Source organism: Variovorax sp. AB1(2024) (assembly GCF_037482385.2).
In the GTDB taxonomy this organism is placed as follows: domain Bacteria; phylum Pseudomonadota; class Gammaproteobacteria; order Burkholderiales; family Burkholderiaceae_C; genus Variovorax.
In genome coordinates this window covers 5,010,140-5,065,844 of the sequence record NZ_JBBHKP020000001.1, presented here as the reverse complement: position 1 = coordinate 5,065,844, position 55,705 = coordinate 5,010,140, and the positions used below count along the sequence as shown (strand labels likewise).

Sequence of the window (55,705 nt, the reverse complement as noted above, 5' to 3'; positions counted from 1 at the left end):
CTCAGCCGGCGCGACGCCGAACTGGTGCTGCGCGGCCTGCGCCAGTTCTTCATGGCGCACCTTCGCAGCGACCGCAAGTTCGTGGCCATGCCCTCGAAGGTCGTCGATACGGCCTGGCACGAGTTCATCCTGCACACGCAGGGCTACCAGAACTGGTGCAAGGCGGCCTTCGGCGGCATGCTGCATCACAGCCCGGCCGAGGTGCTGGGCCGCGACCCCAAGCGCAACGACGGACTGCGCCGCACCTGGTACTGGGCCTGCAAGGAAGAGAGCATCGATCCGCGCAAGCCGGCGCGGCTGCCGCTGCTGTTTGCGCTGGACGTCAAGTTCGCGATCGACGGCGGTTTCCACTATGTGCCCGACTGCCGGGCGGTCGAGCGGCACATCGGCTCGGACGCCCATTGCGGCACGAGCTTCGGGGAGTCGTCCTCCTCGGATGGCGGCAGCTCGGGCGATGCCGGCGGCTTCGGCGGCTGCGAGTCGAGCAGCGGCGGCGGCGATGGTGGCTCCAGCGACGGCGGAGGCTCGTCCGACGGCGGCGGGGGCTGTGGCGGCGGCTGCGGTGGAGGCGGCGGCGGGGATTGAACCCCGTGCCCCAACAAAAACGGGCCCCGAGGGGCCCGTCGTCGTTTCTGCCCCGCACCGAGGCAGGGACCGGCGATCAGCTGGCGTCGCCGTCGTTGGCCAGCTTCGGCAGCGATGCGCCTTCGTTCGGCGACAGCAGGCCGACCTGCGTGTAGATGCCGAGCTTCTCGCGCGTGTCGGCGATGTCGAGGTTGCGCATCGTCAGCTGGCCGATGCGGTCCAGCGGCGTGAACGCGCCCTCGACCTTTTCCATGCTCAGGCGCTCGGGCTTGTACGTCAGGTTGGCCGACTCGGTGTTCATGATCGAGTAGTCGTTGCCGCGGCGCAGCTCGACGGTCACCTCGCCGGTGATGGCGCGAGCCACCCAGCGCTGCGCGGTCTCGCGCAGCATGATGGCCTGCGGGTCGAACCAGCGGCCCTGGTAGAGCAGCCGGCCGAGCTTGCGGCCGTTGTCGCGGTACTGCTCGATGGTGTCTTCGTTGTGGATGCCGGTGACGAGGCGCTCGTAGGCGATGAACAGCAGCGCGAGGCCGGGAGCCTCGTAGATGCCGCGGCTCTTGGCCTCGATGATGCGGTTCTCGATCTGGTCGCTCATGCCCAGGCCGTGGCGGCCGCCGATGCGGTTGGCTTCGAGGATCAGCTCGACCAGGCTCGAATAGCGCACGCCGTTCAGCGCAACGGGCACGCCTTCTTCGAAGCGCACCGAAACGGTCTCGCGCTTGACTTCGACTTCGTCCTTCCAGAAGGCCACGCCCATGATGGGCTGCACGATCTGGATGCCGCTGTTCAGGTGCTCGAGGTCCTTGGCCTCGTGCGTGGCGCCGAGCATGTTGGAGTCGGTCGAGTAGGCCTTCTCGGCCGACATCTTGTAGGCGAAGCCGGCCTTCTGCATGAACGCCGACATTTCGGCGCGGCCGCCCAGCTCGTCGATGAAGACCTGGTCGAGCCAGGGCTTGTAGATCTTGAGGTTGGGGTTGGTCAGCAGGCCGTAGCGGTAGAAGCGCTCGATGTCGTTGCCCTTGTAGGTGCTGCCGTCGCCCCAGATGTTGACGTCGTCTTCCTTCATGGCCGACACCAGCATCGTGCCCGTGACGGCGCGGCCCAGCGGCGTGGTGTTGAAGTAGGTCACGCCGGCCGTGGTCACGTGGAAGGCGCCGGCCTGCAGGGCGGCAATGCCTTCGTTGGCCAGCTGCACGCGGCAGTCGATCAGGCGGGCGTTCTCGGCGCCGTAGAGCATCGCCTTGCGCGGGATCTCGTCGTAGTCGGGCTCGTCGGGCTGGCCGAGGTTGGCGGTGTAGGCGTAGGGAATGGCGCCCTTGTTGCGCATCCAGTGCAGCGCCGCGCTGGTGTCCAGGCCGCCCGAGAAGGCGATGCCGACCTTCTTGCCGGCGGGAACGTTTTGGAGGATGGTCGACATGTCGGGTCCCGGTTCAGCCGAAATGGCAGATGTAGCTATACGGCTCGCCGCTGACGCGGATCTGGAAGCTGGAGTTGCCGGGCACGCTGAACTTCTGGCCGGGGCCCGAGGCAATCCATTCGCTGGTGCCCGCGAGCTGGTATTCGCAGCTGCCGCCGGTGCCTTCCATGATTTCAGGCGCGCCGGTATTGAAGGTGAGGGTGGACGGCAGGATCACGCCGACCGACTTCTTGGTGCCGTCCGCCAGCGTGAGGTTGTGGCTCACGCATTTGCCGTCGAAGTACACATTGGCCTTGGTGGCCACTGCGGCGCTGTTGATTGTGTCGGTAGTCGTCGTCATTGGGTGGCGCCGGCGCGCAAGCGGTCGGCGAATCGAGGACGCACCGCACCAGCGGCGCACCCGTCAAGGGTTGGAAAAGTCCTCGATTTTAGGGGCTCGACGGGCCCCCGCCCGCTCAGCGGTGCCAGCCGCCGCGGAAACCGCCCCAGCCGCCGCGGTGGTAGCCGCCGCCCCAGCCGCGCGAATAGCCGAGGTTCAGCGAGATGCCGACCGGCGGATAGGCGTAGGGATAGCCGTAGCCATAGAAGGGGTCTACATACACCGGTGCCGCGTAGACGGGCGCCGGCTGCACGTACACGGGCGCGGGAGCGCTCGCGCCGACCACCACGCCGGGCTCGGGCACGACGTTGTCCCAAGGGGAACCGCCGCTGCCGCTGGCTTCGACCGGATATGTCTGTACCTGTCCCTGCTGGGCCACCGGCGAGGTCACGACGCCATACGAAGACGCCTGGACCGCGATGGTCGCGCCGGGCCGTGTATTCATGCGGGTGGTGTACTGCTGGCCGTTGTACTCGTAGGTAACGTTGTAGCTGACATCGCTACCAGTCGTTTCGCGGATCGGCGTGGCGGATATCACCCGTGCCTGGACGACCTGGCCTTGCTGTTGCTGCGCGTGCACGAGGCCCGTGCCAGCCGCCAGCGCGCCTGCCATCGAGATGCCGGCAAGGGTGCGAAAAACGTGTCTGTTCATGTTGGTCTCTCCTGCGGATGCCAGTTGGACGCCCCGCCGCAAGGCGGGTTCCGGCATTTACACGGCCTTCACAGCGGCCCAGGCCTCGGCATCGAAGCCCGTGGTGACCGGCTTTTTCGGGCCCCAGTCGACCACCGGCCGCTTGATCAGGCTGGGGTTGGCCAGCAGCACCGGGCGGGCGGAGGCGGCGTCGGTCACGCCTTCGCGCGTGGCTTCGTCCAGCTTGCGCCAAGTGGTGCCCTTGCGGTTGACCACGGCCTCCCAGCCCGGTTTCTTCAGCCACTGGTCGAGTTCGGCTTCGGGCACGCCCTGTTTCTTGAAATCGTGGAAGGTGTAGGCCACGCCATGTTCGTCGAGCCAGGCGCGGGCGCGCTTGACGGTGTCGCAGTTCGGAATGCCGTATAGGGTTGTCATGGCCGCGATGATGCCCCGGCGCGCGGGTCGGCGACAATCCCGGCCTCCATGGAAACCCTTAACGACTGGCTCGCCCGCGCCGAGCAACTGCATCCCAAGAACATCGAGCTCGGGCTTGATCGCGCCAAAGAAATGGCGCAGCGCCTCGGCCTGCGCTTCGGCTGCCCCGTCATCACCGTGGCCGGCACCAACGGCAAGGGGTCGACCTGCGCGATGCTCGAGTCGATCCTCACGCACGCGGGCTACCGCACGGCGGTCTTCACGTCGCCGCACCTGGTGCGCTTCGAAGAGCGGCTGCGGCTCAAGGGCGAGGCGGTCGATGCTTCCAAACTGATAGCAAGCTTCGACGTGGTCGAAAAGGTGCGCGGCGACATGCCGCTGACCTACTTCGAGTTCACCACCCTCGGCATCCTGCATTGCATGATCGAGGAAAAGCCCGACGTGGCAATTCTCGAAGTCGGCCTGGGCGGCCGGCTCGATGCAGTGAACATCATCGACACAGATTGCGCGGTCATCACCAGCATCGACCTCGACCATATGGAATACCTCGGCCCCGACCGCGAAAGCATCGGCTTCGAGAAGGCCGGCATCATGCGTGCGGGCAAGCCCGTCGTCGTGAGCGACCCGATGCCGCCGCAGAGCGTGATCGATCATGCCAATGCCATCGGTGCGGACCTCTGGCGCTTCGGCACCGACTTCAACGTGTCCGGCGACAAGCAGCAGTGGGGCTGGTCGGGCCGCGGCCGGCGCTACAGCGGGCTGGCCTACCCGGCGCTGCGCGGCGCCAACCAGCTCATCAACGCCGCCGGCGTGCTCGCGGCGCTGGAGGCCCTGCGGCCCCAGCTGCCGATCACCGCGCAGGCGGTGCGCAACGGGCTGGCCATGGTCGAGCTGCCGGGCCGTTTCCAGATCGTGCCGGGCGAGCCCGCGCTGGTGCTCGACGTGGCGCACAACGCCCACGCCGTGGCCGCGCTGGCCGAGAACCTCGACGCGATGGGCTTCTATCCCACCACGCACGGCGTGTTCGGCGTCATGGCCGACAAGGACCTGGCACCGATCCTCGCGCGCATCGGCCCGCTGATCGACCGCTGGTACTTCACCGACCTGCCCACGCCGCGCGCCGCCAAGGCGGCCGATCTTCTCGCTGCCTGGCAGGCCCAGAACAGCCGTGCCGACGCCTCGGGCAGCGTGCACGCGGGCCCGATGGACGCGTTGCGCGCAGCCATCGAGCAGGCAGGGCCCGCTGATAGAATCGTCGTCTTCGGATCGTTCTTCACCGTGGGTGGCGTGCTCGAAAACGGCACCCCCCGGCTGCAAGCCAAACACCTGCTGCCAGGCGGCTGATCGCCGGGCTGTACACACACCCATCGGCACCACCGGGCATCACCTCGCTGCACTCCTCCAGGGATCGAACTTCATGGCGTTTTTCAAGTTCCGCACGCGCGGCCCGCAAGGCAACGAAGGGCGCAGCGCCCCCGCCGCAGCGCCGGCGGAAAGTGTCGAAACCATGCGTCGGCGTGCGCGCCACCGGCTGCTCGGCGCGGCCGTTCTGGTGCTGCTGGGCGTCATCGGTTTCCCGCTGCTGTTCGACACGCAGCCACGGCCGGTGTCGGTAGACATCCCCATCGAGATTCCCGACCGCAACAAGGTCAAGCCGCTGCCCGTGCCCGCCACGCCGGCACCGGCCGTCAGCACGGCCCCGGCCGCGCCCGACAGCGGCTCGTCGCGTGTCGCTTCGGCTTCTTCGGCCGGCGGCATGATCACCGAGACCGCCGACGGCACTGAAATCGATCCCGGCAAGCCGGCCGCCAGCACGCCGCCGGCCGCAGCGGTTCCGGAGCGCAAGCCTGAACCCAAACCCGAACCCAAGCCGGAGCCCAAACCCGAACCCAAGCCGGCAGAGCACAAGCCGGAACCCAAGCCCAAGCCCGAGCCCGAGCCGAAGCCGAAGCCGAAGCCGGAACCCAAGCCCGAAGCCAAGCCCAAGCCGGCAGCCACCGTCGACGACGGCGCCCGTGCCCGCGCGCTGCTTGAGGGCAAGCCGATCACGGCCGCCGCTGCCGCCACGTCCAAGCCCGCCGCCGCCGACGAGGCCGGTGGCCGCTTCGTGGTGCAGGTGGGCGCGTTCGCCGATGCCGACAAGGCGCGCGAAGTGCGCCAGAAGCTCGAGCGGGCCGGTCTCAAGACCTATGTGCACGTGGCGAAGACGGCCGACGGCGAACGCACGCGTGTGCGTGTCGGCCCCTTCGCCTCGCGTGCCGAGGCCGACCGCGCCGCCGAGAAGGTCAAGGGCTTGTCTTTGTCGGCCGCCATCCTCACGTTGTAAGAATCTTTTTCGCTTGCCGTGGCCCTGTTCGACTGGATCGCCGTTGCGCTCATCGGTGTGTCGATGCTGCTTGGCCTGATGCGCGGGCTGGTGTTCGAGGTGATATCGCTGATCGGCTGGGTGGCCGCCTTCATTGCCGCCCAGTGGCTGGCTTCAGGCGTGGCGGCATGGTTTCCGTTCGGAGACCCGCAGGGCGCCTGGCGCTATCCGCTGGCCTTCGTGCTGGTGTTCGTGGCGGTGGCGTTCGGCGTGGGCCTGGTGGCCTCGCTCACGCGCAAGCTGATCACGGTCGTGGGACTGCGGCCGGTGGATCGTATTTTGGGAGCGGCGTTCGGTGCGGCACGGGGGGCGGTGGCCCTGCTCGTGCTGGCGGTCGTTGTTCATTTGCTGGTGTTGAGCGACAGTGCCTGGTGGCACGAATCGCGCAGCGCCATTGTTCTCGATGCGGCATTGCAGGGCCTCAAGCCCTCGCTGCCTGAAAAGTTGGCAAGCTACCTGCCCTGAGAGGAATCGTTCATGTGTGGAATCGTCGGCGTTGTCAGCAACGCACCCGTCAACCAGCTGCTCTATGACGCGCTGCTGCTCCTGCAGCATCGCGGCCAGGACGCGGCAGGCATCGTGACCTTGCTCGAACGCAAGTTCTTCATGCACAAGGCCAAGGGCATGGTGCGCGACGTGTTCCGCACGCGCAACATGCGCGCGCTCCCGGGCAACGTCGGCCTGGGCCAGGTGCGCTACCCGACCGCCGGCAACGCCTACAGCGAGGAAGAGGCCCAGCCCTTCTACGTGAACGCGCCGTTCGGCATCGTGCTGGTGCACAACGGCAACCTGACCAACGCGCATGCGCTGCGCGCGGAGCTGTTCTCCACCGACCACCGCCACACCAACACCGAGAGCGACTCCGAAGTGCTGCTCAACGTGCTCGCCCACGAGATCGAGCGTTCGTCGCGCGGCGTGCCGCTGCATCCGGCCGAAGTGTTCGCCGCGGTCAAGAACATGCACAAGCGCCTGCGCGGCTCGTACGCCGTGGTGTCGCTGATTGCCGGCCACGGCCTGCTCGCCTTCCGCGACCCGTACGGCATTCGCCCGCTGTGCATGGGCCGCAGTGCCGACGGCGCGGTGATGGTGGCCAGCGAATCGGTTGCGCTGGAAGGCTCGGGCCATGTGTTCGAGCGCGACATCGCCCCCGGCGAGGCCGTGTTCATCGACCTCGAAGGCAACGTGCATTCGATGCAGTGCGCCGAAGCGCCCACGCTCAACCCCTGCATCTTCGAATTCGTGTACCTCGCACGACCCGACTCCGTGCTCGACGGCATCTCGGTGTACCAGGCTCGCCTGAACCTCGGCGAGACGCTGGCCAAGCGCGTGGTCTCGACCGTGCCGCCGAACCAGATCGACGTGATCATCCCGATCCCCGAATCGAGCCGCCCGAGCGCCACGCAATTGGCGCACCTGCTGGGCGTGCCGTACCGCGAAGGCTTCGTGAAGAACCGCTACGTGGGCCGCACCTTCATCATGCCGGGGCAGGGCGTTCGCAAGAAGTCGGTGCGCCAGAAGCTCAACGTGATCGCCAGCGAGTTCAAGGGCCGCAACGTGCTGCTGGTCGACGACTCCATCGTGCGCGGCACCACCAGCCGAGAAATCGTGCAGATGGCCCGCGATGCCGGCGCCCGCAAGGTGTACCTTGCCAGCGCCGCGCCGCCGGTGCGCTACCCCAACGTGTACGGCATCGACATGCCGACCAAGGGCGAGCTGGTGGCGCACGACCGCACCGTCGAGGAGATCCGCGAGCTCATCGGCTGCGACGCGCTGATCTACCAGGACGTCGACGCCATGAAGCGTGCCATCGGTTCGCTCAACGGCAAGCTCGACGGCTTCGATGCCTCCTGCTTCGACGGCGTGTACGTGACCGGCGACATCGACACCGAAGCCATCTCGCGCATGAACGGCAACCGGCCGCGCATCGAGGAGACCGAAGAAGACTCTTCGCGCCTCGCGCTCCCCAATCACAGCGAATAAGAGCCGACGAAGTGACCGACGAAAGACCCCTGCCGCCCGGCCTGCATCCCGACACGCTCGCGCTGCGCACCGGCCTCGCGCCGAGCCAGTACGGCGAGCATTCCGACGCGCTGTTCCTGACCAGCGGCTTCGTGCAGCCCGACGCCGAAACCTCGATGCGCCGCTTCGCGGGCACCGAGCCGGGCTTCACCTACTCGCGCACCTCCAACCCCACGGTGACCAGTTTCGAGCAGCGCATCGCGGCGCTCGAAGGCACCGAGGCGGCCATCGGCGCATCGACCGGCATGGGGGCGATCCTCATGATGTGCATGGGCCTGCTGAAGGCCGGCGACCACGTGATCTGCTCGCGCTCGGTGTTCGGCTCCACGCTGAACCTGTTCGGCAAGGAGTTCGCCAAGTTCGGCGTGGAGACCACCTTCGTCTCCCAGACCGACGTGGCCGAGTGGCGCGCGGCGGTCAAGCCCAGCACGAAGCTGCTGTTCGCCGAAACGCCGACCAATCCGCTGACCGAGGTCTGCGACATCCGCGCGCTGGCCGACGTGGCGCACGCGGCGGGCGCACTGCTGGCGGTCGACAACTGCTTCTGCACGCCGATCCTGCAGCGCCCGGCGGCACTGGGCGCCGACCTCGTCATCCACTCGGGCACCAAGCACCTCGACGGCCAGGGCCGCGTGATGGCCGGCGCGATCTGCGGTCCTTCGAAGCTCATCGTCGACGTGTTCGGCCCCGTGGTGCGCACCGCCGGCATGGCGCTGGCGCCGTTCAACGCGTGGGTCGTGCTCAAGGGCATCGAAACGCTGGGCGTGCGCATGAAGGCGCACTGCGCCAATGCGCTGGACATCGCGCAGTGGCTCGAGAAGCAGCCGGGCATCGCTCGCGTCTATTACCCGGGCCTGCCTTCGCACGCGCAGCATGAACTGGCGATGCGGCAGCAGTCGGGGCAGGGTGGCGCGGTGGTGTCGTTCGACGTGGTCGGCGACACGCCCGAGACCGCGCGCGCCAATGCGTTCCATGTCATCAACAGCACGCGCGTGGTGAGCGTCGCCACCAACCTCGGCGACGTGAAGACCATCATCACGCACCCCGGCACCACCTCGCACGGACGCCTCACCGAAGTCCAGCGCCAGGCTGCCGGCATCGGCCAGGGACTGATCCGCCTCGCGGTCGGCCTCGAGCATGCCGAAGACATCAAGGCCGATCTCGCGCGCGGCCTGAGCACACTGAATCAACCATAACGAAATGACCGGCAAAGTACGTACCCGCATCGCACCGTCCCCCACGGGTTTTCTTCACCTGGGCACGGCCCGCACGGCGCTCTATTCGTGGGCCTATGCACGCCACTACGGCGGCGAGTTCGTGCTGCGCATCGAAGACACCGACGTGGCACGCTCCACGCAGGACTCGACCGACCAGATCCTCGCGTCGATGCACTGGCTCGGCCTCGAATACGACGAAGGCCCGATCTACCAGATGCAGCGCCTGGAGCGCTATCGCGAAGTGATCGCGCAGATGCTTGCCGCCGGCACGGCCTACCACTGCTATTGCACGCCCGCTGAACTGGACGAAATGCGCGAGGCGCAGCGCGCACGCGGCGAGAAGACGCTGTACGACCGCCGCTGGCGCCCCGAGCCGGGCAAGGTGCTGCCGCCCGTGCCCGAAGGCGTGCCGCCCGTGGTGCGCTTCTGCAACCCGCCCGAAGGCGACGTGACGTGGAACGACCTCGTCAAGGGCGAGATCACCATCAACAACCGCGAGATCGACGACCTCATCATCCTGCGGCCCGACGGTGTGCCCACCTACAACTTCGCGGTGGTGGTCGACGACTGGGACATGAACATCACGCACGTGTTCCGCGGTGACGAGCACATCAACAACACGCCGTGGCAGATCAACATCTTCCGTGCGCTCGGTGCGCCGTTGCCGCAGTTCGGCCACGTGCCGGTGATTCTTGGCGACGATGGGCAGAAGCTTTCCAAGCGCCGCGGCGCGGTGAGCGTCACTGCCTACGAAGACAACGGCTACCTGCCGGAGGCAATGCTCAACTACCTCGCACGCCTCGGCTGGAGCCACGGCGACGACGAACTCTTCACGCGCGAGCAGATGGTGAGCTGGTTCGATGGCTCGCACCTGTCGAAAAGCCCCGCGCAGTGGGATGCGGCCAAGCTCGCATGGGTCAACGCTCAATACATCAAGGCGAAGACCGGCGAAGAGCTTGCACCGCTCGTCGAGGCACAACTGCAGAAGAAGGGCATCGTTGCGGACGAACGCCTGCCGGCGATCTGCGCGCTATTCAAAGATCGTTGCGACACCACGGTGGCACTCGCCAACTGGGCTGCGGCCTTCTACTCGGACATTTCGGTGACCGAAGAGGACCGTGCACAGCACATCACCGAGGCCGTTAAACCCGCGATTGCAGAACTCGCAGAAAAATTGATAACTGCGACCTGGGATAAGGCCTCAATCTCGGCTATGATCAAGGAAGTGCTCGCAGCGCACAGCATGAAAATGCCAGTGTTAGCGATGCCAGTACGTGTGCTTGTGATGGGAACGTCGCAAACACCGTCCCTCGATTCAGTCCTAGAGATTTTTTCCAGAGAAAAAGTTATCGAAAGATTGAGAAAGGCCTGAAAAACGGGCTATAATTCGAGGCTCGACACCCACACGGGGGTATAGCTCAGCTGGGAGAGCGCTTGCATGGCATGCAAGAGGTCATCGGTTCGATCCCGTTTACCTCCACCATTAAGTGTCGAGAGAGTTGAAGATAAGTGCTGATCGCAGCACTGTTCCTAAGGTTTTGACCCTATCGTCTAGAGGCCTAGGACACCACCCTTTCACGGTGGCTACCGGGGTTCGAATCCCCGTAGGGTCGCCAGTTTCACGCAAGTGAAGCAGGCACAAGTGGCAACACTTGGCTCGGTAAAACGAGTGAACGTTGTCTACCAGGAGTGGTAGTTCAGTTGGTTAGAATACCGGCCTGTCACGCCGGGGGTCGCGGGTTCGAGTCCCGTCCACTCCGCCAGTTCCGACGAGGGTTAGCAGATGAAAGTCTGCTAACCCTTTTGTCTTTTTCGGAACCTGCACTTCGTTGATCCATGCGATCGGCGACTGGTGCTTCCTCCAAATGTTCAGCCACCTGCCAGTGCTCAAGCACCCTGGCCGATCGCATCAATGATCGGCAGCCCATTGGCGTTCTTCCCAACTTTGACTCACACCTTAACTCGGCCAAGAGCTCGATGGCCAAGTTGCGATGCCCAGGATGCTCTGTCGAGGAGAAAGCTCCTCGTGTACGAGGGATCTTTTCGTCTGCCATGCGCCCCTCGACACCACTTTATGCGGCCGAGTTACATAGGCCCTCTCGCAGTCGAATAAACTCCGCCCCGCTTGCAGCTTGTATTCGTTGCTGCGCCGCCATAGGCAACATGGCGAAATTAACCTAATAGGAACTCACTTGAACCGCATCGAACTCGTCGAAAAAATCGCTACCGCCCACAACCTCAGCAAGGCGGAAGCCGCGCGCGTCCTCGAGACCATCACCAGCACGATCGTTGCTGCCGTGAAGAAGGATGACGCAGTGCAGATCGTCGGCTTCGGCACTTTCAAGCAAGTGGCGCGCGCCGCACGCTCGGGCTTCAACCCCAGCGCCGGCACCAAGATCAAGATCGCCGCACAGAAGGTGCCGAAGTTCGTGCCGGGCGCCGCCTTCAAGGCCGCCGTGGACCCGAAGGCTGCAAAGCGCAAGGCCGACAGCAAGGCCGTGGCCGCCAAGCCGGCTGCCAAGCCTGCTGCGAAGCCCGCAGCAAAGAAGGCTGCCGCCCCCGCCAAGAAGGCCGTGGCCGCCAAGAAGAAGTAATTGACGCATTGCCGCGGCTTCGCGCCGCGGATGCCGGGCAAACGCCTGAACCGAAATGCCCCGCCCAGCGGGGCATTTTTCGTTGGGGCCAGAGCGAGCCGCGCGCCTGCATTTGCGGCGGTTGCCTCCTACATCGCGCCACACGTGGTGCGCTGTAGCTTGGTTTCTTCGAATTCAAGACAAGGGGATCAGAATGCAAAGCGCCAAGAACCTCGGTAGCGTCCTCCATGGCCGGCAATCCTTCGATCAAGGCGGCTGCCATGGATGAGATGCTCGAATTTCCCCATGCGGGCTGGACCTTCCTTTGCAGCGCGGAGAAGCTTCCCTCCGGTTCCTTTCAGGCCGTGCTCCGTTACAGGGCGCCGCCGAACGACGATATCCGCATGCTGAAGATCGATCCGGCCGCGGGGCACAGCGTGCGCGAGGCGCTCGAGCGCGCGAAGGCCATGGCTGTGGAGTGGGCCGCGAAGCGAGCCGATGACGGCAAAGGCGGCGGCTGAGGCGCCGCACGCACGCTGCCGCACGTTAGAGTCGGGCCGATGCCAACTCGCGGCCGCTCGATCGAGGCAGCCTAACAACGATGACGATCATCAAACCAGGCCGGCTTGCCCTTCAGGCGCTATTGCTCACGACAGCGGGTGCATGCGCTGCGGGAACGATCACATGCGTTCCCGGGCCTGCCGCCGCATCGGCGCCTTCGCACTGGATCCGCAGGATTGCCATCGACGAGCACTCGCGTACCGTCAACATGGACATCGTGCGTTCCAGGACAAAGGACACGGAGACGATGGGGAAGATGAGGGCCGAACTCCTCAGCATGGAGGAGACCCAGTCCGGCGAGCCGGTCTATGTGTTCAACGCCATCCCCAGTGTCGGTACTGATGTCACGCATCTCTTCAGGCTGTTCAAGGCCGGAGAGTGGCGTCTGATTGGCGCCGGTGTGACCTTCATGGGCAAGGTGCCTGCGCTGAGAGCGGTCGAGCCGGGATTGGTGCTCGATTGCAAGCGCTCCGACCTGGGTTAGCGTTCGTTCCTTATCGCCAGCATGAGCTAGGCACAATCGCGCTATGCCAAACATTGCATCCATTCTCAAAGCCGAAATCTCGCGCGTTGCCCGCAAAGAGGTTCGAGCGGAAATCGAGACGCTGAAGAAGGCCTCCGTACACCACAGGGCATTGATCGCCGCTCTGCGTCGCCAGGTGAATGCGTTGGAGAAGGAACTGCGCAACGTTGCCAGCAGTGCCGGCAAGCGTGCAGTGGTTAGCGATGTCGACGAGGCTGCCGAGGCGGGGCCCAAGCGGCGCTTCAGCCCGGCTCGACTGGCTTCGCACCGCAGCAAGCTGGGACTGTCTGCAGCCTCGTACGGCAAGCTCGTCGGTGTATCGGGCCAGACGATCTACCACTGGGAACAAGGCAAGGCGCGGCCGCGCGCTGCTCAGTTGGAGCGCCTGGCCTCTGTGCGCGAGTTTGGCAAGCAGCAGGCGGCCGAGCGACTTCAGGCCGGCTGAGGCGCTGGTCCCAGGTCGGGGATTACCCGGTCCACTTTCGTCGCAAGCTCAAACTATCTTCGGATCGACGAACAGCCGGCGTTAGCGCAGGCTGCCGCGAGGGGAGTGTTCATGACGCGAGGGTATTGATCAATGCTGAACAGCACTCGTCAACTGCGCTTGTCGGCGCTTTCTCGGCAGTTCGATCTCGCGGCCCTGATGACCATGCTGGCCGCCATTGGGAGCTGGCTGATGTTCTGGTTCGGCGAATGAACCGGATAGCGCCGGCCTGATCGGCGAAGTCCGTCAGTTGCACTCGAACAAGACGCCCTGTTCCGCAGGCGCCTTGCCAAGCCATCGTGGCGACTGTCCCTTGACGTCGCAGTAGTTCGAGGCCTGCACATAAGTCACGGCACGCAGCACGCCGGGGCGCACTTGCGTAACCTCGTTGGGAGGGGTCGAGCAGCCGGCGAGGACCAGGGCAAGCGGAAGCAGTGTGCGCCAATTCATCGGGCCATTCTAAGACCGGCCGGCAACTGGGCTGGTGTGCGATCCATATAGCGGTATCCGGAATGGTCGCCCGAGTGAACTGTATGCATATACAGTAAACTACGGGCTTGCCGACCGTTTTCTCCTTGACGGGTAAACCGTCCCCGCCGGTCAACCTGTGCGGGGCCTTGATGCATGCCAGCAGATAGGCTTTTTCACACCCAGCCCTCCGGCTGGGTTTTTTTTGCCTGGACCCGGGGCTATAGTCGTCGGCCGCTGCCACATCACAAGAATGCTCGTGTCGGACTCCCTGACTTCCACGCTGACCCGCTACTACGACGCGGTGCCTTATGACTCGCATCCGTTTCCCCAGTCGGCCATGGAGCATCTGGAAGCGCTGGCGTTCCTGTTCGGACTCGACACCCCGCCGCCCGCCGAAGCCCGCGTGCTGGAGCTCGGCTGCGCTGCCGGCGGCAACCTGATTCCCTTCGCTGCCCGCCATCCGGGCGCTCGTGCAGTGGGCGTGGACCTGTCCACCGTGCAGGTGGCGCAGGGCGCGGCGGTCATCGCCCGGGCGGGACTGTCGAACATCGAACTCAAGGCTTTCGACATCTCGGAGATCGACGCTTCGTTCGGCCAGTTCGACTACATCGTCTGCCACGGCGTCTACAGCTGGGTGCCAGGCCCGGTGCAGGACGCGATCCTGCGCATCTGCTCCGAGAACCTCGCGCCCAAGGGCGTGGCCTACGTCAGCTACAACGTGTACCCCGGCTGGAAGGCCCGCGAGATCGTGCGCGACGCGATGATCCTGCGCGGCGGCCCGCGCGACACGCCGGACGAAAAGCTCGCCTATGCGCGCGGCATGCTCGAGTTCCTCGAAGAGTCGGCCCGTGCCGACAGCGTGCTCAAGAAGACGCTCGAAGAGACGATGCCCATCGTGCGCAGCGCCAACAGCTCTTATCTGCTGCACGAGTTCCTGGAGCCCTGCAACGCGCCGTGCTACTTCAAGGAGTTCGTGGCGCGCGCCGAGGCCCGCGGGCTGGCCTACCTGTGCGATGCCGAGCCCTCGACCATGTTCGTGCAGAACTACGGCGACAAGGTGCGCGACCCGTTGCTGCGCGAATGCGGCGGCAGCCAGGTGTTGATGGAGCAGTACCTCGATTTCCTGGTCAACCGCACCTTCAGGCAGACCCTGCTGGTGGGGCAGGCGCGCGCCGGAGACATCCGCTACCGGATGGACCCCGCGCGCATTCGCACCCTCGAAGTCGCCGGCCTGTTCGCCGCCGAAGGCGGCGCGGAGCTGGCGCTCGATGCCAGCGAACAGCCCTGCGACGCGATCCGTGGCCTGAAGGTCACGCTGCGGTTGCCCATTCACAAGGCCGTCGCGCGCCTGCTCGAGGCGGCGTACCCGGCTTCGATGCCCGTGGAGACGCTGATCGCCGACGCAGCCCGGCTCGTCGGACAGCCTGCCGCAGCGGTCGACCAGGCGGCCATGTCGATGCTCGAGGAACTGCTGATCCTCGGCGCGCTGCGCTTTCGCCGCACGCCAGTGCCCGCCGCGGCCTCGGTGCCCGGCCTGCCGCGGGCGTTGGCCGCCGTGCGTAGCGCGCCCGGCCTGGCTCCGGCGGCCGGCGCGAACGCCAATGCCTGCAACCAGTGGCATGAGCCCGTGGCACTCACGCTGCTCGAACGCAGCCTGCTGCCGCTGCTCGACGGTACGAACTCGCACGACGCGCTGGCCGAGCATCTCGAAGCCGAAGTGCGCGGCGACCGCCTTCGCTTCGTCAAGGACGACAAGCCGTTGACCGACCCGCATGCAGTCAAGGCGTTCGCGCGCCAGCAGGTCGAGCTGGCGCTCGATGCCTTGCGGCGCAAGGCTCTGCTCGTGGACTGACCGGCGCGTTACCGTTTTGCTTTCTTCAACACAGGACCTACAGAGGAGACTCCTACATGCAAAAAATCCACTGGACCCCGAAGCTGCGCGCCGCCGTCACGGCGGTGTTCGCACTGGCGGCGGCCGGCGCCTCGAATGCGGCATCGGTGGCGCCCGTCGCGGCCGAGAACGGCATGGTCGTGAGCGCGCAGCACCTGGCGAGCAAGGTCGGGGTCGACGTGCTCAAGCGCGGCGGCAATGCCGTCGACGCGGCGGTGGCCGTGGGCTATGCGCTGGCCGTGGTGTACCCGGCAGCGGGCAACCTCGGCGGCGGCGGTTTCATGACCATTCAGCTGGCCGACGGCCGCAAGACCTTCCTCGACTTTCGCGAGAAAGCGCCGCTGGCCGCCACGGCCAACATGTACCTCGACAAGGACGGCAACGTCATCAAGGGCCTGAGCACCAAGGGCCACCTCGCCGTGGGCGTGCCGGGCAGCGTGTCGGGCATGGAGTACGCGCGCGAGAAGTACGGCACCATGAAGCGCGGCGAGCTGCTCGCCCCGTCGATCCAGCTGGCCGACAAGGGCTTCGCGCTGGAGCAGGGCGACATCGACCTGCTCGGCACCGCCACGGCCGACTTCAAGGAAGACCCGGCCTCGGCCGCCATCTTCCTGAACAAGGGCGAGCCCTACAAGGTGGGCGACAAGCTGGTGCAGAAGGACCTGGCCAAGACGCTGCGCGAAATCAGCGCCAAGGGCACCGACGGCTTCTACAAGGGCTGGGTCGGCAACGCCATCGTGGCGTCCAGCCAGGGCGGCAAGGGCCTGATCACGCAGGCCGACCTCGACCAGTACAAGACGCGCGAACTCGCGCCGGTGGAGTGCGACTACCGCGGCTACCGCGTCGTGTCGGCACCCCCGCCCAGTTCCGGCGGCGTGATCATCTGCGAGATGCTCAACATCCTCGAGGGCTATCCGCTCAAGGACCTGGGCTACCACTCGGCGCAGGCCGTGCACTACCAGATCGAAGCCATGCGCCACGCCTACGTGGACCGCAACAGCTACCTGGGCGACCCCGACTTCGTGAAGAACCCGCTCGACCGCCTGCTCGACAAGGGCTACGCCGAGAAGATCCGCGCCGTCATCGATCCCAAGAAGGCCGGCGTCTCCAAGGACATCAAGCCCGGCGTCGCGCCGCATGAAGGCAGCAACACCACCCATTACTCGATCGCCGACAAATGGGGCAACGCGGTTTCTGTGACCTACACGCTGAACGACTGGTTCGGCGCCAAGATCACCGCCGCCAAGACCGGCGTGCTGCTGAACGACGAGATGGACGACTTCACCTCGAAGGTGGGCGTGCCCAACCTCTACGGCCTGGTGCAGGGCGAGGCCAACAAGATCGAGCCGGGCAAGCGCCCGCTGAGCTCGATGAGCCCGACCATCGTGTCCAAGGACGGCAAGCCCGTGATGGTGGTCGGCACGCCGGGCGGCAGCCGCATCATCACGGCGGTGATGCTGACCATGATCAACGCCATCGACTACGGCATGAACGTGCAGGAGGCCGTCGATGCCCCGCGCTTCCACCAGCAGTGGCTGCCCGACGTCACCAACGTCGAAGCCTATGCGCTGAGTCCCGACACCCGCAAGATCCTGACCGACATGGGCCACAACCTGGGCGTGCCGCAGCCGGCCAACCACCTCGCGGCCATCATCGTCGGCGCGCCGTCGCTGGGCGGCAAGCCGGTCGGCAACAACCGCTTCTACGGCGCCAACGACCCACGCCGCAACACCGGCCTGGCAGCGGGCTACTGAACCTGCGGCACACTCGAAGGCGGTCGTGCCCGTGTCGGCGCGGCCGCTTTTTTTCATTTTTCATGCACCTGCAAGACATCCTCTACACCCAGGGCTTCGGCACGCGACGCGTGTGCGCGGGGCTGGTCCAGCAAGGCCACGTGACCATCGGCGGCCAGGCGGTGACCGACCCGTTCGCCGATCTCGATCCTGAGGGGCTTCTCTACACGGTCCAGGGCACGGCCTGGGCCTATCACGAGAAGGCCTACCTGATGCTGCACAAGCCGGCCGGCACCGAGTGCTCGCAGAAGCCCTCGACCTATCCGAGCATCTACACGCTGCTTCCTTCGCCGCTGCGCCTGCGCCCCAACAAGGGGGCGGTGCAGGGCGTGCAGGCCATCGGCCGGCTCGACCAGGACACCACCGGCCTGCTGCTTTTGACCGACGACGGCCAGTTCATCCACAAGATGGGATCGCCCAAGCACCACGTGCCCAAGGTCTACGAGGTGACGGCCAAGCATCCGGTGGACGAGGCGCAGATCGCGAAGCTGCTGGCCGGCGTGGTGCTCGACGACGATCCGAAGCCCGTGCGAGCCGCCGCCTGCGAGTCCGACAGCCCGCTGCACCTGCGGCTCACCCTCACCGAGGGCAAGTACCACCAGGTCAAGCGCATGCTGGCCGCGGTCGGCAACCGGGTCGAGGGGCTGCACCGCTCGCGCATCGGCGACCTCGCGCTGCCGGAAGACCTGGCGCCTGGGCAGTGGCGCTGGCTCACCGCCGAGCAGGTCGCCGCGCTGCGCGCACCGGCCAAGCCTGCCAAGCCCGCCAAAGCCGCCAAGCTTTCGGAGTAACAGGCGCTGACAGGGGGAGAAAGACGGGTTTCCAGGTCAGCCAGTCTTAATGCTCGACCGTTAAGATCGCCAGCTCTCTCTCGGAACCTTCCCTTGCGACTTCCTGCCCGCCCGAACGGCCGCATCGCGGCCTTCCTGTTTTCCTGCATGACGGCCCTGGCGGCACACACTGCCGCCGCCGCGCCGGCAGAGCCTCCCCCGATCTTCGTGCTCAACTCGCTGGATGCCAGCGTGAGCGTGATCAACCCGGTCGACTGGAGCGAAAAACAACGCATCACCACCGGCAAGGAGCCGCACCACATCTACATGACGCCCGACGAGAAGTCGGTCATCGTGGCTAATTCGGCGGGCGACTCGCTGACCTTCCTCAACCCCCGCACGGCCGAGGTGCAGCGGGTGGTGTACGGCATCATCGACCCCTACCAGCTGCAGTTCTCGCGCGACATGAAGTGGTTCGTCACGGCGGGCAACCGCCTGAACCACGTCGACGTGTACCGCTGGGACGGCAAGGACCTCAAGCTGGCCAAGCGCATCGCCACCGGCAAGACGCCCAGTCACATCTGGATCGACAACACCAGCACCATCGCCTACGTGACGATGCAGGACAGCGACGAGATGATCGCGGTCGACCTGCCTTCGCAGACCGTCAAGTGGCGCACCGCCACCGGCCCGATGCCGGCGGACATCTTCGGCACCCACAACGACAAGACGCTGCTCGTGGGCCTGACCGGCGGCGACGGCGTGCAGGTGTTCGACGTGGAGGGCGCGCAGCCCAAGCTGGTCGGCAAGATCCCCACCGGCAAGGGCGCCCACGCGTTCCGCTCGGCCGGCGACGGCAAGACCGTTTTCGTGAGCAACCGCGTGGCCAACACCATCAGCCGCATCGACCTGGCGACGCTCAAGGTCGTCGCCACCTATGCGGTGCCGGGCGGTCCCGACTGCATGGACGTGTCGGCCGACGGCAAGACGCTGTACGTGACCTCGCGCTGGGCCAAGAAGCTCACCGTGGTCGATCTCGTCGGCCAGAAGGTGGTGCGGCAGGTCAACGTGGGACGCTCGCCGCACGGCGTCTGGACGCTGGACCATGGCAAGCGCACGTAGGCGCGCCGGCGCGGCCGTGCTGCTGGCGCTGGCGTGCGGCACGGTGGTGCCGGGCGCCTGGGCGCAGCAGCAGGCCGCCACCTGCGAAAAGCCCGTCTACCTGACCTTCGACACCGGCCACATGGGCATCGCACCGCTGGTGGCCGACGTGCTCAAGCGGCAGAACGTGCGCGTCACCTTCTTCGCCGCCGCCGAGCGCACCCAGACCGACGGCGACAGCCTCGACGACCACTGGGCGCCCTGGTGGAAGGCGAGGGCGGCCGAAGGCAACGAGTTCGGCTCCCACACCTACGACCACGCCTACTGGCGCGCCGACGTCAAGGGCACGCCGCCGAGCTTCCGCATTAAGCCTTCGGCCGGCCCGCAGAACGGCAAGGAATCGACCTGGAGCGCGGCCGAGTACTGCGCCAACATCCGGAAGTCGTCCGACCGACTGGCCGCCATCACCGGCAAGAAGCCGCTGCCGCTGTACCGCGCGCCGGGCGGCAAGACCTCGCCCGCGCTGCTGGCGGCAGCCGAGGGCTGCGGCTACAAGTACGTCGGCTGGGCGCCCGCCGGCTTCCTCGGCGACGAACTGCCGAGCGAGAAGTTCAGCAACGCGAAGCTGCTCACGCAGGCGCTCGACACCATCCGCCCTGGCGACATCCTGCTCGCGCACCTGGGCATCTGGTCGCGCAAGGACCCGTGGGCGCCGGCCAACCTCGAGCCGCTGATCGTCGGCCTCAAGGCCAAGGGTTTCTGTTTCCAGACGCTGCGCCAGCATCCGGACTACCGCGCCTGGATCGCATCCCACTCCTGAGTTCGCGCCATGATCGATTGGCTGACTGACGCTTTTTCTGCCCTCCAGGGCTGGTTCTTCGAGGCCGTGGTGCAGCCGCTGGTGTTTGCCGTCGGCCTTGGCGGCTGGACCGAGGACGCTTTCGATGCCACCGGCTGGCTGCTGGTCGGGGTCATCCAGATCCTGGTGCTGATCGCGATTATCGGGCCGCTGCAGCGCTGGCGCTCGGTGGAGCCCGTGGTCGACCGCCACGCTATTCGCATCGACGTGCTCTACACGCTGATCCACCGGCTCGGCCTGTTCCGGCTGGCGATCTTCTTCACGCTGCAGCCTTTCTTCGACGACGCCATGGGCAGCCTGCGCACGGCGGGGTGGGGCACCCTGCACCTCGACGAGGTGTGGCCCGGCGTGACCGACGTGCCGGTGATCGCTTTCGCGATCTACCTCGTGGTGCTCGACTTCGTCGGCTACTGGATCCACCGCGGCCAGCACCAGTTCAACTGGTGGTGGGGCCTGCACTCGCTGCACCACTCGCAGCGCCAGATGACGATGTGGAGCGACGACCGCAATCACCTGCTCGACGACATCGTCCACGACACGCTCATCGTCATCGTGGCGCAACTCATCGGCGTGGCGCCGGGGCAGTTCATCGCCTTCGTGGCCTTCACCCAGCTCAGCGAGAGCCTGCAGCATGCCAACCTGCGGCTGAGCTTCGGCGCCATCGGCGAGCGGCTGTGGATCAGCCCGCGTTTCCACCGGCTGCACCACAGCATCGGGCTGGGCCATGAATCGAACGGCAGGAGCACGCTCGGCGGCCACAACTTCGGCGTGCTGCTGCCCTGGTGGGACATGATGTTCGGCACCGCCAACTTCGAGAACCGCTACGACCCCACCGGCATCCGCGACCAGGTGGAGCCCGGCACCGACGGGCGCGTGCGCGAGTACGGCCGGGGGTTCTGGGCCCAGCAGTGGCTCGGCCTGAAGCGAATGGTCGGACGCGCTTGAGGGTCACCGGCCCCTGACGGCGCCGCTCCAGGCGTTATCCTCGCTGCCTCATGCGCCTGCTCCTCGACTCCTTCTGGCGCGCGGTCGCCTATTGCATGCTGCCGCGCGTGATCGTGCTGTCGCTGCTGCCCCTGGGGTTGATGGTGGTGCTCGCCGCGGGCCTCGGCTATTTCTACTGGGAAGCCGCCGTGGCCTGGACGCGCGGCGCGCTCGATGCATGGCCGCTGCTGGCCAGCTTCTGGGCCTGGATCGGCCGGCTTTTCTCGAGCGACGTGACGGCCATGCTGGCGCCGCTGGTGGTGGTGTTTGCCGCCACGCCGCTGATCGTGGTGGTTTCGCTGCTCGTCGTGGCCGGCTTCATGGCTCCCGCGCTCACCCGGCTGGTGGGCGAACGCCGCTTTCCCTCGCTGGAGCAGAAGAAGGGCGCCTCCTTCTTCGGCAGCGTGGCCCGCTCGCTCGCCGTCACCATCCTCGCGCTGGTCGCCCTCGTGGTGTCGATGCCGCTGTGGCTCATTCCGCCGCTCGTGCTCATCCTGCCGCCGCTCATCTGGGGCTGGCTCACCTACCGCGTGATGAGCTTCGACGCACTGGCCGAGCACGCCAGCCCCGAGGAGCGCGCCACCCTGCTGCGCACGCACCGGCTGCCGCTGCTGTGCGTGGGCGTGCTGTGCGGCTACCTGGGCGCGGCGCCGAGCATCGTCTGGGCCTCGGGCCTGCTGTTCGCCGCCGCTTTCTTCGTGCTGGTGCCGATCGCCATCTGGATCTACACACTGGTCTTCGCCTTTTCGGCGCTCTGGTTCGCGCACTACTGCCTCGACGCGCTCGCGCAACTGCGTGCCCAGCGCGCGGTGGCCGCGGCGGCGCCGGGTGCCGAAGGCGCCCCGGCCCTCGAGGCCGCGGAAGCCAACAGGGCCGCTCTTTCTCAATGGGGTTCACCATGACACGCGCATTCGGTCTTATCGTCGTCGGCGACGAGATCCTCTCCGGCAAGCGGGCCGACAAGCACATGGCCAAGGTCATCGAGCTGCTCGCAGCACGCGGCCTGCAGCTCAGCTGGACCGAGTACGTGGGCGACGAGCCCGCGCGCATCACCGCCGCGCTGGAGCGGGCCTTTGCCTCCGGCGACATCGTCTTCTCGACCGGCGGCATCGGCGCCACGCCCGACGACCACACCCGCCAGTGCGCGGCCAAGGCCCTGGGCGTGCCGCTCGCGCTGCACCCCGAGGCCGAACTGCTGATCCGCGAGCGCATGCAGGACACCGCGCGCGAGCAGGGCGTGCCCTACGAGCCCGACCGCGCCGACAACGTGCACCGGCTCAACATGGGCGTGTTCCCGCAGGGCGCCACGCTCATCCTCAATCCGTACAACAAGATCCCCGGCTTCAGCGTCGGCGACGTGCATTTCGTGCCGGGCTTCCCGGTCATGGCCTGGCCGATGATCGAGTCCGTGCTCGACGCCCGCTATGCCGAGCTGTTCACCCGCAACGCGGTCGCCGAGAAGTCGGTGATCGTTTTCGGTGCCATGGAAGCCACCCTGACACCGCTGATGCAGGCCATCGAAGACACGCACGCCGGCGTCAAGGTGTTCAGCCTGCCCAGCGTCGACCACCCCCAGTACGGGCGGCACATCGAGCTGGGCGTCAAGGGCGACCCTGCCCGGCTCGATGCCGCCTATGCCCAGCTGATCGAAGGCCTGCACACCTTTGATGCCAAGCTGGGCCCTGAATTGGTGCGTTAATTCTTATTGCACCAATGTGGTGATATTTCTTGGCCATTTGTGGTTCGCTTTGGTGAACAAGGCCTCATCCAGAGAGGTGACAATGGCACAGAAACTGCATCCCTCGTCCCTGTATTCCTAACCACCATCCAACTCCAGGAGAAACTGATGGCAAAGACCGTCGCCGATGTACTCAAGCTCGTCAAGGAAAACGAGGTCAAGTTCGTCGACTTCCGCTTCACCGACACCCGCGGCAAAGAGCAGCACGTGACCGTGCCGGTCTCGGCTTTCGATGAAGACAAATTCACCTCGGGCCACGCATTCGACGGCTCGTCCATCGCCGGCTGGAAGGGTATCGAAGCCTCGGACATGCAGCTCATGCCCGACCCCAACACCGCCAACATCGACCCCTTCTTCGAAGAAACGACGCTGATCCTGACCTGCGACGTGATCGACCCCGCCGACGGCAAGGCCTACGAGCGCGATCCGCGTTCGCTCGCCAAGCGCGCCGAGGCGTACATGAAGGCCTCGGGCCTGGGCGACACCGCCTTCTTCGGTCCGGAACCCGAATTCTTCGTGTTCGACGGCGTCCGCTGGAAGAACGACATGTCGGGCTGCTTCGTGAAGATCGAGTCCGAAGAAGCCTCGTGGAACACCGACAAGGAATACGAGCACGGCAACACCGGCCACCGTCCCGCGGTCAAGGGCGGCTACTTCCCGGTTCCCCCGGTCGACAGCTTCCAGGACATGCGCTCGGAAATGTGCCTGGTGCTCGAATCGCTCGGCATCCCGGTCGAAGTGCATCACCATGAAGTGGCCAACGCCGGCCAGATGGAACTCGGCACCAAGTTCAGCACGCTCGTGCAGCGCGCCGACTGGGTCCAGCTGCAGAAGTACGTGATCCACAACGTGGCCCACGCCTACGGCAAGACCGCCACCTTCATGCCCAAGCCCATCGTCGGCGACAACGGCTCCGGCATGCACGTGCACCAGTCGGTCTGGAAGGACGGCAAGAACCTGTTCGCAGGCGACGGCTACGCAGGCCTGTCGGACTTCGCGCTGCACTACATCGGCGGCATCATCAAGCACGCCCGTGCCCTGAACGCCATCACGAACCCCGGCACCAACAGCTACAAGCGCCTGGTGCCCGGCTTCGAAGCCCCGGTGAAGCTGGCCTACTCGGCCAAGAACCGCTCGGCCTCGATCCGCATCCCGTTCGTGGCCAACCCGAAGGGCCGCCGCGTCGAAGCGCGCTTCCCCGATCCGCTGATGAACCCGTACCTGGGCTTCGCCGCGCTGCTGATGGCCGGCCTGGACGGCGTGGAAAACAAGATCCACCCGGGCGAAGCCGCCAGCAAGGACCTGTACCACCTGCCGCCGGAAGAAGACGCGCTGATCCCGACCGTCTGCCACAGCCTCGACCAGGCCCTGGAATACCTGGACAAGGACCGTGCGTTCCTGACCAAGGGCGGCGTGTTCACCGACGCCTACATCGACGCGTACATCGAACTGAAGATGCAGGAAGTCACGCGCTTCCGCATGGCGACGCACCCCGTCGAGTTCGACATGTACTACTCGCTCTGATCGACGAGCAAACAGCCTTCACAGGCATGTAAGTCAAAAGGACGGCCTCGGCCGTCCTTTTTCCTTGGGGCGGAACATCGGGGCTCCGGGGGCGTCGAATTGCATGAAAATGCGCCTTTGTCGCGCCTCCATCGATACACATGAAGACAGCTTCTCTCTTTTTCCTGGCCGGTTCACTCCTGATCGCGTTGCCGGCGGTTGCGCAGGAACGCGTCTGGCGCTGCGGCAACGAATACACGAACAACGCGACCGTGGCCCAGCAAAAGGGCTGCAAGGTCCTCGAAGGCGGCAACGTCACGGTGGTGCAGGGCACCCGGGCTTCGGGTGGCGGATCGGCATCGTCGTCCTCGGGTACTGCTTCCACGGCGGCGCGCGCGCCGGCCGGCAGCCCGCGCGTCGAAGGCGTCGACCAGCGCGCCCGCGACGGCGAGGCCCGCTCCGTGCTCGAGTCCGAGCTCAAGAAGGCCGAGGCCCGCCAGGCCGAGCTGCTGAAGGACTACAACAACGGCGAGCCCGAGAAGCAGGGCAGCGAAGGCCGCAACTACCAGAAGTACCTCGACCGCGTGGCGGAAATGAAGGCCGAGATCGCGCGCAACGAGAGCGACATCGCCGGCATCCGCCGCGAAATCAACCGGCTGCCGCCCCGGCAGCAGTAACCAACAGCAAGCGCAAGCAAGAAACCTCTATGGCATTCGGGAAGAAGGCGACCGGCGCCAATCCGCGCTTCCAGTCCTTCGACCTGCTGTCCACCCTGATCGCGGTGGTCAACAGCAACGGCTCCGTGCTGTTTGCCAACGCAGGCCTCGAAGACGCACTCGGCACCTCGCGCCGCACGCTGGAAGGCTCGCAGTTCGGCGCGTGCTTCCATGAGCCGCAAGTGCTGCGCACCGCCATCGACGGCGCGAGCAGCAACGACTTCGCGACGCTGCGCTACGAGGCGTTCCTGCGCCGCGTCAACCACGAGCTCATGCCCGTGCAGGTCACGCTCGCGCAGGGCGAGAAGAAGGGCGAGCTCATCATCGAGATGTCGCCGCTCGAGCAGCAGGTGCGGCAGGACCGCGAAGAGCGGCTCATCGACCAGGCGCAGGCCAACAAGGAACTCATCCGCAACCTGGCGCACGAGATCAAGAATCCGCTGGGCGGCATCCGCGGCGCGGCGCAGCTGCTGCAGATGGAGGTCGAGTCGCGCGACCTCATCGAATACACGCAGGTCATCATCCACGAGGCCGACCGGCTGCAGACGCTGGTCGACCGCCTGCTGGCGCCGCACCGCCGTCCCCATGTGGTGGGCGACGTCAACATCCATGAAGTGTGCGAGCGCGTGCGCTCCGTGATCCTCGCGGAGTTTCCGCGCGACCTGCACATCGAGCGCGACTTCGACGTCTCCATTCCCGAGTTCCGCGGCGACCGCGAGCAGCTCATCCAGGCCACGCTCAACATCGTCCACAACGCCGCGCAGGCGCTGGCCGAGCGCCGCGCGGCGGGCGATGCGCAGATCACTTTCAAGACCCGCGTGGCGCGTCAGGTGATTTTCAACAAGCAGTGGTATCGATTGGCACTGGAATTGCATGTAATCGACAATGGACCGGGTGTGCCGGACACGATCAAGGACCGCATCTTCTATCCGCTCGTATCGGGCAGGGAAGGCGGGACCGGGCTGGGATTGACGCTCGCACAAACTTTTGTGCAACAGCATCACGGCGTGATCGAGTGCGACAGCGTCCCGGGCCGAACCGATTTCAAGATATTGATACCGCTGCCCTAGCGCAGCCACCGGCAACAGAGGAGATGCATGAAGCCGATCTGGATAGTTGATGACGACCAATCGATTCGCTTCGTGCTCGAGAAGGCTCTGCTGCGCGAAGACCTGCCCACGCGCAGTTTCACCAACACGCGCGAGGTGCTCGCCGCACTCGAGCAGGCCGCCGACGACGAACAGCAGGGCCCCCAGGTACTGGTGAGCGACATCCGCATGCCCGGCGGCTCCGGGCTCGACCTGCTCGACAAGATCAAGGCCAAGCACCCGGGCCTGCCAGTCATCATCATGACGGCGTTCTCCGACCTCGACAGCGCCGTCTCGGCGTTCCAGGGCGGCGCATTCGAATACCTGCCCAAGCCCTTCGACCTGCCGCGCGCGGTCGAACTCATCCGCCGTGCCGTCGACGAAAGCCAGCGCGAGGAAGTGGCCGAGGAGCGCATGGTCGCCGCGCCCGAAATGCTCGGCCAGGCCCCTGCGATGCAGGACGTGTTCCGCGCCATCGGACGGCTCTCCCAGAGCAACGTCACGGTGCTCATCACCGGCGAATCGGGCTCGGGCAAGGAACTGGTGGCGCGTGCGCTGCACAAGCACTCGCCGCGCGCCAACGGCCCCTTCGTGGCCATCAACACCGCAGCCATTCCCAAGGACCTGCTCGAGAGCGAACTGTTCGGCCATGAGCGCGGCGCCTTCACCGGCGCGCAGACCATGCGCCGCGGCCGCTTCGAGCAGGCCGAAGGCGGCACGCTCTTCCTCGACGAAATCGGCGACATGCCCTTCGACCTGCAGACGCGCCTGCTGCGCGTGCTGAGCGATGGCCATTTCTACCGCGTGGGCGGCCACAACTCGGTGAAGGCCAACGTGCGCGTCATCGCGGCCACCCACCAGGACCTGGAGCAGCGTGTCAAGCTCGGCGGCTTCCGCGAAGACTTGTTCCACCGCCTCAACGTGATCCGCCTGCGCCTGCCGGCGCTGCGCGAACGCGGCGAAGACGTGCCCGCGCTCACGCGCCACTTCCTGCAGGTGAGCGCGCGCCAGCTCGGCGTGGAGCCCAAGCGCATTTCCGATGCCGCGCTGACCAAGCTCGCGGCGTTCAGCTTCCCGGGCAACGTGCGCCAGCTCGAGAACATCTGCCACTGGCTGACGGTGATGGCGCCGGCCCAGTTGATCGAGGCCAAGGACCTGCCGCCCGAAGTGATGGCGGTGGGCGCCGCGGCCAGCGAGGCGCATGCAGCGCCGGAAGCTGCCCCGCAGGCCCCGGCCATCGCGAACCCGCTGGTAGCGCCCCCGGCCGTCGGCGACGCGCCCGCCGTCGCGCATGTTCACGCCGAGGCCGTCGAAAGCCCCGCGCTGGTGAGCAGCTGGGAGAGCGGCCTCGAGGTCGAGGCCCAGGCCCTGCTGGCCGCCGGCCGTACCGACGTGTGGGACGTGCTCTCGCGCCGCTTCGAGTCCAGGCTCATCCTCACCGCGCTCGCCAACACGCGCGGGCGGCGCATCGAGGCCGCGCAGAAGCTGGGCATCGGGCGCAACACCATCACCCGGAAAATCCAGGAACTCGGCATCGAATGAAAAAGGCCCTTCAGGGCCTTTTTCTTTGCCTCTGCCCGGTTGCCTGTTACCTGCTGCGCTGTCCCAGCGTCAGCGAGTCGATCTGGAACTTGCCGCTCTTGTCCCAGAGCCAGGTGTCGACATAGGTGTGGCCGCCGAGCTTGCCCGGGCTCGGCAGCGGCGACGTGGCCTTGATGAGCTCCGCGATCATCGGCGCCACTTCCGGCGCATGGCTCGGTGTGCGGCTGAAGGTCACGTTGACCACCTTGCCGCTCGCGTCGATGTCGGTTTCGACCACCACCACGGCATACACCAGCGGCGGGATCTTGCCCTTGTAGATGCGGTTGGCGTAGGCCTTGTAGATGTGCTGCGCGCCGATCTTGCGGTAGGCCCGCACGGCGGGCGTCTGCGCGGTGATGAGCCGCACCGTGGGTACGTCGCGCCCGCTGGGCGCGGCCTCGTCCGTGGGCGCCGTCGCGGTGCTGCCCTTGCCGCCTTCGTCGGCCTTGTCGGCCGGCTTGAACAGCGAGCATGACGCCAGCGCGAAGGCTGCCGCGGCGATGACCAGAAAGCGGCAGGCCCGGCCCGCCGTGCCTGCTTCGAATACCGCGCCTGTTTTCATCGGATCAGGCACCCTGGTCGAGGTCCAGCACCACGGGCGCGTGGTCGCTCGGCTTTTCCCATTTGCGCGGCACGCGGTCGACCACGCAGCCCTTCACGCGCGGCACCAGCGGCTCGCTCACCAGGATGTGGTCGATGCGCAGGCCGCGGTTCTTCTGGTAGCCCAGCATGCGGTAGTCCCACCACGAGAAGCTCTTCTCGGGCTGCTCGAACATGCGGAAGCTGTCGGTCAGGCCCAGGTCGAGCAGCGCCTTGAAGTGGTTGCGCTCCTCGGTCGTGTGGTGGATGGTTTCCTTCAGGCCCACCGGGTCGAAGCTGTCGCGGTCTTCCGGCGTGATGTTGAAGTCGCCCAGCAGCACGAGCTGCGGGTTGGCCACCATCTCCTGGCGCAGCCAGTCGCGCAGCGCGTCGAGCCACTTCATCTTGTATTCGAACTTGTCGCTGCCCGGCGCCTGGCCGTTCACGAAGTAGCCGTTGACCACGCGCAGCGGACCCGAGGGCGTCTCGACCGTGGCCGCGATCACGCGCGACTGGTCGTCGGTGAAGCCGCCGATGTTCTTCACCACGTCGCGCACCGGCGAGAGGCTCAGGATGGCGACGCCGTTGTAGGTCTTCTGGCCGAACACCGCCGCTTCATAGCCGGCCGACTTGAGCACCTCGAGCGGGAACTTGTCGTCGGTCATCTTCAGTTCCTGCAGGCACAGCACGTCGACCGGGTTGGCGATGAGCCAGTCGAGCACGTGCTGCAGGCGCGCGGTGAGGGAGTTGACGTTCCAGGTGGCTATCTTCATGGGGCTTGCAACTTGTTGCTTTCGAAACAAGTCCTTGGGTTTTTGCGGTGCATCCCTCACAGCATATCGCGCAAACCCGGCGCCCTCGCGCCCGCGGGGCCTATGCGGCCAGCGCCCGCATTTCCGCGATCAGGTCGGCCTTGCCCTCGAAGCCGATGCCCGGCAGCGGCGGCAGCGTGACGTAGCCGTTGTCGACCTTCACGCCATCGGGGAATCCGCCGTAGGGCTGGAACAGGTCGGGGTAGCTCTCGTTGCCGCCCAGGCCCAGGCCCGCCGCGATGGCCAGCGACATCTGGTGGCCGCCGTGCGGAATGCAGCGCGATGCCGACCAGCCGTTCTCCTTCAGCATGTCGAGCGTGCGCAGGTACTCCACCAGGCCGTAGCTGAGCGCGCAGTCGAATTGCAGCCAGTCGCGGTCGGGCCGCATGCCGCCGTGGCGGATCAGGTTGCGCGCGTCCTGCATCGAGAACAGGTTCTCGCCCGTGGCCATGGGGCCGGCATACACCTCGCCGAGCTTGGCCTGCAGCTCGTAGTCGAGCGGGTCGCCGGCTTCCTCGTACCAGAACAGCGGGTACTGCGACAGCGCGCGGCCGTAGTCGATGGCGGTCTGCAGGTCGAAGCGGCCGTTGGCGTCCACCGCCAGTTGCTGGCCGGGGCCGAGGATCTTCAGCACCGACTCGATGCGCTCGCAGTCTTCGGCCAGCGTGGCGCCGCCGATCTTCATCTTCACCACCGAGTAGCCGCGCTCCAGGTAGCTGGTCATCTCGCGCTGCAGGCCTTCCACGCCCTTGCCGGGGTAGTAGTAGCCGCCCGCCGCGTAGACGAACACGCGCGGGTCCGGCTTGCCGGTGCCGTAGCGCTCGGCCAGCAGCTGGTAGAGCGGCTTGCCCGCGATCTTGGCGGTGGCGTCCCACACGGCCATGTCGATGGTGCCCACCGCCACCGAGCGCTCGCCGTGGCCGCCGGGCTTCTCGTTGATCATCATGCGGGCCCAGATCTTGTGCGGATCGAGGTTCTCGCCCGTCTCGTCGAGCAGCGACGCGGGCTCGGCTTCGAGCAGGCGCGGCAGGAAGCGCTCGCGGATCAGCCCACCCTGGCCGTAGCGTCCGTTCGAATTGAAGCCATAGCCGATGACCGGCTTGCCGTCGCGGATCACGTCGGTGACCACGGCCACCAGGCTCAGGGTCATCTTCGAGAAGTCGATGTAGGCGTTGCGGATGTCCGACTTGATGGGACGCGTGGACTCGAGGATGTTGACGATTTTCATGATCGGTCTGGGTGGATGGAAAAAGGAAAGGAGATTCAGCGGTGCAGCGACGAACCGCCGCAGATGGCGACGTCCTGCCCCGTGATGGCCGCCGCCGGCGGCGAAAGAAGAAAGCCCACGAGCGCCGCGATTTCCTCCGGCTGGATCAGCCGGCCGATGGGCGGCATGCGCGGCGCGCTGCCGGCGCGTGCCGGGTCCTGCAGCATCGAGGTCTGCGTCGCGCCGGGCGACACCACGTTGACGGTCACGCCCTGCGCCGCGACCTCCGCCGCCCAGCTGCGCGCCAGCGCGATCAGCGCGGCCTTGGTCGCGGCGTACTGGCCGCGGCCGGGCAGGCCCTGCGCGACGCGGCTGCCGACGAACACGACGCGGCCCTTGCCGCGCGCTGCCATCGCGGGCACCAGCGCGTCGGCCAGCCGCGTGGCCGCATCCACGTGCAGCCGCCACATCAGCTCGCCGCCCGCGTGGTCGAGAGAGCCCAGCGGGCCGACACGCAGCACGCCGGCCGCATGCACCAGCGCATCGGCGTCCTGGAGCGCAGAGGCCGCGCGCGCGATCGCATCGGCATCGCTCAGGTCGACGGCCACGTGCGCGAAGCGCCCGTGAGACAGCGTCGGCCCGGCGAGGTCGAGCCCGCTCACGCGCCAGCCCGCCTCCAGCAGATGCGACGCGATGGCCCGGCCGATGCCGCCGCTGCTGCCCGTCACCACCGCATGCGGCGCTGTCGCGGCTTCATTCGACATGGATGTTGCCCTCCACGATGATCTTCTTCGAGCGCGCCATGTCCTCGGCCTGGAACTTCGCGAACTCCTCGACGCTGCCCGGCGTCAGCAGCAGGCCCTGCGCGCCCAGCGTCTCGCGCATGTCGGTGCCCAGTGCCTTGTTGACCTCGGCGTTCAGCCGCTGCGTGATGGCCGCGGGCAGCTTCGCCGGCCCCCACAGGCCGTACCAGCTGTAGAACTCGTAGCCCGGAATGCTCTCGCCCACCGTGGGCACGTTCGGCAGGCTGGTGGCGCGCGTGGCCGAGGTCACGGCAATCACCTTCACCATGCCGCTCTTGTGGTACTGCAGCGAGCCGAGGATGGGGTCGATGAAACCGTCGATCTGCCCGCCGATCAGGTCCTGGAAGGCGGGCGCCGTGCCCTTGTACGGCACGATCAGGTAGTCGAGCCCGCCGCCCGCGCGCTTGAGCAGCTCGGTCGACAGGTGGCCCGCCGATCCGATGGAGCCCACCGCGAAGGTCATCTTGCCGGGGTGCGCCTTGGCGTACGCGATGAGCGACTTCACGTCCGTCACCGGCAGGTTCTTGTTGACCGCCACCGACAGCGGCGCCTTGGCCACCAGCGCCACCGGCGTGAAGTCGCGCGTCACCTCGTAGGGCACGGCCTTCATCGTCATCGGCGCGGTGGTGAAGGTCGATGCGTTGAACAGCAGCGTGTAGCCGTCGGCCGGAGCCTTCGACACCACGTCGGCGCCGATGATGCCGTTGCCGCCGGCGCGGTTCTCCACGATGAAGGTCTGGCCCGTCTGCTCGCCGAGCTTCTGCGCCAGCAGGCGGCCGATGGTGTCGAGCGTGCCCCCCGGCGGGAACGGAATCACCATGCGCACCGGGCGGCTCGGCCAGGTCTGTGCGAGGCCGGCGGTGGACGCCGCGGCCAGCGCGACGGCGGCCAGCGTGGCCCGCAGGAAATGGTTGCGTTGCATGTCTCTTGTCTCCTTGTGGTTCTTCGTCGGGGCATCGCGGGTGCCGCGGCCCCGTGGGCTCAGCGCTTCGACAGCCCGGCCTGCTCGACGGCCGCGCGCAGCGCATCCATCTCGCGCGCGTTCGGCGCTTCGGTCGGCGGGCGCACGGTGGCGTTGTCGAGCACGCCCGCCAGGAACATGCCGCCCTTCATGCGCGCATGCGCTTCGCCGGTCGGCTCGCCGCCGCCGTACACCGCGTCTTTCAGCGGCGTGATGAGCGCCTGCACTGCCATCGCCTTCTTCAGGTCGCCGGCCTTCACCGCGTTCCACAGGTCGATGATCAATTGCGGAATGAAGGTCGCGAAGCCGACCAGCGCGCCGTCCACGCCCTGCACCATCGATGCGAGCAGGTATTCGTCGTGGCAGGTCAGGATGGCCTTAGACGCATCGGCTTCGCGGATCGCCTGGATGTCGCGGGCGTACTTGTTCATGTCGCGCTGGCCCACCTTGAAGGCCTGCAGGTAGGGCAGGCGGGCCAGTTCGGCCAGCAGCTGCGACGAATACGAGGCGCGCGTCCACGCCGGGTACACGTGGCAGACGAGGTCCAGCTCCGGCGCGGCGCGGTGGATGGCCTCGAAGTACTGCAGCGCATGCCCGGGCGTGAAGCCGAAGCGCAGCCAGTGGTGCGGCGGCATCACGTCCAGCGCCACCGCGCCGGCGGCCTGCGCGGCGCGGGCGTGCTCGGCGGCCTCGGCCAGGCCCTCGCACACGATCGAAGAAATCACCGGCATGCGGCCGCGCAGCTCGTCGGCCACGATGCGCGTCACCTCGGCGCGCTCCGAAGGCGTGAGCGAGAACACTTCGCCGGTGTGGCCGTTGGTCATGATCGCCACCACGCCGTCATGGCCGGCGAGCCACGAGGCCAGCTTGCGCAGCGCCGGCTCGTCGATGCGGTGGTCGGCCGTGAAGGGGCAGGAAATGGCGGGGATGATCCCGCGATAATTCGCGATGGAAGGCATGCTGTGTCTCCGTTGTGGTTCAAGGTGCAGGAATGGGTGCATCTTTTGCCGGCGGAGGGCGGGCCGTCCAATACTCGAATCGCATACAACTATTCAACCGCGCTGCGCATGGGCCCTGGCAACCGACCGCTCGACCTGGAATGGCTGGAAGATTTCCTGGCCCTGGCCGAGTCCGGCAATTTCTCGCGTGCCGCGCAGGCGCGCTCCATCGCGCAGCCGGCGTTCAGCCGCCACATCCGTTCACTGGAAGAGTGGGTGGGCGTCGACCTGTTCGACCGCAGCGCGCACCCCACGGCGCTCACGGCGGCGGGCAAGCGCTTCCAGCCGCTGCTGCGGGAGGTGCTGGCCGATCTGGAGGCCGCCCGCATCAAGGCCCGCGCCGCGCACGACCTGGACGCGGCCAGCCTGAGCTTTGCCGCCACGCACGTGCTGTCGCTCACCTTCTTTCCGCGCTGGCTCGCCGGCGTGGAGTCGCGCCTGAGCATGGGGCCCATCCAGACCATCTCCGACAGCTCGTATGCCTGCGAAGACCTGATGCTGCAGCGCCGCGTGCAGTTCGTGCTGTGCCATGGGCACGCGGGCGCGCCGGGGCGGCTCGACGACACCGGCTACCCGGTTCAACGACTGAGCGAAGACGTGCTGCTGCCCGTGAGCGCGCCCGGTGCGAACGGCGCGCCGCTGCACGCGCTGGGCGCAGGCCAGTCGCCTTCGGTGCTGGCCTACAGCGATGCTTCGGGGCTGGGCCGGATCATGCGGGCCATGCAGGACAGCGAGTTCGGCAAGGACTTCGCCGCGTCGCTGTCGATCGTCTTCACGGCCCACCATGCCGCGCTGCTGCGCACCATGGCGCTCGAAGGCCGCGGCCTCGCGTGGCTGCCGATGAGCCTGGTGGCCGACGACCTGCGCAGCGGCACGCTGGCCGATGCCGGCGCGGGCGGCTGGCGCGTGCCGGTGGACATCCGGCTGTATCGCCAGCAAGCGCACATGGCGCCGGTGGCCGAGGCGCTGTGGGCGCTGGTCAGCGAAGGCGCATCAGGCGCCTGACCGCTTCAGTTGGCGCAGCGAGCTTCCAGCGCATCGAGGAAGGAGCGGTCCCAGCGGCCTTCCTTCATCGCCTGGATCGTGCGCGCTTCCGTCTCCAGGTGCGCGCGGGCCTTATCGATCAGCAATTCGGCCTCGTCGGGCGAGAAGGCCAGCAGTCCGTCCTGGTCGCCCACCACGATGTCGCCCGGGTTCACGACCATGCCGCCGACCGACACCGGCACGTTGATCTCGCCGGGGCCGTCCTTGTAGGGGCCGCGATGGTTCACGCCGCGCGCGTACACCGGGTAGTCGCGCTCGCGGATCTCGGCCACGTCGCGGATGGCGCCGTCGAGCACCAGGCCCGCGGTGCCGATGGTCGCGGTATAGAACGACAGGATGCCGCCGATGACTGCGTTGGTGATGTCGCCGCCCGCGTCGATCACCAGCACGTCGCCGGGCCGGCAGAACTCGAAGGCACGCATGGGCGTGAGGTTGTCGCCGCCGCGCGTCTTCACGGTGACGGCGGTGCCCGCCATGGTCTTGTGGCCGGGGCGGTGGTACGGCTGCAGGCCGACGCTGCCGATGTTGCGGTGCAGGTTGTCGCTGAGCGCGGCCACCGGAATCTCTTGCAGCGCGGCCAGGATGGCCGGCGCCACTTGCGGGGCCGACGGGTTCTTGCGGATGGCTCTGTAGGGCATGACTGGTCCTCGTGAGTTCTTCGGCACGCTTCAGCGCAGCGCGGCCACGGCACGCGCGATGCGCTTGCAGCCTTCTTCCAGCGTCTCTATCGACGTGGCAATGGAAAGACGGAAGTAGGGCGACAGGCCGTACGCGGTGCCCGCGACCACGGCAACGCCTTCGCTTTCGAGCAGGTACATCACCACGTCGCCGTCTTCGTCCAGGCGCTTGCCTTCGGGCGTGGTCTTGCCGATGAGGCCGCCGCAGTTGATGTACAGGTAGAAGGCGCCGGGCGGCGTGGCGCAGCCGAGGCCGGGAATGTCGTTGACGAGCGCCAGCGTGCGGTCGCGCCGCTGCCTGTACACGGCCACGCTCTCGGCCACGAAGCCCTGGTCGCCGTTGAGCGCGGCGGCGGCCGCGGCCTGGCTTACCGAGCAGCAGTTGCCGGTGGACTGCGACAGCAGCGTGTCCAGCGCCTTGATCAGGTCCACGGGCCCGGCTGCATAGCCGATGCGCCAGCCGGTCATCGCATAGGTCTTGGAGACGCCGTTCACGATCAGCGTGCGATCGCGCAGCGCCGGTGCCACCCCGAGGATGTGCGGCAGCGGCTCGCCGCCGAAGCGGATGTGCTCGTAGATCTCGTCGGTCATCACCATCACGTGCGGATGGCGTTCCAGCACTTCGGCCAGCGCGCGGTATTCGGCGGCGGTGTAGCTCGCGCCGGTCGGGTTGCTCGGCGAATTGATCAGCAGCCAGCGCGTGCGCGGCGTGATGGCCGCCTCGAGCTGTGCCGGCGTCAGCTTGAAGCCGTTCGCCTCGGGGCATGCCACGGTGACGGGCGTGCCCTCGCAGGCCAGCACCATGTCGGGGTAGGACACCCAGTAGGGCGCGGGAATGATCACCTCGTCGCCCGGCTCCAGCGTGATCGCGAAGGCGTTGTAGATGGCGCTCTTGGCGCCGTTGGTGGCGATGATCTCGTTCATCGCATAGCGCAGGCCGTTCTCGCGCTCCAGCTTGGAGACGATGGCTTCGCGCAGCTCCACCGTGCCCGCCATCAGCGTGTAGCGCGTGGCGCCGCGCTCGATGGCCGCGGCCGCGGCCTGGCGGATGTGGAGCGGAGTGTCGAAGTCGGGCTCGCCCACCACGAGGTTGACGATCGACTTGCCCTGCCTGCGCAGTTCGTTGGCGCGGTCGGCGGCCGAGGTGCTGGGCGAGGGCTTGATGCGCCGCACGCGGGCGGCAATGCGGGAAGTAGTGGCTTGCATGGACCGAACGGTACGCACATCGCTCCCGCGAGGCCAAGACGAGATTGCACTGGTCGTATAGGCGCAGCTTATGACTCATGGTGAGCCCCGATATCCGCCGCGCGACCGCGATGCTAGGCTTGGCTTTTGCTTGGGGACAAGGCGTGAACCTGCGACGCCTCAAATATTTCGTGAAGATCGTGGACATCGGCAGCCTGACACAGGCGGCCGAGGTCCTTTTCATCGCCCAGCCCGCGCTGAGCCAGCAACTGGCCACGCTCGAAGGCGAGGTGCGCCAGCAGTTGCTCGTGCGCACCAAGCGCGGCGTGACGCCCACCGAAGCCGGCAAGGTGCTGTACCGCCACGCGCAGATCATCCTGCGGCAGTGCGAGCAGGCCCGCGTCGACATGGAGGCCGCGGGCGAAGGGCTCTCCGGCCAGGTTTCCGTGGGGCTCGCGCCCGGCACCGCCGCCTCGGCGCTCTCGCTGCCGCTGCTGCGCACGGTGCGCGCGCGGCACCCGGGCATCCTGCTCTACCTGAACGAGAACTACGGCACCACGCTCAGCGAACTCATCATGAACGGCCGCATGGACCTGGCCGTGCTGTATGGCGACAAGGCCATCCACGGGCTCACCTTCCTGCCGCTGCTCAAGGAGCCGCTGTTCCTGGTCGGCCCGGCATCCATGCCCGCGCCCTCGCAGCCGGTGAAGCTGGCCGACCTGCGCGACATCGAGCTCTTCCTGCCGCGCCCCTACAACGTGGTGCGCAAGCTGGTGGATGCGGCCTTCGTGCGCGCGGGCATGGTGCCGCGCGTGGTGGCGGAGATCGAATCCGCCTTCACCCTCACGGCGGCCATTGCCGACGGGCTGGGCGCGACCATCCTGCCGGCGTCGATGGCGCGCGAGGTGGTCGCGAGCTGCGGCGCCTGGCAATTCCCCATCGTCGACCCTGTCATCGAGGCGCCGCTGGCGCTGTGCCAGTCCGACCACCTGCCGCTGTCGGAGCCCGCGCAGGCGGTGAAGGACATCCTGCTCGAACTCGTGGCCGACCTGGCCAACACCGTCGCGTCGACGCCCGAACCCGGGATCGCCGCGCTGTCTTGAGCCGGGCGTCATAAGGCGCCCTTATCCCGGCACAGCCATTCCGTCTTTGGCTTCAGGCGCGCGGACCGTTACCTTTCATGCATGCCGTCACGCGTTCGCGGAACGCGTCGGCCACCACAGCCATCGGCATGAAGCAGGAACAGATCAAGACGCTCATCGACGCTTTGGCCGCATCGGACCTGGCGGAACTGGAGTACAGCGAGAACGGCAGCACGCTGCGGCTGGTGAAGCTGGCCGCGCTGGGGGCTGCATCCGCCGCGCCCGCTGCGCGAAGCCCGTCCGGCATACGCAAGGCGCCACGGCAAGCCTTGGAAGGAGCAACGGCACCGGCGGTTGCCAGTGCCGAGTGCCTCGCACCGCTGTTCGGCGTGGTGCACCTTCAGCCCGCGCCCGGCGAGCCGCCCTTCGTGCAACCGGCTCAGGCCGTGGAAGCCGGCCAGCTTTTGTGCGTGATCGAGGCGATGAAGATGTTCAACGAGGTCCGCGCGGACCGCACAGGCACCGTGCGGCAGGTGCTCGTGCAATCGGGCCAGGAAGTGGAAGCAGGACAGCCCCTGTTCCGCTTCGACTGAGGAGGCCCGCGCCATGTTCGACACCGTGCTCATTGCCAACCGGGGCGAGATCGCCCTGCGCATCCAGCGTGCCTGCCGCGGCCTGGGCCTGCGCACGGTGGCCGTGCATTCCGAGGCGGACCGCGACGCCATGTACGTCGCGCAGGCCGACCAGGCGCTGTGCATCGGGCCTGCCGCGCCGGGCCTGAGCTACCTGAACCAGTCCGCCATTTTGTTTGCCGCCGAGGTGAGCGGCGCGCAGGCGATTCATCCCGGCTACGGCTTTCTCTCGGAGAACGCGGGCTTCGCGGATCGTGTGGCGCAGGCCGGCCTCGTGTTCGTCGGGCCCAGCGCCGCGTGCATTCGCACCATGGGCGACAAGGTCTCGGCCAAGCGCGCGATGCGCAAGGCCGGCGTGCCCTGCGTGCCCGGCCCCGACGAGCCGCTGCCGGACGACCCGGCCGCCGTGCTGGACCTGGCGCGCGACATCGGCTATCCGGTGATCGTGAAGGCGGCAGGCGGTGGCGGCGGGCGCGGCATGCGCGTGGTGCACGAAGAAGCCGCGCTGCTCGACGCCATGGCTCTCACGCGCGAGGAAGCGCGCCAGGCCTTCGGCAACCCCGAGGTCTACATCGAGAAATTCCTGCTGCATCCGCGCCATGTCGAGATCCAGGTGCTGGCCGACAGCCACGGCAACGCGGTGTGGCTGGGCAGCCGCGACTGCTCGCTGCAGCGGCGCCACCAGAAGGTGATCGAAGAGGCGCCCGCGCCCGGCATCGACGACGCGCTGATGGCCGAGGTGGGCGAGCGCTGCGCGGCCGCGTGCCGGCAGATCGGCTACTGCGGCGTGGGCACCTTCGAGTTCCTGTACGAAAAGGGCGCCTTCTATTTCATCGAGATGAACACCCGCCTGCAGGTGGAGCACCCGGTGACCGAGATGACCACCGGCATCGACATCGTGCAGCAGCAGTTGCGCATGGCGCTCGGCGAGCGCCTGTCGCTGGCGCAGGCCGACGTGCGCTGCCAGGGCCACGCCATCGAGTGCCGCATCAACGCCGAGAACCCCGACACCTTCGCGCCCGCGCCGGGCCGCATCACCGGCTGGCAGGTGCCCGGCGGCTTCGGTGTGCGCGTCGATTCGCACGCGGGCGCCGGCTACCGCGTGCCGCCGTACTACGACTCCATGATCGCCAAGCTCATCGTGCACGGACATACCCGCGCCGACGCGCTGGAACGCATGCGCCTGGCGCTGGCCGAGACGCGCGTGGAAGGCATCGACACCAACGTGCCGTTGCACCGCGCGCTCGTGCAGGACGACGGCTTTGCCGCGGGCGGCGTGGACATCCATCACCTCGAACGCTGGCTGCAGCAAAGGAGCGCGGCGTGAGCCCACAGGCATCCCGTACCGAACCGTCCATCAGCCTCCTGGGCACCACGGCGCTGCTGTTCGAAGCGCCCGGCGACATGGACCTGCCTTCGCAGCAGCGCATCTGGGCGCTGGCGCACGAAGCCGAGAGCTGGCCCGAAGTGCGCGAGGCCGTGCCCGGCATGAACAACCTGATGCTCACCTTCACGCGCGCGCCGCGCCATCTCGATGCGCTGTGCGAGCGCCTGTGCGACGCCTGGGGCGCGGCCACCGCCGTGCCGCGCGAAGGCCGCGTGGTGGAACTCCCCGTGGTCTACGGCGGCGAGGGCGGCCCGCACATGGCCGACGTGGTGGCGCAAACGGGCCTGAGCATCGAGGCCATCGTCGAGCTGCACAGCGCGCCGCTCTATCCGGTGTACGCGCTCGGCAGCCATCCCGGCTATTGCTACCTGGGCGGCATGGACCCGCGCATCGCCACGCCGCGACGCAAGGTGCCGGTGCTGAGCATTCCGGGCGGCGCAGTGTCGATCGGCGGCGCGCAGACGGGCGTGTCGGCATCGGCCGGCCCCAGCGGCTGGAACACCATCGGCAGCACGTCGATGGTGTTCTTCGACCCCGCGCAAGACCCGCCCGCCATGCTGCAGCCGGGCGACATGATCCGCTTCCGCGTGGAGGGCATCGTCCGATGATCGAAATCCTTTCCTCCGCCGCGCTCGCCACCGTGCAGGACCTGGGCCGCACCGGCAGCCTGCGCTGGGGCGTGGGCACTTCCGGCGCCATGGACAACCTGGCGCTGGCCGCCGGCAACCTGCTGCTGGGCAATGCGCTGGGCGCGGCAGCCGTCGAGGTGCCGGTGTTTCCGTTCAAGGTGCGTTTCGGCGAGGACTGCGCCTTCGCGCTCACCGGCGCCGACTGCGCCGCCAGGCTCGACGACCAGCCCCTGTTGCCCTGGTGGGTGCACCAGGCACGCGCCGGCCAGGTGCTGACGCTCGGCCTGCCGCAAGGCGGCGCGCAACGCGGCAGCCGCGCCATGCTGTGCGTGGCCGGCGGCATCGACGTGCCGGAGGTGCTGGGTTCGCGCAGCACCCAGCTGCGCGGCGCATTCGGCGGCCATGAAGGGCGCGCATTGCAGCGCGGCGACATGCTCCGCGCCGCCGGAGCCGGTACTGCCAGCCGCACCGGCTTCGGCCTCGTGCCGCCCGCGCTCGCGCTGCCATTGGCGCGCGACGGCGTGGCCGCCGTGCGCGTGCTGCCCGCAGCCGAATACATGGCCTTCGAGCCCGCTTCGCGCGACGCCTTCTGGTCCGGCGAATGGAAGATCACGCCGCAGAGCGACCGCTACGGCTACAGGCTCGACGGCGAGCCGCTGCGCCCCATCGCCCCCATGGAGCTGCGCTCCCACGGCATCGTGCCCGGCGTCATCCAGGTGCCCCACAGCGGCCAGCCCATCATCCAGATGCGCGACGCCCAACCCTCCGGCGGCTACCCCAAGTTCGGCACCGTGATCGAGGCCGACATGTGGCGTCTCGGCCAGGCACCCATCGGCAGCCGCATGCGCTTCATCGAAACCACCTGGGACGAGGCGCTGGCCGCGCTCGACGAAGTGCGTGCGTGGCTCGACAAGGTGGCGCGTGTGGTGGCTCTTCATCGGGGGGCGGCTCGTGTCTGAGTCCTTTTCTTCGGGGCCCGATCACGCCGACGGGGTACCTTGCTCCGCGAATGTCCCCCGCCCTTCGGGCTCCTCCTTTATTTCGCTGCGCAAGGCACCCCATCGTCGTGATCGTTGGACAGAGCGCCGGTTGATCGGCCGAGCACCAGCAGCGTGCCCACTACACAGGGCGTCGGGTGCTCCCCGCAGCGAAATAAAGGAGGAGGCCGCAGGCCGGGGGACATTCGCGGAGGGGAGTACCCGGCGGCCTGTGCACCACCCCGAACAAGAGAACCAAAAAGCGAAAGCCTGAAAAATGCAGGACACAGCACTGCGCTCCCCCCAGCTGGCCGCCTGGTTGGCCAACACTGACATCGGCCTGCTCGAACTGCGCACGCCAAACGGCACCTTGCGCCTTGGCCGGCAGGGCGACGAAATCATCGAACTGCCCGCTGAAGAAGCCGAGCCCGAACGGCTGCCGATCCGTGCCCCTTCGCTCGGCGTATTCCTGCAAAGCCATCCACTGGCTGCCGTACCGCTGGTCCGCATCGGCCAGCGTGTCGAAGCCGGCCAGACCATCGGCCTGCTGAAGATCGGCCCGCTGCTGCTGCCCGTCACCGCACCGCAAGCCGGCATCGTCGACGGCATCCTCGCGGCCGACGGCCTCGCAGTCGGCTATGGCGCCCAACTGTTCGACCTGCACCCCCTCTGACGATCGAGACAAGGATTCACGATGGACATCGACCTGAACGCAGACGTCGGCGAAGGCTTCGGCCCCTGGCGCATGGGCGAGGACGAAGCCCTGCTCGAGATCGTCTCTTCCGCCAACATCGCCTGCGGCTTCCACGCGGGCGATCCCGTCATCATGGACCGCACCGTGCGCATGGCGCTGCAGCGCGGTGTCGACGTCGGCGCGCACGTGGGCTTTCCAGACCTCATGGGCTTCGGCCGCCGGCAGATGCAGATCGAGACCAGGGAACTGGTGGCGTACGTGCTCTACCAGCTCAGCGCGCTCGACGGCATGGCGCGCACGGCGGGCCACCGCATGACGCACATGAGCTTTCACGGCGCGCTCGGCAACATGGCCGCGGCCGACGCCGCGCTGGCCGAACCGCTGGTGCGCGCCGTGGCTGATTTCGATCCCTCGCTCACCGTCAGCACCTCCGCCAGCCGCGCCATCGAAGACGCGGCCGAACGCTGCGGCCTGCGCGTGCGCACCACCTTCCTGGCCGACCGCGCCTGCGGCGACGACGGCCTGCTCGTGCCGCGCAAGCTGCCCGGCGCGGTCATCCACGAGCGCGACGCGGTGCTGGCGCGCGTGCGGCAGCTGCTGGAAGAAGGCACCGTCACCAGCAGCAGCGGCAAGAAGATTCCCATGCGCGTGCATTCCATCCTGCTGCACGGCGACACGCCCGGTGCCGTCGACCTGGCCCGCGCCGTGCGTGGCGTGGTGGAGCAGGCGGGGCGCGTGGTGCCCATCTCCCGGCAAACCAGCTGATGCACCGGGGCACGAACATGGTGCTAACCCTTAGTCATATGCACGGATCGCGGGCGACATAAGGGGGGCTTATCGCTCCACAGCCAATCCGTCTTGGCGCCGCCCGCGGGCGCTGGCTACAGTGAATTCCAAGGCAGCCATCTGCCACTCAACGAAAGAACCCGACATGCCTTTTTCCGACTACAAGACCGCGCTGGTGACGGGAGCCTCATCTGGCATCGGCGCCGCCGTCGTCGAGCGCCTCAGCAAGGAAGGCCTGAAGGTCCATGCGCTGGCGCGCAGCGCCGACAAGCTGGCCGACCTGGCCGCGCGCACCGGCTGCATTCCGCACGCCATCGACGTGAGCGACCTCGCCGGCATCACCCGGCTCGCGAAGGAAGTGGAATTCGACGTGCTGGTCAACAACGCCGGCGTGGACCGTCCCGGTTCCATTCTCAAGGCCGACGCCGAAGGCATCGACCTGCTGGTGGACGTGAACCTGCGCGCCGTGCTGCACCTGTGCCGGCTCGTGGTGCCCGGCATGGCGGCGCGCGACCGCGGCCATGTGGTCAACATCAGCTCCATTGCGGCGGCCTACAACTTCGGCGGCAACAGCACCTACCACGCGACCAAGGCCGCGGTGAGCATGCTGTCGCGCCAGCTGCGCATCGACTGCTTCGGCAAGCGCGTGCGCGTCACCGAAATCTGCCCGGGGCGCGTGGCCACCGACATCTTCGCGCACGTGCACGGCGACTCCGAAGACACCTACAAGCGCTTCGTCGAGGGCTTCGAACTGCCGCAGGCCGAAGACATCGCCAATGCCATCGCCTTTGCGATTGCCGCGCCCATCGCGGTGAACGTGGGCCACATGGAAATCACGCCCACGCTGCAGGTGCCGGGCGGCCTGTCGACCACGCGGCCGGAAACCCCGCGCGACTGAGCCGCCGGCCGATGCACGCCACGCAACAAGGGAACAGCGCATGAAGGACTTCGACCTGCTGGCGATCCTGCTGAAGCCGGAGTTCGGCGCCATGCTGCTGCATGGCCTGCTGGAGACGCTGAAGATCGCGGCCGGCTCCTGGCTGCTGGCCATGGCCATGGCCGTGGTGCTGCTGGTGGTGAGGCTCACGCCCAGCCGCATCGCCGAGCGCGTGGTGGCCGGCTACGTCTCCTACCACCGCAACGTGCCCACGCTGGTGCAGCTCATGTTCTGGTACTTCGGTATCTTCAGCCTGCTGCCCGATGCGCTGCAGGGCTGGCTGTCGGTCAACAACGCCGAGAGGTGGCTGTCCATCGTCGCGCTCGGGCTGTGCCAGGCCGCCTACTTCAGCGAGGACATGCGCTCGGGCCTGCGCGCCATTCCGGCCGGACAGGCCGAGGCCGCGCGTGCGCTGGGCCACGGCTACATCGGCTCCATGCGCTTCGTGATGCTGCCGCAGGCCATCCGCAACGCGGTGCCGGCGCTGGTGAACCACAGCGTGTCGCTCTTCAAGAACAGCAGCCTGGCCATGGCCATCGGCGTGGCCGAACTCACGCACGCGGTGAAGGAAATCGAGAGCCAGAGCTTTCGCACCTTCGAGGCCTACAGCGTGGCCACCGTGCTGTACCTGGTGTGCTCGCTGCTCATCATGGCCGTGGGCGGCTGGCTGTCGCGGCGCTACCGCATCGTCGGTGCAAGGTAAGCGAGGCAAGCGATGTACAGCGTCTACGAAATCCTTCGCGACAACTGGCTGCTGCTGCTGGTGGGCCAGTACCCCAGCGGCCCGCTCGGCGGCATCGTCGCCACCCTGATTCTTTCGGTGCTGGGCATCGTGCTGGCCTTTCCGCTGTCGGTGCTGCTGGCGTTGGCGCGGCTGTCGCCCTGGCGGCTGCTGCGCTGGCCCGCCACCGTGCTGGTGTACGTGGTGCGCGGCGTGCCGCTGCTCATGGTGATCCTGTGGGTGTACTTTCTGGTGCCGATCCTCATCGGGCGCGAGGTGTCGGGCTTCACCACCATGCTGTGCACGCTGGTGATCTACGAGGGCGCCTACCTGTCGGAGGTGGTGCGCGCCGGCATCCTCTCGCTGCCCAAGGGGCAGAGCGAGGCGGCGCGCGCGCTCGGCCACAGCCACCTGGGCACCATGTGGTTCGTGATCCTGCCGCAGGCGCTCTACAACATGCTGCCCAGCATGCTGAGCCAGTTCATCTCCACCATCAAGGAGACCACGCTGGGCTACGTGATCAACGTGCAGGAACTCACCTTCGCGGCCAACCAGATCAACAACCAGCTGCTGACCAAGCCGTTCCAGGTGTTCTTCATCCTGGCGCTGACGTATTACGTGGTGTGCTTCAGCCTCACGCAACTGGCGCAATGGCTGGAGCGGCGCATCGCGCACAAGCGGCTCGGCGCCGTGCCTGTGAAGACCGCCGAAGGCGAGGTGCCGCTTCCGGCCCCCGTGGCGACGCAACCATGACCGCGCCCGTTTCACACCCCGCAGGGCGGCCCGCGGCCGCCAAGGACGACACCATGATCCTGTTCTCCGAAATCAACAAGTGGTACGGCGACTACCAGGCGCTGGCCGACATCAATGCCGAGGTGAAGAAGGGCGAGGTCGTGGTGGTCTGCGGACCGTCCGGTTCCGGCAAGTCCACGCTGATCCGCACGGTGAACCGGCTGGAAGAAGTGAAGTCGGGGCAGTTGCTGTTCGACGGCCAGGACATCCACGCGGCCATGCGCAGCGCGGCGCTGAACAGGCTGCGCAGCCGCATCGGCTTCGTGTTCCAGAGCTTCAACCTGTTCCCGCACCTGTCGGTGCTCGAGAACATCATGCTCTCGCCGATGCGGGTGCTCGGCGTGAAGCGTGCCGATGCGAAGACCAAGGCCGGGCAGCTGCTGGAGCGCGTCGGGCTGTCGAGCAAGGCGGGCGCTTACCCGGCGCAGCTGTCTGGCGGCCAGCAGCAGCGCGTGGCCATTGCCCGCGCGCTGGCGATGGAGCCGCCGGCCATGCTGTTCGACGAGCCCACCAGCGCGCTCGACCCCGAGATGGTCGGCGAGGTGCTGTCGGTGATGCGCGGGCTTGCCAATGACGGCATGACCATGATGTGCGTCACCCACGAGATGAATTTCGCCCGCGAGGTGGCCGACCGCATCTGGTTCATGGACGCGGGCCGCATCCTGGAGAAGGCCGACCCCGAGACCTTCTTTCGCAGTCCGCAGCATCCGCGCGCGCAGCGCTTCCTGTCGGATTTGCGCGCGCACTGAGTCCAGCACCCGTCGTTCCCTTTTTCGCAATCTCCCAGGAGCCCACCATGTCGAACAAGACCGTCTTCCGCCTCGCCGTTCTCGGCACCTGTCTCAGCGCGGCCTCGCTGCTCGCGCACGCCGACCAGTGGAGCGACATCAGCCAGCGCAAGGAGCTCAAGTGCGGCACCTTCGCAGACGTGCCCCCGTTCGCGGCACCGGACCCCAAGACGCGCGAGATGGTGGGCCACGACGTCGACCTGTGCAATGCCTTGGCCAAGGAACTGGGCCTCACCGCCAAGGTCACGCCGCTGTCGGTGGAAGCGCGCGTGCCCGAAGTCAAGCTCGGCCGCGTCGACGTGACCATTGCCAACCTGGCCTACACCAAGAGCCGCGGCGAGCAGATCCAGTTCAGCGACCCCTACTACGTGGCCAAGGAGATGCTGGCCGTGAAGGCCACCGACCCCGGCACGACCAAGGCCGACTTCAAGGGCAAGCGCCTGAGCTCGACCAAGGGCTCCACTTCGGAGATGTCGATCAAGATGAACGGCTCCGACCCGGTCACCTTCCAGGACACGGGCTCTGCCTTCATGGCGGTGCAGCAGAACAAGTCGGTCGGCATGGTGGCCAACACCATGACCATCACCAAGCTGGTCAACCAGTCGAAGACCGAGGGCGTGGCGCTGAAGATGATCAAGGACCCGATGGTTTTGCAGCCCATCGGCATCGGCATGAAGAAGGACGAGCCGGTGCTGCTGGCCAAGGTGAATGGCGCGCTCTATGCGCTGGAGAAGTCGGGCGAGCTCGACCGCATCTGGGCCAAGTGGCTCGGGCCGAACACCGAATACAAGATGGTGCGCGAAGAAAAGGTCACGCCGCTTGCTGACCTGAAGTTCGAACTGCTGCCTTGATCTTTTGAGGGGTCGTGTTGTTCTGGGCGCGGTCGTTTGGCTTGGCTGTTGATCGGCCGGCGCGAGAGGGGCGGCCGGTGTGCACAGGGCACCGGGTACTCCCCTCCGCGAATGTCCCCCGGCCTGCGGCCTCCTCCTTTATTTCGCTGCGGGGAGCACCCGGCGCCCTGTGCACGATGACTGCGGCTGTGGGGTTCGCGAGGCGGTTGGCGCCCCGCGTCGCGTTTTCTCGCTCAGCTGGAACAGCTCTCCAGCCTTGCGGGAAAGGTCAGCCGCAAGCCATAGCAGGTTGTCCAACCGCCCAGGCCCATCTCCGCTGCACCAGTCGATGTCTTCGCCGTGGCACACCCACAGGAGAGCTTCGAGTTGAGAGAGGGTGTTTTCAAGAAGATCCGCCGGGTCTTGGGCGCTGTCTTCGGAAGCTACCGGCGTAGTTGGCCGGGCTATAGTCTTGGTAGCCATTTTTGTGCGGTTCCTGATAGGTTGTTGCACGAACTTGGTTAGACGGTCGGGGTGCTCGAACACCCCGGCCGTCGCCTTTGATACCTCGCATCTGCATCGCTGCTTTCGCACCGACGACCTGCCGCGAGGCAAGCAGCCTTCAAACATCTGGGTGGTGGGTGTGTTGCTTCCCTTGTGGGGCATGGAGTGACAGGGGCATTCACTCTAGAGAAGAACTCCGCGAATCAGCCGACACGCGCGGCACGAAGTCCCGCAGAGCGCCAACAAATCGACCAAAACAGCGACGGCGCTCGTTGTGCGCAGGGCGCCGGGTGCTCCCCGCAGCGAAATAAAGGAGGAGGCCGCAGGCCGGGGGACATTCGCGGAGGGGAGTACCCGGCGGCCTGTGCACGTGCCCTGAACAAGACCCTAAATAAGACCCTCAGTCGTAGTTCGTAAACCGGCTAGGCTGCTGCGTAGACTGGTTCAGCGGCTGATACCCCTGGATGTTCTGCAGCAGCGTGCTCGTCGGATTCGAGCCGATGTTGCCGAAGCCGTTGAACTGGATCTGGAACATCAGCCGCGTATCAGGCGTCGTGCGCCCCGTCACCAGCCGCTCGAGCACGATGCGCCCCACCCAACAGCAGGCGTTGTACTCCGCGCCCACCAGGCTGTCCGACAACGCACGGTCGTGCAGGCTGTAGCTCAACCGGCCCACCGCATACCAGCGCCCCGGGTCCGTTGCCGACTTGCTCCCCATCAGCCCGCCCGTCAGGTCGCTCAGCGGCCACTGCCAGTTGAAGTCGACCGTCTTCGTGCCGTCGTTCGCCGTCGTGGTGCTGTCCGCCTGGTAGCGGAAGGCCGCCGTGAGCGTGTGGTACTGCGCCGGCGTGTAGCGCAGCGTGAGCGCGTCGCGCGTCGACTTGCCCGTGTCCATGTTGTATTGCGCCAGGCCGTCGATGCTCCACTTCGGGTTCCAGTGCACCTGCCCGCCGAAGATGAAGTCGCCCGAATGATCGGTCACGGCCGTGCCGCCCGGCAGCGTGACGTTCTGGTCGCTGAAGCGAAAGCGCTGCGCAATGCCGAAGCGTGCCGACTCCGCGCCGGTGACAGGGTCGATCAGCCGCGTGGTCACGCCGGTGGTGAGCGTGTTCGTGTCCGACACGCGGTCGTTGCCTGAGAACGCGTTCTCGGTATAGAGCGTGGCAAAGCTGATGTCGTTGGCGGCCGTGTCGTACACCGGCAGCTGGCTCTGGTCGCGGTAGGGCGTGTGCACGTAGAACGCGCGGGGCTCGAGCGTCTGGCGCCACGCGCTGCCGAAGAGGCTGGCGTCGCGCTCGAACACCAGGCCGCTGTCCAGGCTCACCGTCGGCACCACGCTGGTGATGCTGGTGCGGCCATCGGCCAGCGGCGACGCGAGCTGGTAGGAGGCCGTGTGCAGCAGCAGCTTCGGGATCACGTAGCCGCCTGGCGTGACCCATGGCCGGCTGATCTGCAGGTTGCCCACCACGCGCTCGCCGTCAGGCTGCTTGATGCCGTTGAGCGTGGGCGCATAGGCCGAGTCGACCTGGAAGCGCGTGTAGTCCAGCGTGCCCGACACGTCCAGCCCGTGCCAGTCGTACTTGGTGTAGTTGGCCGTGACCTGCGGCACCCGGTTGTATGACGGCGTGATCGGCGAGGCCGCGTACTGCAGCGTCTGGTAGGAGAGGGTGCGCGCCTGCCCGCTCCAGTCGCCCTTGGTCCAGTTGAGGTCGGCCTCGTTCGTGAGCTGGCGCGAGGTCAGCGTGGGCGTGTGCGAGAAGTCGCGCCAGTAGTCGTCGTCGCTCACGCGGTTGATGTTGAACGACGTGCTCAGCGAATCGAGTCCGAAGGGCTTGGGGTCCAGCTTCTGGTTGTGGCTTGCCCACAGGCCCCACCGGTTGCGGTCGCGCAGGCTGTCGGAAGGCATCTCGTCGATGCGGATCTGGCCGCTGTAGTTCTTCTCCAGATAGCGGAACTCGGTGCCCAGGTTCACGCCGCGGCTGCTCATGATCTCGGGGTAGAGCGTGAGGTCGCGGTTGGGCGCGATGTTCCAGTAGTAGGGCTGCAGGTACTCGAAGCCGTTGGTGGTGTCGAAGCCGATCACCGGCGGCAGCAGGCCGCTCTGGCGTGCGTTGTTCAGCGGAAAGCTCACCGAAGGCAGCGAAGGCGTGGTCAGGCCCAGGAAGCTGATCTGCGCGTCGGTGGCAGTGGCCAGGTTGGTCTGGTTGTCGGTGGTCAGCGTCACTGCGCTCAGCATCCACGCGGGCACCCAGCCGGCATAGTTCTCGCGCAGGCAGGTGGTGTAGGTGGCATGCCGCGCCACCGACACGTTCGCATCCACGAAGTCGATGCGCTCGGCATCGCCGTGCGCGCCGGTTCCCAGTAGCGTGTAGCGCACATGCGCGAAGAAGCCCTCGAAGCTCTCGACCTTCAGCTGCAGCTGCGGGCCTTCGTACACGCTGCCGGCCTGGTTCAGGCGCACGTTGCCGGTGGCCGTGGCCAGGTCGCCGGGCGGCTGGTAGGTGAGCCGGTCGGCGGTGATGCGGGTTTCGCCGCGCCGCAGCGATGCGTCGCCTTCCACCACCACCTCGAGGTCGGGCCGGCCGGAGAGGCGGTCGCCGTCGACCAGGCTGGGGCGCATGCCGCGCTCGGCCGGGGGGATGGTTTCTGCCAGTTGCGGCGTGCGCCGCAGCGTCATGGGGGCGTCGATCCAGCTTTGCTGCGTTTCCTGCGCGATGGCGCTGCGGGCGTGCAGCAGGAGCATGAGCGAAAGCGCCATCGACGGCAGCGGCCAGCCGCGCCAGCGTGATTTCATGAGCAAAGGAACGTTCCAGGAGGACGGTGGGGTTCAGGCGTCCTGCCGGGTGCGGGATTCCCATGCGAAGCCGACGCCGTAGACCGAGCGGATCCAGTCGTGCGCCGCCGAGACGGTGGCGAGCTTCTTGCGCAGGTTCTTGATGTGCGTGTCGACCACGCGCTCGTTCACGTCCAGTGCCTCGGGGAAGGCTGCTTCCAGCAGCTTCGAGCGCGTGAGCACGCGCCCCGGCTCCTGCGACAGCGCCCGCAGCAGCAGCGATTCGCGCCGCGTCAGCGGCAGGTAGTGCCCGTCGAGGATCGCGCAGCCGCGCACCGCGCCGAAGGTGATCGGCACCACCGGGCGCGCCACGCGCTGGCGCTGCGCATAGCGGCGCAGCACCACGTGGATGCGCACCGCCACCTCGCGCGGCGAAAAGGGCTTGCACACGTAGTCGTCCGCGCCCAGCTCGAAGCCGCGCAGCCGGTCGGCCTCCTCGCCGCGCGCCGTGAGCATGATGATGGGGTGGTCGCTGCGCGCGCGGACCTTCTCCAGGATCTGCAGCCCGCTCACGTGCGGCAGCGCCACGTCGAGCAGCGTGAGTGCGGGAGGCTCGGTCAGGATGCGATGCAGCGCCACGGCGCCGTCATCGATGTGCTCGATCTCGTGGCCGGCATGGTGCAGCTCTTCGTGCAGCACCGACGCGGCGTCGCGCCCTTCCTCCACCAACAGGATCCGGCTCATCGTGTCATTGCAGATTCAGCGCGCCGGGATGCGCGGGGCGCACGTGCACGCGCGCGCTTTTCTCGCGGCTGTTCTCGCGGCTGTTGCGCATGTGGTCGTCGAGCGTCAGGTCGCCCTGCAGGCCGTCCAGCAGCCGCAGCGTGCGGTCGATCGCGGCATCGTCGAGCAGCGGATAGCCGTGGTCGTTGTGCCCGTTGTTGCGCGCCACGCGGGCGATGTACGGCAGGTCCTGCGGCGTGATCACCGCGGTGGGCATCACACCCTGGAGCTCGACGCCCTCGCACGGCAGCAGCACGAAGTACTGCACCCGCAGGTCGGGCGGCAGCAGGTTGCGCAGGTGCGTGGTCTTGCGGCCGCACTGCCAGGCGGGGTCCTTCACCTCGCGTGCCAGCGCGTGGTCGTGCTGGCGCAGGAACCAGCGCGGCAGCGCACGCGCCGATGTCTTGCGGTAGACCACCGCGTTGCGCCAGCCCTTCACCTCGAACAGGTAAATGCCGGCCTCGCACACCAGGGTCACGTCGAAGCGGGCGGTGGGCACGGCGCTGCCTTCGTACATGGGAATGACCAGGTCCTGCCGCACGTGCAAGCGGCCGAACGCGGGCCCGAATGCACTGGTGAGCTGCTGCACGGCCAGCATGGTCGCCGTGTTGTTCGCCTGCGCGTCGTCGATGGAAAACGAGCGGCGTGCGTGCGCGTCGGATCCCGGCTGGGCATGCCCGTGGCCGGCCAGCGTGAGCAAGGGACGGGAGGGGGCTTTGTGCAAGGCAGTGGTCATGTGAGGCTCCTTCGAACTTCAAGGATTGCGCGACTCGCGGGAGTCGCGGCTTCGGCATGCGCACATCTTTTCAAACGAATTGGGAGAAATTTGAAGGACCCATGCAAAGACTTCGCTCATTGCGTCGGCGCATGTCTGACGTGCGCGCACAACACTCGGTGCGACGGAAAACGGATCTACCAATTTCCTCCGGATTTGAACGAAACCATGCGTACAGCCGGTCGATACCGAGCGGCCGCATCACACCTGAAACCGGAGAACCTGAATGAAGAAATCCCTCACGGCATTCGCTGCCCTGGCCGTCTGCGGCCTGGCCTCTGCCCAATCGTCCGTCACGCTGTTCGGTGTCGTCGACGCCGGCGTGACCTACCAGTCGAACACCGCGCGCGACACCGTCACGGGCCTGTCGAACAAGCAAAGCAAGTGGAGCCTGGGCAACTCCGGCTACAACTCCAGCCGCATCGGCTTTCGCGGCACCGAAGACCTCGGCGGCGGCCTGGCCGCGAGCTTCTGGCTCGAAGCGCCCATCACCAACGACGACGGCGCCACCGGCGTTTCCACCTTCAACCGCCGCTCCACCGTGAGCCTGTCGGGTGGCTTCGGCGAGCTGCGCCTGGGCCGCGACTACACGCCCACCTTCTGGAACGACACCGTCTTCGATCCGTTCGGCACCAACGGCTCGGGCACCAACGTGATCAGCACCGTCAGCGGCAACACCACCATCAACAACGCCAACTACGTGCGCGCCAGCAACTCGGTGGGCTACTTCCTGCCGCCGAACCTGGGCGGCTTCTACGGCCAGCTGCAGTACAGCTTTGCCGAGAACACCAGCACCAGCGCCACCAGCACCACGGCCGCGACCAGCAGCAGCGCCGGGCGCTACGTGGGCGGACGATTCGGCTATGCCAACGGCCCGTTGGACATCGCGCTGGGCGTGGGCCGCAGCACCGCCGTGGACACCGCCGCGCTGGAGCGCAGCGTGCAGACCATCAACCTGGGCGCTTCGTACGACTTCGGTCCGGTCAAGCTGTTCGGCGAGCTGTCGAACGTGAAGAACAAGTTCGACTACTCGGCCGCGGCCGACACGCACGACAGCTACAACGGCTACCTGATCGGCGCGACCGTTCCTGTGGGCGCCGGCCTGATCCGCGTGGCGTATTCGCAGGTTCGCTACAACGAAGGCGCCGCGGGCGTCACGGGCGAAGACCCGCTGGCACGCAAGCTCGCGGTCGGCTACGTACACAACCTGTCCAAGCGCACGGCGCTGTATGCGACGGTGGCGCGCGTGAACAACCGCAACGACGTGAACTACACCGGCAGCCTGGTGTCGGCCAGCACCACGGGCTACGGCAGCACCGGCGTGGGCTTCTCGGGCCTGCCGCGTTCGTCGACCGGCTACGACTTCGGCATTCGCCACGCGTTCTGAGGACTGGTCCGCACGAAGACAAAGAAGGGAGCGCCGCTCCCTTTTTTTTGTGCCGAATCAGCAGGAGGAGGCGCTGTGCTCCAGGGGCGGCACCTCGCGGCGCGGTGCATCCAGCGCCAGCGGCACACGCACATGCGCCAGCAGCCCGTGCGAGCCCGGCTTCAGCACCACGTCGCCGCCGTGCGCGCGCGCGATCGACCGGCATACGGCCAGCCCCAGGCCGCTGCCCGCGGCGCGTGAGGAGCGGGCCTGCGGCGTGCGATAGAAGGGCTTGAACACGCGCTCCAGCTCATCGGGCGGCAGGCCCGGTCCGCGGTCGCTGATCTCCACCACCGCGTCGGGACCGTCGATGAACAGGCGCACACGCGCCTGGTTGCCATACTTGACGGCGTTCTCGATGAGGTTGTCGAGCACGCGGCGCATTCCGATCACGTCGACCTCCACCTGCGCGTGCTCGGTGCGCTGCAGCAGCAGCACGTCCTTGCCGACGAACACGGCCTGCTCGACCACGTCCTCGACCAGGCTCGCGAAGTCCATGCGCTCGCGCGCGCTGACCACCGACGCATCGCGGATGAAGCTGAGCACCGAGCCGATCATCAGCTCCATTTCCTCGACGTCTTCCAGCATGCCGGCGCGCACTTCGTCGGGCACGTCCTCGATGCGAAAGCGCAGCCGCGTGAGCGGCGTGCGCAGGTCGTGGCTGATGGCGCCGATCATCACCGTGCGGTCGTCGACGAAGCTGCGCAGCCGCGCCTGCATGCGGTTGAAGGCCTGGGCGGCGCGGCCGATCTCGGCGGGGCCTTCGAGGGCCAGCACGGGGGCGGCCGGGTCGCGGCCCAGCTGGTCGGCGGCGCGCGCAAAGCCGGCAATCGGCCGCACCAGCCGGCGCGAGAACAGCCAGCCCGCCGGCGCGACGATGGCGGAGGCGATCAGGAACCACAGCAGCACGCGGCGTTGCCATGCGTTCGGAAAAGACTCGGGCACCGACTGCACCACCACCCAGCTGCCTTCGCGCGTGTGGACGGCGGCGATGAAGTCGCCTTCGACGAAGGGCGCGGGCGCGAGGCCGAAGAGGCCGCGCGTGGCGGGGCGTTCGACGTCGGCGGTGGTCTCGGCGGAGGGCTTTGCCTGCGGCGCGCTGGCGGCCGGCGGCGCGCGTTCCGATTCCGTGGCGGCGCGCGGCGGTGCCGCCGCGGCGGTTGGGGACGGTTCGGATGCCGGCGTGCGCACGGCGGGCTTCGACGGCGTCGCGGGTGCGCGATCGGCCGCAGCGGCGGTGGCTTCGGTTGTGGTCGTTGGCGCAGCCTTGCGTGCCGGTGCGCTTTCGACGGAGAACGGAATGGTGGGCACCGCAGGCGCCGAATGAATGACGGGCGGGGCGGGCTGGAGCGGTGCGGTGGAGGGCGAGAGCCGGGGCCCGGCGGTCAGGCCGGGGACGTTGGCCATGGCGGGCGAGGGCGCAGGCGACGAGGGCGGCGCCGCGTCGGGCGCGGTGGTGGTGGCAATGCGCGCAGATGCTTGCGCATTCGGTGCGCCCGAAGTGGAGGGTGCCAGTGCGCCGGGCGATGGCACAACGGCGAAGTCCCCCGGAGATATGGCGGGCGTGGGCGCCTGCAGCCGCTGGCTGGCCGTGCCGTTGTCCGGAACCGTGGCATTGGTGCCGCCAATCGCATTGCCCGGTAGCTGCTGCTGCTGCTGCTGCGGGAGCCCGCCCTGGTTGGTGGCCGGGTCCCGGCTGGTGCCGAGGCTTCCGTTCCAGCCGCCGATGCCTCCGGGGCTTGCCGGGCTTCCGGGGAATGCCGTTCCTCCCGCCGGACCCGAAGGCATCCTGGACATGCCCCCGCCCGGCCCGCCCATCTGTACCCGAAGGAAGCCACCTCCGGTGGGCACGGACGATGCCTGGCGGATGCCGTACCCCGACGCCTTGCCCGCGTCGGCCACCGGCCCTGTCGTGCCGGCAAAGGGCAGCGGCGTGAAGAAGTAGAGCCGCACCTCGCTCTCGTCGCGTTCCAGCAGTTGCGCGAGGTCGCGGCGCGAGCGTTCGGAGGTGAGCCAGCCCTGGCCCTTGGGCTCGGGCGCGCCTGCCTGCAGCGAGCGCTGCAGCAGGCTCGCATTGCGGCCTTCGGCGGCACGGCCCGAGAGCACGCGTGCGATGTCGCCCAGCTCCCACTGGCGCTGCGGCTCGGGCGGCAGCAGCACGGTGAGTGCCAGCGTCACGATCTGCGCCACCACCAGGCCCGCGAGTAACAGGCCGGTGATCTGCAGGGCCAGCGGGGGACCCGGCCAGCGGCGCGCGGTACCTTGGGAGTTCATGGGGCGATGCTGGCACGGACGGCAAGCGCTGTCACGCCGGTGCGGCTCGGTCTGTGCTTGTCCATCGTTTGCTCCCGGCTGTCAGCGGGCTGAGTCTGGGCAGCGCATGTTGCGGCCGGATTTCAGCGTATTTCAATTCATTTCAACGTACGAGGGCTTCGGACCGCGGTGGCGCCCGGCCTATGATCCGCTACCCGATCCGCCGCAACGTGAACCTGTCCACCCGCATCCTCATCGTCGACGACGACGCCGGCATCCGCAGCCTGGTGGCGTCCTTCCTGGAAAAGCATGGCTTCCAGGTCGACGGGGCCGGCCATCCGGCGGAGATGCGCGAACGCCTTGCACAGGCCGACTACGCGCTCATCGTGCTCGACGTGATGATGCCCGGCGAAGACGGCCTGAGCGCGCTGCGCGAGCTGCAGCGCATCGGCGGGCCGCCGGTCATCATGCTGTCGGCCGTGGGCACCGACATTGACCGCATCGTGGGCCTGGAGATCGGCGCCGAAGACTACCTGGCCAAGCCGTGCAACCCGCGCGAGCTGCTGGCGCGCATCCGCACCGTGCTGCGGCGCGCGGCCAAGCCTTCTGCCGCCCAGGCCGCGCCGGCCGTGCGGCAAGCGGCGGGCGATGCGCCTGCCACGCTGCTGTACTTCGCGGGCTGGCGCATCGACCTCGAAACCCGCCTGCTGCACGACCCGAAGGACCAGCCCGTGGACCTGTCCGACGGCGAGTTCCGCCTGCTTCGCGCGCTGGTGGAGCATCCGCGCCGCGTGCTTACGCGCGACCAGCTGGTGCAGTACGCGCTCGGCGCGGAAAGCGATTCGTACGACCGCGCGATCGATGTGCAGATCAGCCGCCTGCGCCGCAAGCTGGCCTCCGGCGAAGCGCGTGCCGACCTGATCCGCACGGTGCGCAACGAGGGCTACATGTTCGTGCCCGCAGTTACGCGCACGCCCGAGGCCTGA

54 protein-coding genes and 3 tRNA genes (1 of these 57 only partly in view) are annotated in these 55,705 nt (G+C 67.3%); 41 read left to right on the top strand and 16 right to left on the bottom strand.

Annotated features, from left to right (window positions below):
• Nucleotides 1-585, top strand: partial view of a glycine-rich domain-containing protein gene (locus tag WIX39_RS23745; RefSeq protein ID WP_409195983.1) — the 3' portion only. Its footprint begins 261 nt before the window's first position; the window shows 585 of its 846 coding nt (coding positions 262-846); its start codon lies off the left edge, out of view; its stop codon occupies nucleotides 583-585.
• Nucleotides 586-661: 76 nt separating this feature from the next.
• Here WIX39_RS23745 and argG read toward each other — a convergent pair whose 3' ends face one another.
• The 4 genes from argG to WIX39_RS23725 all read right to left on the bottom strand — a co-directional run bounded on the left by argG (nucleotide 662) and on the right by WIX39_RS23725 (nucleotide 3,447).
• Complete coding sequence (argG, locus tag WIX39_RS23740) at nucleotides 662-2,002, bottom strand: argininosuccinate synthase (protein WP_409195982.1); 1,341 nt, start codon at nucleotides 2,000-2,002, stop codon at nucleotides 662-664.
• A 13-nt stretch (nucleotides 2,003-2,015) separates the two neighbouring features.
• On the bottom strand, nucleotides 2,016-2,342 hold the full coding sequence (locus WIX39_RS23735) for a pyrimidine/purine nucleoside phosphorylase (protein ID WP_081271290.1): 327 nt from the start codon (nucleotides 2,340-2,342) through the stop codon (nucleotides 2,016-2,018).
• A 115-nt stretch (nucleotides 2,343-2,457) separates the two neighbouring features.
• Nucleotides 2,458-3,033, bottom strand: coding sequence for a hypothetical protein (locus WIX39_RS23730; protein ID WP_409195981.1), 576 nt, complete (start codon nucleotides 3,031-3,033; stop codon nucleotides 2,458-2,460).
• Between the two features lie 57 nt (nucleotides 3,034-3,090).
• A complete protein-coding gene (locus tag WIX39_RS23725) occupies nucleotides 3,091-3,447 on the bottom strand; it encodes an ArsC family reductase (RefSeq protein ID WP_409195980.1) in 357 nt (118 codons plus the stop codon).
• Between the two features lie 36 nt (nucleotides 3,448-3,483).
• Here WIX39_RS23725 and folC point away from each other — a divergent pair, with 36 nt between their 5' ends.
• The 25 genes from folC to ntrC all read left to right on the top strand — a co-directional run bounded on the left by folC (nucleotide 3,484) and on the right by ntrC (nucleotide 27,645).
• The gene (gene folC, locus WIX39_RS23720; RefSeq protein ID WP_409196362.1) at nucleotides 3,484-4,791 is read left to right on the top strand and encodes a bifunctional tetrahydrofolate synthase/dihydrofolate synthase; all 1,308 of its coding nucleotides are present in this window, start codon (nucleotides 3,484-3,486) and stop codon (nucleotides 4,789-4,791) included.
• 73 nt (nucleotides 4,792-4,864) lie between these two features.
• Nucleotides 4,865-5,773: an SPOR domain-containing protein gene (locus WIX39_RS23715; protein ID WP_409195979.1), complete on the top strand. Its 909-nt coding sequence runs from the start codon at nucleotides 4,865-4,867 to the stop codon at nucleotides 5,771-5,773.
• An 18-nt stretch (nucleotides 5,774-5,791) separates the two neighbouring features.
• A complete protein-coding gene (locus WIX39_RS23710; RefSeq protein ID WP_081271295.1) occupies nucleotides 5,792-6,277 on the top strand; it encodes a CvpA family protein in 486 nt (161 codons plus the stop codon).
• A gap of 12 nt (nucleotides 6,278-6,289) precedes the next feature.
• On the top strand, nucleotides 6,290-7,792 hold the full coding sequence (gene purF / locus WIX39_RS23705; RefSeq protein WP_081271296.1) for an amidophosphoribosyltransferase: 1,503 nt from the start codon (nucleotides 6,290-6,292) through the stop codon (nucleotides 7,790-7,792).
• Between the two features lie 11 nt (nucleotides 7,793-7,803).
• A complete protein-coding gene (locus WIX39_RS23700; RefSeq protein WP_285414692.1) occupies nucleotides 7,804-9,027 on the top strand; it encodes an O-succinylhomoserine sulfhydrylase in 1,224 nt (407 codons plus the stop codon).
• A gap of 4 nt (nucleotides 9,028-9,031) precedes the next feature.
• On the top strand, nucleotides 9,032-10,420 hold the full coding sequence (gene gltX / locus WIX39_RS23695; RefSeq protein ID WP_409195978.1) for a glutamate--tRNA ligase: 1,389 nt from the start codon (nucleotides 9,032-9,034) through the stop codon (nucleotides 10,418-10,420).
• A 35-nt stretch (nucleotides 10,421-10,455) separates the two neighbouring features.
• Nucleotides 10,456-10,531: transfer RNA gene (locus tag WIX39_RS23690), tRNA-Ala, on the top strand.
• A 57-nt stretch (nucleotides 10,532-10,588) separates the two neighbouring features.
• Nucleotides 10,589-10,664: transfer RNA gene (locus WIX39_RS23685), tRNA-Glu, on the top strand.
• A 70-nt stretch (nucleotides 10,665-10,734) separates the two neighbouring features.
• Nucleotides 10,735-10,811, top strand: a tRNA-Asp gene (locus WIX39_RS23680).
• Between the two features lie 429 nt (nucleotides 10,812-11,240).
• Nucleotides 11,241-11,642: an HU family DNA-binding protein gene (locus WIX39_RS23675; protein WP_106937236.1), complete on the top strand. Its 402-nt coding sequence runs from the start codon at nucleotides 11,241-11,243 to the stop codon at nucleotides 11,640-11,642.
• Between the two features lie 227 nt (nucleotides 11,643-11,869).
• Complete coding sequence (locus WIX39_RS23670) at nucleotides 11,870-12,142, top strand: hypothetical protein (RefSeq protein WP_106937237.1); 273 nt, start codon at nucleotides 11,870-11,872, stop codon at nucleotides 12,140-12,142.
• 80 nt (nucleotides 12,143-12,222) lie between these two features.
• On the top strand, nucleotides 12,223-12,666 hold the full coding sequence (locus tag WIX39_RS23665) for a hypothetical protein (protein WP_106937238.1): 444 nt from the start codon (nucleotides 12,223-12,225) through the stop codon (nucleotides 12,664-12,666).
• A gap of 43 nt (nucleotides 12,667-12,709) precedes the next feature.
• Nucleotides 12,710-13,150, top strand: coding sequence for a helix-turn-helix domain-containing protein (locus tag WIX39_RS23660; protein ID WP_106937239.1), 441 nt, complete (start codon nucleotides 12,710-12,712; stop codon nucleotides 13,148-13,150).
• Nucleotides 13,151-13,916: 766 nt separating this feature from the next.
• Nucleotides 13,917-15,512: a methyltransferase regulatory domain-containing protein gene (locus WIX39_RS23655; RefSeq protein ID WP_409195977.1), complete on the top strand. Its 1,596-nt coding sequence runs from the start codon at nucleotides 13,917-13,919 to the stop codon at nucleotides 15,510-15,512.
• Nucleotides 15,513-15,568: 56 nt separating this feature from the next.
• Nucleotides 15,569-17,305: a gamma-glutamyltransferase gene (gene ggt / locus WIX39_RS23650; RefSeq protein WP_409195976.1), complete on the top strand. Its 1,737-nt coding sequence runs from the start codon at nucleotides 15,569-15,571 to the stop codon at nucleotides 17,303-17,305.
• Between the two features lie 62 nt (nucleotides 17,306-17,367).
• Nucleotides 17,368-18,135, top strand: a complete 768-nt coding sequence (locus tag WIX39_RS23645) for a pseudouridine synthase (protein WP_409195975.1) — start codon at nucleotides 17,368-17,370, stop codon at nucleotides 18,133-18,135.
• Nucleotides 18,136-18,228: 93 nt separating this feature from the next.
• Nucleotides 18,229-19,236 (top strand): YncE family protein, encoded by a 1,008-nt coding sequence (locus tag WIX39_RS23640; protein ID WP_081271307.1) that lies wholly within the window; start codon nucleotides 18,229-18,231, stop codon nucleotides 19,234-19,236.
• Complete coding sequence (locus WIX39_RS23635; protein ID WP_106937244.1) at nucleotides 19,220-20,035, top strand: polysaccharide deacetylase family protein; 816 nt, start codon at nucleotides 19,220-19,222, stop codon at nucleotides 20,033-20,035. Before WIX39_RS23640 ends, WIX39_RS23635 begins: the two co-directional genes overlap by 17 nt.
• Before the next feature lie 9 nt (nucleotides 20,036-20,044).
• On the top strand, nucleotides 20,045-21,019 hold the full coding sequence (locus tag WIX39_RS23630; RefSeq protein ID WP_409195974.1) for a sterol desaturase family protein: 975 nt from the start codon (nucleotides 20,045-20,047) through the stop codon (nucleotides 21,017-21,019).
• 50 nt (nucleotides 21,020-21,069) lie between these two features.
• Nucleotides 21,070-21,960: an EI24 domain-containing protein gene (locus tag WIX39_RS23625; protein ID WP_081271310.1), complete on the top strand. Its 891-nt coding sequence runs from the start codon at nucleotides 21,070-21,072 to the stop codon at nucleotides 21,958-21,960.
• Entirely contained in the window at nucleotides 21,957-22,757 is an 801-nt protein-coding gene (locus WIX39_RS23620; RefSeq protein ID WP_205367334.1) for a competence/damage-inducible protein A, read from the top strand. The genes WIX39_RS23625 and WIX39_RS23620 overlap by 4 nt, the downstream gene beginning before the upstream one ends.
• A 147-nt stretch (nucleotides 22,758-22,904) precedes the next feature.
• Nucleotides 22,905-24,320 (top strand): type I glutamate--ammonia ligase, encoded by a 1,416-nt coding sequence (gene glnA / locus WIX39_RS23615; RefSeq protein WP_081271312.1) that lies wholly within the window; start codon nucleotides 22,905-22,907, stop codon nucleotides 24,318-24,320.
• A 140-nt stretch (nucleotides 24,321-24,460) separates the two neighbouring features.
• Complete coding sequence (locus tag WIX39_RS23610; protein WP_081271313.1) at nucleotides 24,461-24,976, top strand: hypothetical protein; 516 nt, start codon at nucleotides 24,461-24,463, stop codon at nucleotides 24,974-24,976.
• 29 nt (nucleotides 24,977-25,005) lie between these two features.
• Entirely contained in the window at nucleotides 25,006-26,085 is a 1,080-nt protein-coding gene (gene glnL, locus WIX39_RS23605; RefSeq protein WP_081271314.1) for a nitrogen regulation protein NR(II), read from the top strand.
• Nucleotides 26,086-26,112: 27 nt separating this feature from the next.
• Nucleotides 26,113-27,645, top strand: a complete 1,533-nt coding sequence (ntrC, locus tag WIX39_RS23600; RefSeq protein WP_205367328.1) for a nitrogen regulation protein NR(I) — start codon at nucleotides 26,113-26,115, stop codon at nucleotides 27,643-27,645.
• 46 nt (nucleotides 27,646-27,691) lie between these two features.
• On the opposite strand, the gene WIX39_RS23595 is transcribed toward ntrC, so the two are convergent.
• From WIX39_RS23595 to WIX39_RS23570, 6 genes are all read right to left on the bottom strand, one after another.
• Entirely contained in the window at nucleotides 27,692-28,246 is a 555-nt protein-coding gene (locus WIX39_RS23595) for a hypothetical protein (protein WP_409195973.1), read from the bottom strand.
• 4 nt (nucleotides 28,247-28,250) lie between these two features.
• Nucleotides 28,251-29,036, bottom strand: coding sequence for an exodeoxyribonuclease III (gene xth / locus WIX39_RS23590; RefSeq protein ID WP_409195972.1), 786 nt, complete (start codon nucleotides 29,034-29,036; stop codon nucleotides 28,251-28,253).
• 100 nt (nucleotides 29,037-29,136) lie between these two features.
• Nucleotides 29,137-30,303: a mandelate racemase/muconate lactonizing enzyme family protein gene (locus WIX39_RS23585; protein WP_205367326.1), complete on the bottom strand. Its 1,167-nt coding sequence runs from the start codon at nucleotides 30,301-30,303 to the stop codon at nucleotides 29,137-29,139.
• Between the two features lie 35 nt (nucleotides 30,304-30,338).
• Nucleotides 30,339-31,046, bottom strand: a complete 708-nt coding sequence (locus WIX39_RS23580) for an SDR family NAD(P)-dependent oxidoreductase (RefSeq protein WP_081271319.1) — start codon at nucleotides 31,044-31,046, stop codon at nucleotides 30,339-30,341.
• A complete protein-coding gene (locus tag WIX39_RS23575; protein ID WP_205367324.1) occupies nucleotides 31,036-32,007 on the bottom strand; it encodes a Bug family tripartite tricarboxylate transporter substrate binding protein in 972 nt (323 codons plus the stop codon). Before WIX39_RS23575 ends, WIX39_RS23580 begins: the two co-directional genes overlap by 11 nt.
• Before the next feature lie 59 nt (nucleotides 32,008-32,066).
• Nucleotides 32,067-33,005, bottom strand: coding sequence for a dihydrodipicolinate synthase family protein (locus WIX39_RS23570; RefSeq protein ID WP_007829002.1), 939 nt, complete (start codon nucleotides 33,003-33,005; stop codon nucleotides 32,067-32,069).
• Nucleotides 33,006-33,113: 108 nt separating this feature from the next.
• On the opposite strand from WIX39_RS23570, the gene WIX39_RS23565 reads away from it, so the two are divergent.
• Complete coding sequence (locus WIX39_RS23565) at nucleotides 33,114-34,049, top strand: LysR family transcriptional regulator (protein ID WP_205367322.1); 936 nt, start codon at nucleotides 33,114-33,116, stop codon at nucleotides 34,047-34,049.
• 5 nt (nucleotides 34,050-34,054) lie between these two features.
• On the opposite strand, the gene WIX39_RS23560 is transcribed toward WIX39_RS23565, so the two are convergent.
• Together WIX39_RS23560 and WIX39_RS23555 are read right to left on the bottom strand one after the other, a co-directional pair.
• Nucleotides 34,055-34,726 carry an RraA family protein gene (locus WIX39_RS23560; RefSeq protein WP_205367320.1) on the bottom strand — a complete coding sequence of 224 codons (672 nt, stop codon included), beginning with the start codon at nucleotides 34,724-34,726 and terminating at the stop codon, nucleotides 34,055-34,057.
• A gap of 30 nt (nucleotides 34,727-34,756) precedes the next feature.
• The gene (locus tag WIX39_RS23555) at nucleotides 34,757-35,971 is read right to left on the bottom strand and encodes an aspartate transaminase (RefSeq protein ID WP_205367318.1); all 1,215 of its coding nucleotides are present in this window, start codon (nucleotides 35,969-35,971) and stop codon (nucleotides 34,757-34,759) included.
• Between the two features lie 143 nt (nucleotides 35,972-36,114).
• Here WIX39_RS23555 and nac point away from each other — a divergent pair, with 143 nt between their 5' ends.
• The 12 genes from nac to WIX39_RS23495 all read left to right on the top strand — a co-directional run bounded on the left by nac (nucleotide 36,115) and on the right by WIX39_RS23495 (nucleotide 46,226).
• A complete protein-coding gene (gene nac / locus WIX39_RS23550; RefSeq protein WP_234382427.1) occupies nucleotides 36,115-37,053 on the top strand; it encodes a nitrogen assimilation transcriptional regulator NAC in 939 nt (312 codons plus the stop codon).
• A 128-nt stretch (nucleotides 37,054-37,181) separates the two neighbouring features.
• A complete protein-coding gene (locus WIX39_RS23545; RefSeq protein ID WP_205367317.1) occupies nucleotides 37,182-37,625 on the top strand; it encodes an acetyl-CoA carboxylase biotin carboxyl carrier protein in 444 nt (147 codons plus the stop codon).
• Between the two features lie 13 nt (nucleotides 37,626-37,638).
• Complete coding sequence (gene accC, locus WIX39_RS23540) at nucleotides 37,639-38,991, top strand: acetyl-CoA carboxylase biotin carboxylase subunit (protein ID WP_205367315.1); 1,353 nt, start codon at nucleotides 37,639-37,641, stop codon at nucleotides 38,989-38,991.
• The gene (gene pxpB, locus WIX39_RS23535) at nucleotides 38,988-39,659 is read left to right on the top strand and encodes a 5-oxoprolinase subunit PxpB (protein ID WP_409195971.1); all 672 of its coding nucleotides are present in this window, start codon (nucleotides 38,988-38,990) and stop codon (nucleotides 39,657-39,659) included. The genes accC and pxpB overlap by 4 nt, the downstream gene beginning before the upstream one ends.
• The gene (locus WIX39_RS23530) at nucleotides 39,656-40,639 is read left to right on the top strand and encodes a biotin-dependent carboxyltransferase family protein (RefSeq protein ID WP_106937318.1); all 984 of its coding nucleotides are present in this window, start codon (nucleotides 39,656-39,658) and stop codon (nucleotides 40,637-40,639) included. Before pxpB ends, WIX39_RS23530 begins: the two co-directional genes overlap by 4 nt.
• Before the next feature lie 295 nt (nucleotides 40,640-40,934).
• Nucleotides 40,935-41,330 (top strand): acetyl-CoA carboxylase biotin carboxyl carrier protein, encoded by a 396-nt coding sequence (locus WIX39_RS23525; protein WP_106937319.1) that lies wholly within the window; start codon nucleotides 40,935-40,937, stop codon nucleotides 41,328-41,330.
• A 21-nt stretch (nucleotides 41,331-41,351) separates the two neighbouring features.
• A complete protein-coding gene (locus WIX39_RS23520) occupies nucleotides 41,352-42,116 on the top strand; it encodes a LamB/YcsF family protein (protein WP_106937320.1) in 765 nt (254 codons plus the stop codon).
• 166 nt (nucleotides 42,117-42,282) lie between these two features.
• On the top strand, nucleotides 42,283-43,035 hold the full coding sequence (locus tag WIX39_RS23515) for an SDR family oxidoreductase (RefSeq protein ID WP_106937321.1): 753 nt from the start codon (nucleotides 42,283-42,285) through the stop codon (nucleotides 43,033-43,035).
• 40 nt (nucleotides 43,036-43,075) lie between these two features.
• Nucleotides 43,076-43,777, top strand: a complete 702-nt coding sequence (locus WIX39_RS23510) for an amino acid ABC transporter permease (protein WP_106937322.1) — start codon at nucleotides 43,076-43,078, stop codon at nucleotides 43,775-43,777.
• Between the two features lie 12 nt (nucleotides 43,778-43,789).
• The gene (locus tag WIX39_RS23505) at nucleotides 43,790-44,548 is read left to right on the top strand and encodes an amino acid ABC transporter permease (protein WP_106937323.1); all 759 of its coding nucleotides are present in this window, start codon (nucleotides 43,790-43,792) and stop codon (nucleotides 44,546-44,548) included.
• A gap of 53 nt (nucleotides 44,549-44,601) precedes the next feature.
• Nucleotides 44,602-45,336 (top strand): amino acid ABC transporter ATP-binding protein, encoded by a 735-nt coding sequence (locus WIX39_RS23500; RefSeq protein WP_106937732.1) that lies wholly within the window; start codon nucleotides 44,602-44,604, stop codon nucleotides 45,334-45,336.
• Nucleotides 45,337-45,383: 47 nt separating this feature from the next.
• Nucleotides 45,384-46,226: an ABC transporter substrate-binding protein gene (locus WIX39_RS23495; RefSeq protein ID WP_081271333.1), complete on the top strand. Its 843-nt coding sequence runs from the start codon at nucleotides 45,384-45,386 to the stop codon at nucleotides 46,224-46,226.
• 883 nt (nucleotides 46,227-47,109) lie between these two features.
• On the opposite strand, the gene WIX39_RS23490 is transcribed toward WIX39_RS23495, so the two are convergent.
• Genes WIX39_RS23490 through WIX39_RS23480 form a run of 3 tightly spaced genes read right to left on the bottom strand, consistent with a single transcriptional unit; the run spans nucleotide 47,110 to nucleotide 51,001 of the window.
• The gene (locus WIX39_RS23490) at nucleotides 47,110-49,503 is read right to left on the bottom strand and encodes an LPS-assembly protein LptD (RefSeq protein ID WP_409195970.1); all 2,394 of its coding nucleotides are present in this window, start codon (nucleotides 49,501-49,503) and stop codon (nucleotides 47,110-47,112) included.
• 33 nt (nucleotides 49,504-49,536) lie between these two features.
• Nucleotides 49,537-50,226 (bottom strand): response regulator transcription factor, encoded by a 690-nt coding sequence (locus WIX39_RS23485; protein ID WP_081271335.1) that lies wholly within the window; start codon nucleotides 50,224-50,226, stop codon nucleotides 49,537-49,539.
• A 4-nt stretch (nucleotides 50,227-50,230) separates the two neighbouring features.
• On the bottom strand, nucleotides 50,231-51,001 hold the full coding sequence (locus WIX39_RS23480; protein WP_106937326.1) for a nuclease-related domain-containing protein: 771 nt from the start codon (nucleotides 50,999-51,001) through the stop codon (nucleotides 50,231-50,233).
• 265 nt (nucleotides 51,002-51,266) lie between these two features.
• Here WIX39_RS23480 and WIX39_RS23475 point away from each other — a divergent pair, with 265 nt between their 5' ends.
• Entirely contained in the window at nucleotides 51,267-52,427 is a 1,161-nt protein-coding gene (locus tag WIX39_RS23475; protein ID WP_106937007.1) for a porin, read from the top strand.
• A 57-nt stretch (nucleotides 52,428-52,484) separates the two neighbouring features.
• On the opposite strand, the gene WIX39_RS23470 is transcribed toward WIX39_RS23475, so the two are convergent.
• Nucleotides 52,485-54,740, bottom strand: coding sequence for an ATP-binding protein (locus WIX39_RS23470; RefSeq protein ID WP_409195969.1), 2,256 nt, complete (start codon nucleotides 54,738-54,740; stop codon nucleotides 52,485-52,487).
• 182 nt (nucleotides 54,741-54,922) lie between these two features.
• Here WIX39_RS23470 and WIX39_RS23465 point away from each other — a divergent pair, with 182 nt between their 5' ends.
• On the top strand, nucleotides 54,923-55,705 hold the full coding sequence (locus tag WIX39_RS23465) for a response regulator (RefSeq protein ID WP_081271723.1): 783 nt from the start codon (nucleotides 54,923-54,925) through the stop codon (nucleotides 55,703-55,705).

Excerpts from the sequence above, each read along its gene's own strand:
- argG (WP_409195982.1), bottom strand. The coding sequence starts at position 2,002 with ATGTCGACCATCCTCCAAAACGTTCCCGCCGGCAAGAAGGTCGGCATC.
- WIX39_RS23735 (WP_081271290.1), bottom strand. The coding sequence starts at position 2,342 with ATGACGACGACTACCGACACAATCAACAGCGCCGCAGTGGCCACCAAG.
- WIX39_RS23730 (WP_409195981.1), bottom strand. The coding sequence starts at position 3,033 with ATGAACAGACACGTTTTTCGCACCCTTGCCGGCATCTCGATGGCAGGC.
- WIX39_RS23725 (WP_409195980.1), bottom strand. The coding sequence starts at position 3,447 with ATGACAACCCTATACGGCATTCCGAACTGCGACACCGTCAAGCGCGCC.
- WIX39_RS23715 (WP_409195979.1), top strand. The coding sequence starts at position 4,865 with ATGGCGTTTTTCAAGTTCCGCACGCGCGGCCCGCAAGGCAACGAAGGG.
- purF (WP_081271296.1), top strand. The coding sequence starts at position 6,290 with ATGTGTGGAATCGTCGGCGTTGTCAGCAACGCACCCGTCAACCAGCTG.
- gltX (WP_409195978.1), top strand. The coding sequence starts at position 9,032 with ATGACCGGCAAAGTACGTACCCGCATCGCACCGTCCCCCACGGGTTTT.
- WIX39_RS23670 (WP_106937237.1), top strand. The coding sequence starts at position 11,870 with ATGGCCGGCAATCCTTCGATCAAGGCGGCTGCCATGGATGAGATGCTC.
- WIX39_RS23665 (WP_106937238.1), top strand. The coding sequence starts at position 12,223 with ATGACGATCATCAAACCAGGCCGGCTTGCCCTTCAGGCGCTATTGCTC.
- WIX39_RS23660 (WP_106937239.1), top strand. The coding sequence starts at position 12,710 with ATGCCAAACATTGCATCCATTCTCAAAGCCGAAATCTCGCGCGTTGCC.
- ggt (WP_409195976.1), top strand. The coding sequence starts at position 15,569 with ATGCAAAAAATCCACTGGACCCCGAAGCTGCGCGCCGCCGTCACGGCG.
- WIX39_RS23645 (WP_409195975.1), top strand. The coding sequence starts at position 17,368 with ATGCACCTGCAAGACATCCTCTACACCCAGGGCTTCGGCACGCGACGC.
- WIX39_RS23635 (WP_106937244.1), top strand. The coding sequence starts at position 19,220 with ATGGCAAGCGCACGTAGGCGCGCCGGCGCGGCCGTGCTGCTGGCGCTG.
- WIX39_RS23630 (WP_409195974.1), top strand. The coding sequence starts at position 20,045 with ATGATCGATTGGCTGACTGACGCTTTTTCTGCCCTCCAGGGCTGGTTC.
- WIX39_RS23625 (WP_081271310.1), top strand. The coding sequence starts at position 21,070 with ATGCGCCTGCTCCTCGACTCCTTCTGGCGCGCGGTCGCCTATTGCATG.
- WIX39_RS23620 (WP_205367334.1), top strand. The coding sequence starts at position 21,957 with ATGACACGCGCATTCGGTCTTATCGTCGTCGGCGACGAGATCCTCTCC.
- glnA (WP_081271312.1), top strand. The coding sequence starts at position 22,905 with ATGGCAAAGACCGTCGCCGATGTACTCAAGCTCGTCAAGGAAAACGAG.
- WIX39_RS23610 (WP_081271313.1), top strand. The coding sequence starts at position 24,461 with ATGAAGACAGCTTCTCTCTTTTTCCTGGCCGGTTCACTCCTGATCGCG.
- glnL (WP_081271314.1), top strand. The coding sequence starts at position 25,006 with ATGGCATTCGGGAAGAAGGCGACCGGCGCCAATCCGCGCTTCCAGTCC.
- ntrC (WP_205367328.1), top strand. The coding sequence starts at position 26,113 with ATGAAGCCGATCTGGATAGTTGATGACGACCAATCGATTCGCTTCGTG.
- WIX39_RS23595 (WP_409195973.1), bottom strand. The coding sequence starts at position 28,246 with ATGAAAACAGGCGCGGTATTCGAAGCAGGCACGGCGGGCCGGGCCTGC.
- xth (WP_409195972.1), bottom strand. The coding sequence starts at position 29,036 with ATGAAGATAGCCACCTGGAACGTCAACTCCCTCACCGCGCGCCTGCAG.
- WIX39_RS23585 (WP_205367326.1), bottom strand. The coding sequence starts at position 30,303 with ATGAAAATCGTCAACATCCTCGAGTCCACGCGTCCCATCAAGTCGGAC.
- WIX39_RS23580 (WP_081271319.1), bottom strand. The coding sequence starts at position 31,046 with ATGTCGAATGAAGCCGCGACAGCGCCGCATGCGGTGGTGACGGGCAGC.
- WIX39_RS23575 (WP_205367324.1), bottom strand. The coding sequence starts at position 32,007 with ATGCAACGCAACCATTTCCTGCGGGCCACGCTGGCCGCCGTCGCGCTG.
- WIX39_RS23570 (WP_007829002.1), bottom strand. The coding sequence starts at position 33,005 with ATGCCTTCCATCGCGAATTATCGCGGGATCATCCCCGCCATTTCCTGC.
- WIX39_RS23565 (WP_205367322.1), top strand. The coding sequence starts at position 33,114 with ATGGGCCCTGGCAACCGACCGCTCGACCTGGAATGGCTGGAAGATTTC.
- WIX39_RS23560 (WP_205367320.1), bottom strand. The coding sequence starts at position 34,726 with ATGCCCTACAGAGCCATCCGCAAGAACCCGTCGGCCCCGCAAGTGGCG.
- WIX39_RS23555 (WP_205367318.1), bottom strand. The coding sequence starts at position 35,971 with ATGCAAGCCACTACTTCCCGCATTGCCGCCCGCGTGCGGCGCATCAAG.
- WIX39_RS23545 (WP_205367317.1), top strand. The coding sequence starts at position 37,182 with ATGAAGCAGGAACAGATCAAGACGCTCATCGACGCTTTGGCCGCATCG.
- accC (WP_205367315.1), top strand. The coding sequence starts at position 37,639 with ATGTTCGACACCGTGCTCATTGCCAACCGGGGCGAGATCGCCCTGCGC.
- WIX39_RS23530 (WP_106937318.1), top strand. The coding sequence starts at position 39,656 with ATGATCGAAATCCTTTCCTCCGCCGCGCTCGCCACCGTGCAGGACCTG.
- WIX39_RS23525 (WP_106937319.1), top strand. The coding sequence starts at position 40,935 with ATGCAGGACACAGCACTGCGCTCCCCCCAGCTGGCCGCCTGGTTGGCC.
- WIX39_RS23520 (WP_106937320.1), top strand. The coding sequence starts at position 41,352 with ATGGACATCGACCTGAACGCAGACGTCGGCGAAGGCTTCGGCCCCTGG.
- WIX39_RS23515 (WP_106937321.1), top strand. The coding sequence starts at position 42,283 with ATGCCTTTTTCCGACTACAAGACCGCGCTGGTGACGGGAGCCTCATCT.
- WIX39_RS23510 (WP_106937322.1), top strand. The coding sequence starts at position 43,076 with ATGAAGGACTTCGACCTGCTGGCGATCCTGCTGAAGCCGGAGTTCGGC.
- WIX39_RS23505 (WP_106937323.1), top strand. The coding sequence starts at position 43,790 with ATGTACAGCGTCTACGAAATCCTTCGCGACAACTGGCTGCTGCTGCTG.
- WIX39_RS23500 (WP_106937732.1), top strand. The coding sequence starts at position 44,602 with ATGATCCTGTTCTCCGAAATCAACAAGTGGTACGGCGACTACCAGGCG.
- WIX39_RS23495 (WP_081271333.1), top strand. The coding sequence starts at position 45,384 with ATGTCGAACAAGACCGTCTTCCGCCTCGCCGTTCTCGGCACCTGTCTC.
- WIX39_RS23490 (WP_409195970.1), bottom strand. The coding sequence starts at position 49,503 with ATGAAATCACGCTGGCGCGGCTGGCCGCTGCCGTCGATGGCGCTTTCG.
- WIX39_RS23485 (WP_081271335.1), bottom strand. The coding sequence starts at position 50,226 with ATGAGCCGGATCCTGTTGGTGGAGGAAGGGCGCGACGCCGCGTCGGTG.
- WIX39_RS23480 (WP_106937326.1), bottom strand. The coding sequence starts at position 51,001 with ATGACCACTGCCTTGCACAAAGCCCCCTCCCGTCCCTTGCTCACGCTG.
- WIX39_RS23475 (WP_106937007.1), top strand. The coding sequence starts at position 51,267 with ATGAAGAAATCCCTCACGGCATTCGCTGCCCTGGCCGTCTGCGGCCTG.
- WIX39_RS23470 (WP_409195969.1), bottom strand. The coding sequence starts at position 54,740 with ATGAACTCCCAAGGTACCGCGCGCCGCTGGCCGGGTCCCCCGCTGGCC.
- WIX39_RS23465 (WP_081271723.1), top strand. The coding sequence starts at position 54,923 with ATGATCCGCTACCCGATCCGCCGCAACGTGAACCTGTCCACCCGCATC.